At 75.3% G+C, this 55,162-nt stretch carries 50 protein-coding genes and 1 pseudogene (1 of these 51 only partly in view); 24 read left to right on the top strand and 27 right to left on the bottom strand.

All coding sequences use genetic code 11. The annotated features are described in order from the left end of the window. On the top strand, positions 1 to 937 hold the final stretch of the coding sequence (locus ACZ34W_RS15030) for a glycosyl hydrolase family 18 protein (protein WP_465604144.1). 1,118 nt of this gene lie to the left of the window's left edge; only the last 937 of its 2,055 coding nucleotides appear in the window; the start codon falls outside the window, past its left edge; it ends in the stop codon at positions 935 to 937. Between the two features lie 1,064 nt (positions 938 to 2,001). On the opposite strand, the gene ACZ34W_RS15025 is transcribed toward ACZ34W_RS15030, so the two are convergent. The 5 genes from ACZ34W_RS15025 to ACZ34W_RS15005 form a co-directional block, all read right to left on the bottom strand. Then, positions 2,002 to 3,291, bottom strand: a complete 1,290-nt coding sequence (locus ACZ34W_RS15025; RefSeq protein ID WP_465604142.1) for a multidrug effflux MFS transporter — start codon at positions 3,289 to 3,291, stop codon at positions 2,002 to 2,004. A gap of 132 nt (positions 3,292 to 3,423) precedes the next feature. Continuing rightward, positions 3,424 to 3,906 (bottom strand): hypothetical protein, encoded by a 483-nt coding sequence (locus tag ACZ34W_RS15020; RefSeq protein ID WP_359835332.1) that lies wholly within the window; start codon positions 3,904 to 3,906, stop codon positions 3,424 to 3,426. Positions 3,907 to 4,324: 418 nt separating this feature from the next. Continuing rightward, a complete protein-coding gene (locus ACZ34W_RS15015; protein ID WP_329490465.1) occupies positions 4,325 to 5,131 on the bottom strand; it encodes an ATP-grasp domain-containing protein in 807 nt (268 codons plus the stop codon). After that, entirely contained in the window at positions 5,128 to 5,499 is a 372-nt protein-coding gene (locus ACZ34W_RS15010) for an ADP-ribosylation/crystallin J1 (RefSeq protein ID WP_329490464.1), read from the bottom strand. Before ACZ34W_RS15010 ends, ACZ34W_RS15015 begins: the two co-directional genes overlap by 4 nt. An 83-nt stretch (positions 5,500 to 5,582) precedes the next feature. Then, positions 5,583 to 6,761, bottom strand: a complete 1,179-nt coding sequence (locus tag ACZ34W_RS15005; RefSeq protein ID WP_465604139.1) for an acyl-CoA dehydrogenase family protein — start codon at positions 6,759 to 6,761, stop codon at positions 5,583 to 5,585. Between the two features lie 120 nt (positions 6,762 to 6,881). Between ACZ34W_RS15005 and ACZ34W_RS15000 the strand changes: the two genes are divergently transcribed. Together ACZ34W_RS15000 and ACZ34W_RS14995 are read left to right on the top strand one after the other, a co-directional pair. Next, the gene (locus tag ACZ34W_RS15000; RefSeq protein WP_329490462.1) at positions 6,882 to 7,418 is read left to right on the top strand and encodes a GNAT family N-acetyltransferase; all 537 of its coding nucleotides are present in this window, start codon (positions 6,882 to 6,884) and stop codon (positions 7,416 to 7,418) included. A 94-nt stretch (positions 7,419 to 7,512) separates the two neighbouring features. Next, entirely contained in the window at positions 7,513 to 7,833 is a 321-nt protein-coding gene (locus tag ACZ34W_RS14995) for a hypothetical protein (protein WP_359804215.1), read from the top strand. A 27-nt stretch (positions 7,834 to 7,860) separates the two neighbouring features. Here the strand turns inward: ACZ34W_RS14995 and ACZ34W_RS14990 are convergent, their stop codons facing one another. Continuing rightward, the gene (locus ACZ34W_RS14990) at positions 7,861 to 8,169 is read right to left on the bottom strand and encodes an AzlD domain-containing protein (protein WP_329490460.1); all 309 of its coding nucleotides are present in this window, start codon (positions 8,167 to 8,169) and stop codon (positions 7,861 to 7,863) included. After that, the gene (locus ACZ34W_RS14985) at positions 8,169 to 8,915 is read right to left on the bottom strand and encodes an AzlC family ABC transporter permease (RefSeq protein WP_465604135.1); all 747 of its coding nucleotides are present in this window, start codon (positions 8,913 to 8,915) and stop codon (positions 8,169 to 8,171) included. Before ACZ34W_RS14985 ends, ACZ34W_RS14990 begins: the two co-directional genes overlap by 1 nt. Before the next feature lie 69 nt (positions 8,916 to 8,984). Between ACZ34W_RS14985 and ACZ34W_RS14980 the strand changes: the two genes are divergently transcribed. Further along, positions 8,985 to 9,593, top strand: a complete 609-nt coding sequence (locus tag ACZ34W_RS14980) for a helix-turn-helix domain-containing protein (protein ID WP_352287314.1) — start codon at positions 8,985 to 8,987, stop codon at positions 9,591 to 9,593. 32 nt (positions 9,594 to 9,625) lie between these two features. On the opposite strand, the gene ACZ34W_RS14975 is transcribed toward ACZ34W_RS14980, so the two are convergent. Continuing rightward, positions 9,626 to 11,458 (bottom strand): cholesterol oxidase substrate-binding domain-containing protein, encoded by a 1,833-nt coding sequence (locus ACZ34W_RS14975; RefSeq protein WP_465604133.1) that lies wholly within the window; start codon positions 11,456 to 11,458, stop codon positions 9,626 to 9,628. 254 nt (positions 11,459 to 11,712) lie between these two features. Between ACZ34W_RS14975 and ACZ34W_RS14970 the strand changes: the two genes are divergently transcribed. Next, positions 11,713 to 13,107, top strand: coding sequence for a class II fumarate hydratase (locus ACZ34W_RS14970; RefSeq protein ID WP_329490456.1), 1,395 nt, complete (start codon positions 11,713 to 11,715; stop codon positions 13,105 to 13,107). Positions 13,108 to 13,229: 122 nt separating this feature from the next. Here ACZ34W_RS14970 and ACZ34W_RS14965 read toward each other — a convergent pair whose 3' ends face one another. Next, positions 13,230 to 13,700, bottom strand: a complete 471-nt coding sequence (locus ACZ34W_RS14965) for an SPW repeat protein (protein ID WP_329490455.1) — start codon at positions 13,698 to 13,700, stop codon at positions 13,230 to 13,232. A gap of 193 nt (positions 13,701 to 13,893) precedes the next feature. Here ACZ34W_RS14965 and ACZ34W_RS14960 point away from each other — a divergent pair, with 193 nt between their 5' ends. After that, positions 13,894 to 14,451 (top strand): PadR family transcriptional regulator, encoded by a 558-nt coding sequence (locus ACZ34W_RS14960; protein ID WP_329490454.1) that lies wholly within the window; start codon positions 13,894 to 13,896, stop codon positions 14,449 to 14,451. 74 nt (positions 14,452 to 14,525) lie between these two features. Next, entirely contained in the window at positions 14,526 to 16,226 is a 1,701-nt protein-coding gene (locus ACZ34W_RS14955; RefSeq protein WP_329490453.1) for an acyl-CoA dehydrogenase family protein, read from the top strand. Between the two features lie 71 nt (positions 16,227 to 16,297). On the opposite strand, the gene ACZ34W_RS14950 is transcribed toward ACZ34W_RS14955, so the two are convergent. The 3 genes from ACZ34W_RS14950 to ACZ34W_RS14940 form a co-directional block, all read right to left on the bottom strand. Next, the gene (locus ACZ34W_RS14950) at positions 16,298 to 17,605 is read right to left on the bottom strand and encodes a M28 family metallopeptidase (RefSeq protein ID WP_396488188.1); all 1,308 of its coding nucleotides are present in this window, start codon (positions 17,603 to 17,605) and stop codon (positions 16,298 to 16,300) included. 243 nt (positions 17,606 to 17,848) lie between these two features. Then, complete coding sequence (locus ACZ34W_RS14945) at positions 17,849 to 20,080, bottom strand: sensor histidine kinase (RefSeq protein WP_465604129.1); 2,232 nt, start codon at positions 20,078 to 20,080, stop codon at positions 17,849 to 17,851. A gap of 102 nt (positions 20,081 to 20,182) precedes the next feature. Next, entirely contained in the window at positions 20,183 to 20,815 is a 633-nt protein-coding gene (locus ACZ34W_RS14940) for a response regulator transcription factor (RefSeq protein ID WP_329492323.1), read from the bottom strand. A gap of 374 nt (positions 20,816 to 21,189) precedes the next feature. On the opposite strand from ACZ34W_RS14940, the gene ACZ34W_RS14935 reads away from it, so the two are divergent. Further along, positions 21,190 to 23,445 carry a sensor histidine kinase gene (locus ACZ34W_RS14935; RefSeq protein WP_465604127.1) on the top strand — a complete coding sequence of 752 codons (2,256 nt, stop codon included), beginning with the start codon at positions 21,190 to 21,192 and terminating at the stop codon, positions 23,443 to 23,445. A gap of 588 nt (positions 23,446 to 24,033) precedes the next feature. Here ACZ34W_RS14935 and ACZ34W_RS14930 read toward each other — a convergent pair. The 3 genes from ACZ34W_RS14930 to ACZ34W_RS14920 all read right to left on the bottom strand — a co-directional run bounded on the left by ACZ34W_RS14930 (position 24,034) and on the right by ACZ34W_RS14920 (position 26,295). Then, on the bottom strand, positions 24,034 to 24,441 hold the full coding sequence (locus tag ACZ34W_RS14930) for a pirin family protein (RefSeq protein WP_329490450.1): 408 nt from the start codon (positions 24,439 to 24,441) through the stop codon (positions 24,034 to 24,036). Further along, positions 24,438 to 25,046 (bottom strand): hypothetical protein, encoded by a 609-nt coding sequence (locus ACZ34W_RS14925; RefSeq protein WP_465604124.1) that lies wholly within the window; start codon positions 25,044 to 25,046, stop codon positions 24,438 to 24,440. The genes ACZ34W_RS14930 and ACZ34W_RS14925 overlap by 4 nt, the downstream gene beginning before the upstream one ends. A gap of 163 nt (positions 25,047 to 25,209) precedes the next feature. Next, entirely contained in the window at positions 25,210 to 26,295 is a 1,086-nt protein-coding gene (locus ACZ34W_RS14920) for a dehydroquinate synthase/iron-containing alcohol dehydrogenase family protein (RefSeq protein WP_465604122.1), read from the bottom strand. A 496-nt stretch (positions 26,296 to 26,791) separates the two neighbouring features. On the opposite strand from ACZ34W_RS14920, the gene ACZ34W_RS14915 reads away from it, so the two are divergent. From ACZ34W_RS14915 to ACZ34W_RS14885, 7 genes are all read left to right on the top strand, one after another. After that, complete coding sequence (locus ACZ34W_RS14915; RefSeq protein WP_465604120.1) at positions 26,792 to 28,153, top strand: phosphoribosyltransferase family protein; 1,362 nt, start codon at positions 26,792 to 26,794, stop codon at positions 28,151 to 28,153. A gap of 291 nt (positions 28,154 to 28,444) precedes the next feature. After that, positions 28,445 to 29,659, top strand: a complete 1,215-nt coding sequence (gene hppD / locus ACZ34W_RS14910; RefSeq protein WP_329490446.1) for a 4-hydroxyphenylpyruvate dioxygenase — start codon at positions 28,445 to 28,447, stop codon at positions 29,657 to 29,659. Between the two features lie 69 nt (positions 29,660 to 29,728). Continuing rightward, entirely contained in the window at positions 29,729 to 30,928 is a 1,200-nt protein-coding gene (locus tag ACZ34W_RS14905) for a cupin domain-containing protein (RefSeq protein ID WP_465604118.1), read from the top strand. After that, on the top strand, positions 30,925 to 31,776 hold the full coding sequence (locus ACZ34W_RS14900) for a hypothetical protein (RefSeq protein ID WP_465604116.1): 852 nt from the start codon (positions 30,925 to 30,927) through the stop codon (positions 31,774 to 31,776). The genes ACZ34W_RS14905 and ACZ34W_RS14900 overlap by 4 nt, the downstream gene beginning before the upstream one ends. Continuing rightward, positions 31,773 to 32,993, top strand: coding sequence for a fumarylacetoacetase (gene fahA, locus ACZ34W_RS14895; protein ID WP_359804200.1), 1,221 nt, complete (start codon positions 31,773 to 31,775; stop codon positions 32,991 to 32,993). Before ACZ34W_RS14900 ends, fahA begins: the two co-directional genes overlap by 4 nt. A gap of 176 nt (positions 32,994 to 33,169) precedes the next feature. Further along, positions 33,170 to 34,222 (top strand): enoyl-CoA hydratase/isomerase family protein, encoded by a 1,053-nt coding sequence (locus ACZ34W_RS14890; protein ID WP_465604113.1) that lies wholly within the window; start codon positions 33,170 to 33,172, stop codon positions 34,220 to 34,222. A gap of 181 nt (positions 34,223 to 34,403) precedes the next feature. Beyond that, entirely contained in the window at positions 34,404 to 35,183 is a 780-nt protein-coding gene (locus ACZ34W_RS14885) for an enoyl-CoA hydratase (protein ID WP_329490440.1), read from the top strand. A 53-nt stretch (positions 35,184 to 35,236) separates the two neighbouring features. Here the strand turns inward: ACZ34W_RS14885 and ACZ34W_RS14880 are convergent, their stop codons facing one another. Then, on the bottom strand, positions 35,237 to 35,389 hold the full coding sequence (locus ACZ34W_RS14880) for a hypothetical protein (protein WP_465604111.1): 153 nt from the start codon (positions 35,387 to 35,389) through the stop codon (positions 35,237 to 35,239). 160 nt (positions 35,390 to 35,549) lie between these two features. Here ACZ34W_RS14880 and ACZ34W_RS14875 point away from each other — a divergent pair, with 160 nt between their 5' ends. Next, positions 35,550 to 36,149, top strand: a complete 600-nt coding sequence (locus tag ACZ34W_RS14875) for an HdeD family acid-resistance protein (protein ID WP_465604109.1) — start codon at positions 35,550 to 35,552, stop codon at positions 36,147 to 36,149. Positions 36,150 to 36,191: 42 nt separating this feature from the next. On the opposite strand, the gene ACZ34W_RS14870 is transcribed toward ACZ34W_RS14875, so the two are convergent. From ACZ34W_RS14870 to ACZ34W_RS14860, 3 genes are read right to left on the bottom strand one after another with little or no spacing between them, the layout of a single operon-like run. Further along, positions 36,192 to 36,494, bottom strand: coding sequence for a DUF6461 domain-containing protein (locus ACZ34W_RS14870; protein WP_465604107.1), 303 nt, complete (start codon positions 36,492 to 36,494; stop codon positions 36,192 to 36,194). A 34-nt stretch (positions 36,495 to 36,528) separates the two neighbouring features. Beyond that, positions 36,529 to 37,917, bottom strand: a complete 1,389-nt coding sequence (locus tag ACZ34W_RS14865; RefSeq protein ID WP_465604105.1) for a CoA transferase — start codon at positions 37,915 to 37,917, stop codon at positions 36,529 to 36,531. Positions 37,918 to 37,938: 21 nt separating this feature from the next. After that, on the bottom strand, positions 37,939 to 38,565 hold the full coding sequence (locus tag ACZ34W_RS14860) for a LysE family translocator (protein ID WP_465604103.1): 627 nt from the start codon (positions 38,563 to 38,565) through the stop codon (positions 37,939 to 37,941). Between the two features lie 117 nt (positions 38,566 to 38,682). Here ACZ34W_RS14860 and ACZ34W_RS14855 point away from each other — a divergent pair, with 117 nt between their 5' ends. After that, the gene (locus tag ACZ34W_RS14855; RefSeq protein WP_329490434.1) at positions 38,683 to 39,141 is read left to right on the top strand and encodes an Lrp/AsnC family transcriptional regulator; all 459 of its coding nucleotides are present in this window, start codon (positions 38,683 to 38,685) and stop codon (positions 39,139 to 39,141) included. 24 nt (positions 39,142 to 39,165) lie between these two features. Here the strand turns inward: ACZ34W_RS14855 and ACZ34W_RS14850 are convergent, their stop codons facing one another. Continuing rightward, positions 39,166 to 40,449 (bottom strand): cytochrome P450, encoded by a 1,284-nt coding sequence (locus tag ACZ34W_RS14850; RefSeq protein WP_465604100.1) that lies wholly within the window; start codon positions 40,447 to 40,449, stop codon positions 39,166 to 39,168. An 89-nt stretch (positions 40,450 to 40,538) separates the two neighbouring features. Then, positions 40,539 to 41,852, bottom strand: a complete 1,314-nt coding sequence (locus tag ACZ34W_RS14845) for an ATP-binding protein (RefSeq protein ID WP_465604098.1) — start codon at positions 41,850 to 41,852, stop codon at positions 40,539 to 40,541. Between the two features lie 406 nt (positions 41,853 to 42,258). Between ACZ34W_RS14845 and ACZ34W_RS14840 the strand changes: the two genes are divergently transcribed. Beyond that, positions 42,259 to 43,137: a hypothetical protein gene (locus ACZ34W_RS14840; protein WP_329490431.1), complete on the top strand. Its 879-nt coding sequence runs from the start codon at positions 42,259 to 42,261 to the stop codon at positions 43,135 to 43,137. A gap of 251 nt (positions 43,138 to 43,388) precedes the next feature. On the opposite strand, the gene ACZ34W_RS14835 is transcribed toward ACZ34W_RS14840, so the two are convergent. After that, the gene (locus tag ACZ34W_RS14835; protein ID WP_465604095.1) at positions 43,389 to 43,682 is read right to left on the bottom strand and encodes a zf-HC2 domain-containing protein; all 294 of its coding nucleotides are present in this window, start codon (positions 43,680 to 43,682) and stop codon (positions 43,389 to 43,391) included. Between the two features lie 55 nt (positions 43,683 to 43,737). On the opposite strand from ACZ34W_RS14835, the gene ACZ34W_RS14830 reads away from it, so the two are divergent. Further along, entirely contained in the window at positions 43,738 to 44,328 is a 591-nt protein-coding gene (locus tag ACZ34W_RS14830) for a sigma-70 family RNA polymerase sigma factor (protein WP_329490429.1), read from the top strand. Between the two features lie 112 nt (positions 44,329 to 44,440). On the opposite strand, the gene ACZ34W_RS14825 is transcribed toward ACZ34W_RS14830, so the two are convergent. Then, a complete protein-coding gene (locus ACZ34W_RS14825; RefSeq protein WP_465604093.1) occupies positions 44,441 to 45,106 on the bottom strand; it encodes an NADPH-dependent F420 reductase in 666 nt (221 codons plus the stop codon). A 376-nt stretch (positions 45,107 to 45,482) separates the two neighbouring features. Here ACZ34W_RS14825 and ACZ34W_RS14820 point away from each other — a divergent pair, with 376 nt between their 5' ends. The 3 genes from ACZ34W_RS14820 (at position 45,483) to ACZ34W_RS14810 (ending at position 49,523) form a co-directional block, all read left to right on the top strand. Then, complete coding sequence (locus tag ACZ34W_RS14820; protein WP_465604091.1) at positions 45,483 to 46,946, top strand: MFS transporter; 1,464 nt, start codon at positions 45,483 to 45,485, stop codon at positions 46,944 to 46,946. A gap of 46 nt (positions 46,947 to 46,992) precedes the next feature. Then, the gene (locus tag ACZ34W_RS14815) at positions 46,993 to 48,327 is read left to right on the top strand and encodes a cytochrome P450 family protein (protein ID WP_465604089.1); all 1,335 of its coding nucleotides are present in this window, start codon (positions 46,993 to 46,995) and stop codon (positions 48,325 to 48,327) included. A 107-nt stretch (positions 48,328 to 48,434) separates the two neighbouring features. Continuing rightward, the gene (locus ACZ34W_RS14810; protein ID WP_465604087.1) at positions 48,435 to 49,523 is read left to right on the top strand and encodes an L-tyrosine/L-tryptophan isonitrile synthase family protein; all 1,089 of its coding nucleotides are present in this window, start codon (positions 48,435 to 48,437) and stop codon (positions 49,521 to 49,523) included. On the opposite strand, the gene ACZ34W_RS14805 is transcribed toward ACZ34W_RS14810, so the two are convergent. From ACZ34W_RS14805 to ACZ34W_RS14795, 3 genes are read right to left on the bottom strand one after another with little or no spacing between them, the layout of a single operon-like run. Then, positions 49,508 to 50,317 carry an ABC transporter ATP-binding protein gene (locus ACZ34W_RS14805; RefSeq protein WP_329490424.1) on the bottom strand — a complete coding sequence of 270 codons (810 nt, stop codon included), beginning with the start codon at positions 50,315 to 50,317 and terminating at the stop codon, positions 49,508 to 49,510. The genes ACZ34W_RS14810 and ACZ34W_RS14805 overlap by 16 nt on opposite strands. Continuing rightward, positions 50,314 to 51,393, bottom strand: coding sequence for a FecCD family ABC transporter permease (locus ACZ34W_RS14800; protein WP_465604084.1), 1,080 nt, complete (start codon positions 51,391 to 51,393; stop codon positions 50,314 to 50,316). The genes ACZ34W_RS14805 and ACZ34W_RS14800 overlap by 4 nt, the downstream gene beginning before the upstream one ends. Positions 51,394 to 51,397: 4 nt before the next feature. Then, positions 51,398 to 52,489 carry an ABC transporter substrate-binding protein gene (locus ACZ34W_RS14795; protein ID WP_465604082.1) on the bottom strand — a complete coding sequence of 364 codons (1,092 nt, stop codon included), beginning with the start codon at positions 52,487 to 52,489 and terminating at the stop codon, positions 51,398 to 51,400. 131 nt (positions 52,490 to 52,620) lie between these two features. On the opposite strand from ACZ34W_RS14795, the gene ACZ34W_RS14790 reads away from it, so the two are divergent. After that, positions 52,621 to 53,538 (top strand): helical backbone metal receptor, encoded by a 918-nt coding sequence (locus ACZ34W_RS14790; protein WP_465604080.1) that lies wholly within the window; start codon positions 52,621 to 52,623, stop codon positions 53,536 to 53,538. Between the two features lie 161 nt (positions 53,539 to 53,699). Continuing rightward, a complete protein-coding gene (locus ACZ34W_RS14785) occupies positions 53,700 to 54,746 on the top strand; it encodes a transglycosylase SLT domain-containing protein (protein ID WP_465604078.1) in 1,047 nt (348 codons plus the stop codon). A 77-nt stretch (positions 54,747 to 54,823) separates the two neighbouring features. On the opposite strand, the pseudogene ACZ34W_RS14780 reads toward ACZ34W_RS14785, so the two are convergent. After that, positions 54,824 to 55,162: pseudogene (locus ACZ34W_RS14780) on the bottom strand (hypothetical protein); the annotation flags it as partial.

The raw sequence follows: 55,162 nt of genomic DNA, 5'->3' as shown, positions 1-55,162 counted from the left end.
GATCTCCACCGCCGTGACGGCCGGCTCCGCCCAGAGCGTCAACCTCACCGTCACCGGCGCCCCGGCCGGCGTCACCGCCACCGTCACCCCCGGCAGCGTCACCGCCGGCGGCACCGCCACCCTGAACATCACCACCACCGCCGCGACCGCCGCCGGGACCTACCCGCTGACGATCACCGGCAACGCCACCTCCGGCAGCCACACCAGCAGTTACTCGCTGAAGGTGACGAGCACCCAGCCCGGCAACGACTTCTCGGTCGCGGTGAACCCGAACTCCGGCACCGTGGCGGCCGGTTCCGCCACCAGCGCGACCGTCTCCACCGCCGTGACGGCCGGCTCCGCCCAGAGCGTCAACCTCACCGTCACCGGCGCCCCCGCCGGCGTCACCGCCACCGTCACCCCCGGCAGCGTCACCGCCGGCGGCACCGCCACCCTGAACATCACCACCACCGCCGCGACCGCCGCCGGGACCTACCCGCTGACGATCACCGGCAACGCCACCTCCGGCAGCCACACCGGCACCTACAACCTCACCGTCACCGGGGTCACCCCGCCCGGCGGCCTGGTGAACGGCGGCCTGGAGACGGGCGGCCTCGCCCCGTGGACCTGCCAGAGCGGCGGCTCGGTGGTCGCCACCCCGGCCCACTCGGGCGCCCACGCCCTGCAGGCCGCGGCCACCGCCGGCCAGACCGGCCAGTGCCAGCAGACGGTGACGCTGTCGCCCAACACCTCGTACACGCTGAGCGGTTGGGTCCAGGGCAGCTACGCCTACCTCGGCGTGAGCGGCGGTGCCACCGCCAGCACCTGGACGAACGCCTCCGGCTGGACCAAGCTGACCGTCCCGTTCACCACCGGCGCCTCCGGCACCGTGACGGTGTACCTGCACGGCTGGTACGGCCAGGGCAACGTCTTCGGCGACGACTTCGCCATCGCCTGATCCCGCCCGCGACACCCCCCGTCCCGCCGGGGGCGGCGCGACCTCCCGTCGCGCCGCCCCCGGCGGGCGGCCGTTCCACGAGCGGGACACGGCCGTCCCACCGCCCACTCCCGGCCCATCAGTCATGTCATAGGATCACCGACCATGACGGACGGGGTGGGGACGACGGACAGCACGCGAACACCCGGCGGGGCTTCCCTCCCGCCACCGGCCGGAGCACCCGCCGGCCCACCGCAGGCCGATCCCTCGCAGCCCGGCCCGCCCCGGACCGATCCCTCGCAGGCCGGGCCGACCGCCCGGGCGCCGTACGCCGGTGGCTCGCCGTACCTCGCCGGCCCCGACGCCCCGCGGCAGCCCGACTGGGCGGCCATGGCCGAACAGCACGAGGCGGAGATCCGGCGCCGGAAGCGGCTGCGGGTGATCGGTGCCAGCGTGCTCGCGACCGCCCTGATCGGCGGGATGACGGCGACGGCGATCACGGTCTCCGGCAGCTCCCGGAACGACCACCCGACCGGCACCGCCACGCTCCGGCCCGGGCACCCTGTTCGCCGCCCCGATCCTCACCGTGGGCGGGCGCACCTGGAACCGGATCGCCACCAGCAGCACGGACACCTGCTGGCAGGCCACCACCGGCGGCCTCGGCGACGTGGCGAGCGGTCAGTCCTGCCGCAAGCTGCTGCGCGCGACGTACACCTCCGGCGACAGCGCGGTCACCGTCGGGGTCGCCGTCTTCGACCACAAGCCGCAGGCGGACGCCGTCGGCCAGGCCCACAAGGGCCAGATCCAGGGGCTGACCACACCCGCCGGCATCGCCTGGTGCGTGACCACGGGCTGCGCCAACACCCACACCACGATCGGCCGTTACGGCTACTACACCGTCTCGGGCACCTACCGCCCCGGCGGCACCACCCAGGACGCCGCCGCGACCGCGGCCGGCCCCGAGCTGGCCGCCTACGCCCGCACCCGCCTGCTCGCCCGCGGCCCACCGCGCCGTCGGCGTCTGACCCGACGGCGCGGTGGGCCGGCGGCGGCCCGGGCCGGCGCCGGCGTCCCACGCGCCCCCGCTATCCGGCCACCGCCGGGCGGCGGGGGCGGCAGAGCGCGAGGTAGGCGATGGCGGAGAGTGCGGCGCAGCCGAGGACGACCGCCGCGAGGAGCACCGCCGACGGCGTGCCGCCGAGGCTGCTGAGCGGCGCGACCAGCGCGCCGCAGAGGAACGTGCCGGTGCCGATGAGGGCGGAGGCCGAGCCGGCGGACTGCGGGGGGACCAGGCTGAGCGCCTGGGCGGCCGAGTTCGGGAGGATCACGCCGAGGCTGCCCATCAGGACGAAGAGCGCCGGGCAGATCCCGGCCAGGCCGAGGTCCCAGACCGCGGTGAGCAGGACGAGCGCCACCCCCGCGGCGACCGCCGTGCCGAGGCCGGCCAGCATCAGCGCGCCGGGGGTGAACCGGCGGGCGAGCACCCGCCCGTTGAGCTGGGTGACGCCCACGATGGCGAGCGAGTTGAGGCCGAACAGCAGGCTGTAGGTCTGCGGCGAGACGTGGTACACGTGCTGGAGCACCACCGAGGAGCCGCTGATGTAGCCGAACAGCGAGCCGAAGGCGAAGGTGCTGGTCAGGACGAGGCCCAGGAAGGGCAGGTTCCGCAGCAGCCCCTTCATGGTGCGCAGCGTGGCCACGAGCCCGCCGCCGTGCCGGTCGGCGGGCGGCAGGGTCTCGCGCAGGGCCGCGAAGGCGATCAGGGTGAGCAGCAGGCCGAGTGCGGTGAGGGCGCCGAAGGTGCCGCGCCAGGAGGTGACGCGGAGCAGCTGGGCACCGGCGACCGGGGCGAGGATCGGGGCGAGGCCGGATATCAGGCTGATCGAGGCCAGGAAGCGGAGCATCGCGACGCCCTCGAAGCGGTCCCGGGCGACGGCGCGGCCGATGACCAGGCCGGCCGCACCGGCCGCGCCCTGCACGAAGCGGGCCGCGATCAGCACCGGCAGGGTGGGCGCGAGCACGCACAGCACGCTGGCCAGGGTGTAGACCACCAGGCCGACGAGCAGCGGCGGGCGGCGGCCGAAGCGGTCGCTGAGCGGTCCGAAGATCAGCTGGCCGGCGGCGACCCCGAACATCGAGAAGGTCAGGGTGAGCTGGACGGCGGCCGGCTCGGCGGCGAAGTCGTCGGCGATCGCCGGCAGGCCGGGCAGGTAGAGGTCGGTGGTGAGCGGGCCGAGGGCGACCAGGCCGCCGAGCACGGCGACGGTGCCGCGCCCCGGGGCGGCGGCGGTCCGGCCGGACCCGGTGGCCCGGGCCGCGGGCGCGGTCGACGTCTCGCCGGTGGGGCCGGCGGGACCGACGGTCGAACCAGGCATGGGGCTCCTCGGGGGCGGGCGCTGGATTGTCCTCGCTCCGTCCTACCCCAGCGGCCCGGCGGGGCGACACCCGGGGTGGGCCGCGCGGCCCACTCCCCGCCCCCGGTGCCCGTCCGCCCGGTGCCCGGCTCCTCAGTGCTTGGCGGCCGACTGCGCGCGCAGGGCGGCCTGCACGGCGGCCCCGTCCTGCCAGGCGTAGAGCTGGTTGCCGGTCAGGGTGACGTTGTACTGCCCGCACGAGCCGGTGATCTTCGAGGAGACGCCCTGCGGGAACCAGCCGGCCTTCAGCGCGGCCGGCACCGGGTGGACGGCCCTGCCCGGTTGGGCGGTGACGCAGCCGGCCGGCAGCCGCCCGTCGGGCAGGGTGGCGCGCAGCAGGCGGTCGTCGCCGGTGGTCGACATCAGGTACTGGACGGTGGAGGCGTTGTCGGGCAGCCAGGACGGTACCGACTGCCGGTCGGCCTTGGCCGCGCTGCCGGTGCTGTAGCTGGCCTGCTCCTGGTGGCGGCCGTCGTACCAGTCGGAGACCCGCGGGCCGACCGCCACGGTGGCGACGGCGACGGCCATGCCCGTACCCGCGACTCCGAGCGCGACCTTGCTCACGATGCCGTTCATGCCCGCCCTGCCCTCTCCCTGTTCGGTCCCGTACCCGGTGCCCGGCGCTGCGCGTCGGTGCCCGGTCCACCGGGGTGTCTCCATCCTGACCCGCCGTGGGCTGCCGTGGCGTCACCACCAGGTCGCGACCGTCCCTCCGACCTTGGGGGTACCGTCTCCACCTTCAGGGGTATACGCGGCGCCGCCGTCTCGGGGTTCACCCCCGACAGGCCGGGGCGGGCGGGCCGTTCAGGGGGCCGCCGGGGGGCGGCTCCCCGCCCGCGCGGGCACGGCGACCGGGACGGCCGGCCGTCCAGAGTCCAGTGCGGGTCGATCGGCCGGCCGAGGGAGGCGTACACCTGGGCGGCGACGTCCGGGTGCCGGATCTCCCCGGTGGGCGGGGCGGCGGGGAGCGGACCGCGGGACCGGACCGCGGGCCTCAGTCCGGCCCGGCGCCCGCCCGGACGAACCGCCGGTCGGCGGGCCGCAGCGCCGCGACCGGTCCGGCCGCCCGCAGCACCACGTCCAGCATCCGGGCCGGGTCGGCCGTGTAGGAGTGCGCGAACCACGGCATGTTCGCCTCGACGACGGCCCAGCGCTCGGCCGGGTCGTACGGGTCGAGCAGCGGGCCGACGTCCAGCGCCACCGCGCTGGGCAGGCCGTCCCCGGCAACGGACAGCAGGCGGTGGGCGAAGCCGACGGCCTCCTCGGACACCGGCCCCGGGTCCAGCCGGCCGAAGCGGGCGTAGCGGCTGCCGGCGACCACCTCGCCGTCCAGGACGAAGAGCCGGTACTCGGACCCGAACGTCACCGGGTCGCTGACCAGGACGGGCGTGTCCGGTCCGATCCGCTCGCCGTGCCGGGGCAGCCGGGAGCCGTCGGCGTAGACGGCCGGCGGGAGGGACTTGTCGGCGGGCGGCTTCACGAAGGCCGGGCCGCGCAGCGTCCAGGCCTCGGCGAGGGTGGTCAGCTCGATCCGCCGGCCGGTGAACTCCTCGGGCAGCCGGGCCAGCCAGTCGTCCGCCGGTTCCAGTAGGGCGAGGCCGAGCCGGTCGGCGATCCGGGCGCCGGCGAGCGGGCCGCCGAACCAGTGGACCGGACACCCGGCGAGCCGGTCGAGGACGTCGGGACCGGTGAGCCGGACGGTCGGCAGGCCGCGCGCGGCGGCGGCCTCGGCGAGCAGGACGGTCGTCCCGGTCTGCCGGGCCGGGGTGAGCAGCACGGGCGCGCCCGGTACGGCCGTCACGGCCGCGGCCGGAACTCGTGGACGACCTCGATGCGGCCGACGATGTGCCGGTTGAACTCCGCCAGCTCGTCGGCGGGCACCCAGAGTTCGAGGATGGTCCGGCCGCCGGCCTGCCGGACGGGGTAGCGGGCCAGGAAGGCGGTGTCGACCTCGAAGCGGGTGACGTAGCCGACGCCGGACGCGGGCACGTTCCAGTCCCGGGCGATCCGGATCGCGTAGTCCTCGTTCAGCACCGGGTAGAAGATCGGCTGGTCCGGCAGCCGGGGCGGCCAGGCCCGCCGGTCCGCCGCCTCGACCAGGGCCAGCTCCTCGGGCCCGGTGGGCCGCCAGAGGGTGGTGGTCGCGGGGGTGCGGGTCGGTCCGTTCATGGGAGCCGACGCTAGCCGGGCCGACGCCGGCCCGGCCACCGGATTCCGGGCGGCGGGCCGGGGCGGCGGCCCCTGGACGGCCGTCAGCGGTACGCCGACTCCCCGGTGATGGCCTCGCCGAGGACCAGGGTGTGGATCTCGCTCGTCCCCTCGTAGGTGAGCACCGACTCCAGGTTGTTGGCGTGCCGCAGCACCGGGTACTCGGTGGTGATGCCGTTGGCGCCGAGGACCGTCCGGGCGCTGCGGGCGACCTCCAGCGCGGCGCGCACGTTGTTGAGCTTGCCGAAGCTGATGTGCGCCGGGCGGGCGGCCCCCTCGTCCTTGAGCCGGCCGATCCGCAGGGCGACCAGGTACGCCTTCTCCACCTCCAGCATCATCTCGACCAGCTTCTGCTGGGTGAGCTGGAAGCCGGCGATCGGGCGCTCGAACTGCACCCGGCTCCCGGCGTAGTCGAGGGCGGTGGTGTAGCAGTCGCGGGCGGCGCCGACGGTGCCCCAGAGGATCCCGTAGCGGGCCTCGCCCAGCGAGGAGAGCGGCCCGCGCAGTCCGGTGACGCCGGGCAGCACGGCGTCACCGGGCAGCACGACCTCGTCGAAGACCAGCTCGCTGGTGACGGAGGCGCGCAGCGACAGCTTGCCGTGCACGTCGGTGGCGGTGAACCCGGGGGTGCCGGGCTCGACCAGGAAGCCCCGGACGCCGTCCTCGGTCTGCGCCCAGACCACCGCGACGTCCGAGACGCTGCCGTTGGTGATCCACATCTTGGAGCCGGAGAGCACCCAGTCGCCGCCCCTGCGGCGGGCCCGGGTGCGCATGTTGGCCGGGTCGGAGCCGAAGTCCGGTTCGGTGAGGCCGAAGCAGCCGATGAGTTCGCCGGCGGCCATGCCCGGCAGCCAGCGCCGCTTCTGCTCCTCGGAGCCGTAGGCGTGGATCGAGCGCATCGCGAGCGACCCCTGGACGGAGACGAAGCTGCGCAGGCCGGAGTCGGCGGCCTCCAGCTCCATGCAGGCGACCCCGTAGGCGACGGCCGTGGAGCCGGTGCAGCCGTAGCCGTCGAGGTGCATGCCGAGCACGCCGAGAGCGCCCAGTTCGGGGGCGAGTTCGCGGGCCGGGAAGACCCCGCGCTCGAACCAGTCGCCGATGTGCGGGCGGATCCGCTCGTCGGCGAACTTCCGCACGGTGTCGCGGATCAGCCGCTCCTCGTCGGTCAGCAGGTCACCGACGGCGAGCAGGTCGGCCGGGTCGATCCGGGTCGGCTTCGCCATGGCAGCTCCTTGTAGTCTCGGCGGGCACCGGGCCGGGCCGGAAGAGGGGTGTCGGCCGCGGCGGGTACCGGCGAGTATTCCGTACGGAGCGGGCCTCCGGACGAGGGCGAGGGAGTGAGCATGTACACAATTGAACGGCTGACGGCGGACGCGCTGCTCGACTCGGCGGAGCAGCTGGCCGCGCTGCTGGCGGACACCGTCGCGGACGGCTCCTCGCTGGGCTTCCTCGCTCCGCTCGACCCCACCGAGGCGACCGCCTGGTGGCGGGCGCTGGCTCCCGAGGTCGAGGCCGGGCGACTGCTGCTCTGGGTGGCCCGCGCCGACGCGGACGGCCGGATCGCCGGGACGGTCCAGCTGCGGCCGGCGGTCACCGCCAACGGCCGGCACCGCGGCGAGGTCGCCAAGTTGATGGTCCGCCGGGCGGACCGGGGCCAGCGGCTGGCCGGGCGGCTGCTGGCGGCGCTGGAGGCGGCGGGCACCGGGCACGGTTTGCGGCTGCTGGTGCTGGACACCGAGACGGGCAGCCCCGCCGAGCGGATGTACGGGGCGGCGGGCTGGACCAGGGTGGGGACCATTCCCGGCTACGCGACCGACCCGGCGGGTGAACTCCACCCGACCACCGTCTTCTTCAAGGCCCTCCCGGCCGCCGCCACCTGACGGGTCCTCCCCGTCCGGCGGACTCCTCCCGACCGCCACCCCCTAGGATGATCGTTTCAGCGGGGCGGACGGGAATCCGAACGAGGGGTGGGGCATGACGCGCTGGGCACTGGTCGTCCAGGAGACCGAAGGGGTCGGCAACGACCGGATCTGGGGCACCAAGGTGCTGGCCGAGATCGAGGGCAGCCGCGAGGAGGCGCTCGCCGAACTCCGGCGGCTCGTCCCGTCGTACACCCCGCAGCACCCGTTCAACAGCCGCCGGCGCACCCTGCTCCGGGACGGTGACACCTATCTGCTGATCTCCCAGGGCAGCATGCGGGACTACCACTGCGTGTTCCGGGTGTGGGAGCTGCTCTGGGACAGCGAGCGGCCCGAGATCCAGCAGGAGCGCCTGGGCAACGCCGCGCAGGGCTGAGCCGGTCGGCCGGTCCGGACGCCCGTCTCAGGCGACTCCGCAGAGCCGCAGCAGCGCGGTGGTCGCGGCCCCCGCCACCACGACGAGCGGGAACGGCGCACGGCGCAGCGCGAGCAGCCCGGCCACCAGGACGCCGGACGGCCGGGCCCAGCCGGCGAAGCCGTGGCCCTGGGTGAGGGCGCCGGTGGCGACCAGCGCGACCAGCAGGACGGCGGCGGCCACCGCGAGCAGGTGGCGCAGCCGGTCGGAGAGGGTGAAGCGGTCGCCGAGGGCCGGGCCGGCGAGGCGGAACGCGTAGGTGCCGGCGGCGAGCAGGAGGACGGCGAGCAGTGGCATCAGTGGACTCCCTCGGCGGCGGGTGCGGGGCGCGGCGCGGCGGGGCCCTGGGCAGCCGGCTCCGGAGCGTTCGGCCGGCCGGACCGCGGCCCGGCGAACAGCAGGCCGAGCAGGGCCAGCAGCACGGGCAGGCCGGCCGGCAGGTACGGGGTGGCGGCGACCGCGACCACGGCTCCGGCCAGCGCGGCGGCCCGGGTCCGCCGGTCGGTGAGCGAGGGCAGCACCAGGGCGAGCAGGACGGCCGGGAAGGCGGCGTCGAGGCCGAGGGCGTCGGTGTCGCCGATGAGGCCGCCGGCCAGCGCGCCGACCAGCACGGAGGCGTTCCAGACCACGAACAGCGCCACGCCGCAGACCCAGAACGCGGCGCGGCGCCGGCGCCGGTCGGACTGGAGCAGGGCGAAGGCCGCCGACTCGTCGGTGAGCAGTTGGGCGCCGAGCAGCCGCCGCCACCACGGGCCGTCGAGCACGTCGGAGACGGTGAAGCCGAAGGGCAGCAGTCGGGCGTTGAGCACCAGGCCGGTGGCGACGGCGGCGAGCGCGCCGCCGCCGGAGAGCACGACGCCGACGGCGGCGAACTGGGCACCGCCGGCGAAGACGAGCACCGACATGGCGATCGGCAGCCAGAGCGGCAGGCCACCGGAGACACTGATGGCACCGAAGGAGGCGCCGACCAGGGCGTCGGCGACGCAGACCAGGGCGATGTCCCGCAGCGTGGCACGGTCGAGTGTTCGGAGGAGCGAACGCATGTCCAGTAGAGTGAACCCGAAGGCTGTCGTTCGTCAAGGCGAACGCCCGTATGTGTGGAGCGAACGCGGATGAGTGCGAACACCGGGTCCCGCGGCGCGGGCGACGGAGCCGGGGGGCCGGGCGCGGCCGGCTCGGAGCTGATCGGGCTGATCGCCGCGTCCATCCGGCGCGAACGCGAGCGGGCCGGTCTCTCCATGGCCGAGCTGGCCCGCCGGGCCGGGATCGCCAAGTCGACGCTCTCCCAGCTGGAGTCGGCCGCGGGCAATCCGAGCGTGGAGACGCTCTGGGCGCTCGGCGTCGCGCTGGACGTGCCGTTCAGCCGGCTGGTCGACCCGCCGCGACCGGTGGTGCGGGTGATCCGGGCCGGCGAGGGGCCGGTCACCCACTCCGAGCGGGCCGACTACGCCGCCACCCTGCTGGCCTCCTGCCCGCCCAACGCCCGCCGGGACGTCTACCGGATCGAGGCGCAGCCGGGCGAGGCCCGGGCCTCCGACCCGCACATGCCCGGCACGGTGGAGCACGTGGTGCTCAGCGCCGGGCGGGCCCTGGTCGGCCCGCCGGCGGAGCCGGTCGAACTCCACCCGGGCGACTACGTCAGCTACCCCGGGGACGCCCCGCACATCTTCCGCGCCCTCGCGCCGGACACCGTCGCGGTCATGGTCATGGAGCACGTGTAGGACCCGGCCGGCGGAGGACCGGGGCCCAGGCGTCAGACCGTCAGCAGGGTGTCCAGGAAGGCGTTCCCGAAGACCCGGTGCGGGTCGTGGCGGTCCAGTACGGCGACCGCCTCGTCCCAGCCGGGGCCGCCGCCGTCGCGCAGGCTGGCCGGGACGACCCGGCCGAGCACGTCCGGGTCGGCCCAGGCGGCGTCCTCGGTGTACGCCCAGCCCTTGGACCACTCGACCCGCAGACCGGCCCGGGTGCCGTCGAAGGTCCGGAGCAGGAACCGTTCGAGGTCGCGGGCGAAGCGGTGCAGGCCGGGGGTGCCGGGGAGGCTGAGGACGTCCAGCCAGACGGCGGTGTCCCAGTCGGGGCGGTCGGGGCGCGGGCGCAGGGCGGAGAGCAGCGGCGGCCGGGCGCCGGGGACGCCGCTGGCGGCCGGGTCGTCCAGGCCGGTGACCCGGATCTCCACCGCGCCGTTGACCGGGAACTCCCCGCGCGCCTGGTACTCGGCGAGCGACTGCCGGTAGTGGGCGGCGAACTCGGACACCACCCACTGGAGGTCGGCCCGCCGGGCGAGCACGGCGTAGCCGTTGGCGGTGACCCGCAGGGTGGTCGGGCGGACGTACTGCAGCAGGGTGCGGGAGGGGCCCCAGAGGTCGGAGCGCAGGCCGCCGGCGAGCAGGTGGGTGAGGAGTTCGCCGGAGAGCAGCTCGCGGAGCACGCCGCCGGAGAGCAGCACATCGGTGAGGTCCCCGGTGAGGGCGACCTTGGCGACCAGGTACTGGAGTTGGCCGAAGAGCGGGGCCGACCCCCAGGCACCGGCGACGAGTTGGCCGGCGAGGCGGGCGACCGGCTCCGGGATGCTGTCGGAGAACGGGTAGTTGTAGGGCTCGTCGACGGTGCGGGAGCCGAGCGGGCGCTGCGGCGCGACGCTCCAGGTCTTCAGCCAGGGGCGCTCGGTGCAGGCGAACCAGATCACCTCGGCGCGCCCCTCGCGGTCGACGAAGTCGGCGAGGGTGCGCGGGCGGCCGAGGATGCCGCCCGGGGTGCCCGGGCGGGCGAACAGCTCGGTCGCCGGGATGTCCAGCCGGCTGACGCAGCGCAGCGGCACGTCCGGGCCGGCCCGGAGCACCACCTCGGTGACGAAGGCCCGGCCCAGGTGGACCAGGAACGCGGCGCTGTCGGCCTCGGAGCGCTCGAAGGTGCGCAGCGCGTAGCGGTCGGTGGCCGGGTCGTGGACGACGGCGGTGAGCCGGACGACCTGGTTGCTGACCGAGCCGTAGCCGTGGCCGTCCGGGCGGAGCTCGCCGGCGGCCGGCACGGCGGTGCCGTGACCGCCGATGGCGAGCACGCCGCCGACGGTGAGTTCGCCGGGCGCGGGGCAGTTGGCGACGCCGAGGCCGCGGCCGGCCAGGTGGGCGAGCAGGCTCTCCATGGTGGCGCCGGTCTGCGCCCGGACGGTGGTCGGCGAGTCGGCGGTGAGCGCGGTGAGGTGGCGGGTGGTGTCCAGCAGCAGGACGCGGGCGGAGCCGGGGGTGTCGTCGGCGACGGTGAGCGGCGCCCAGGTGTGCCGGTAGCCCTGGGCGCGCAGCCGCCAGCCGTGGGCGCGTGCCCAGTCGGCGAGCGGCGGGACCTCCTCGGGGGTCCGCGGGGCACAGGTCCAGAGCTGGTCGGTGCGGACCTCGCCGGACCAGTTCTGGTACACCCGCTGGTACAGCTCGGTGCCGGCGGGCAGTTCGGGCGGCACCGGGACGGCGGCCCGCGCGCTGTCCGGCCCGATCGTGCCGCGCAGCAGCCAGCCGGCCGTGCCGAGGGCCGCCGAGGCGCCGAGCAGCTCCCGCCTGCTCAGCCCGTCCCGGTCGCGCCGTGTTGCCGCCATGTCCGCCCCCTGCTCGGTGATCGTCTCCCCCGGTGCCTGCACGGGCGGGTGAAGCCGGTGCGTGCACGAGCGTACGAAGCGGACCGGCGCGCTCGGACCGGCCGGCCGCGATCTTCATCCCTTCGAGTGAAGGTCGGCCGGTTCCCCCACCTGGCGCGGAAATACCGGGGGCTCCTGCGCGGCTGTCGTCTGCGCAGACCGCAGCCGGTCGGGGAGCAGACCCGGCCGGGGCCGACCAGGAGGTGCAGCGCGTCATGGGTGAGCAGCAGGAGTTCCGGACCGAGCACGACTCGATGGGCGAGGTCCGGGTGCCGGCCGCCGCCAAGTGGCAGGCGCAGACCCAGCGGGCGGTGGAGAACTTCCCGGTGTCGGGCCAGCGGCTGGAGCGGGCCCACATCGCCGCGCTGGCCCGGATCAAGGCCGCCGCGGCCCGGGTGAACGCCCGGCTCGGGGTGCTGGACGAGGAGACGGCGCAGGCCGTGGCGGCCGCCGCCGAGGAGGTCGCCCAGGGGCGCTGGGACGACGAGTTCCCGGTGGACGTCTTCCAGACCGGCTCGGGCACCTCCTCCAACATGAACGCCAACGAGGTGATCGCCACCCTGGCCGGCGAGCGGCTCGGCCGTCCCGTCCACCCGAACGACCACGTCAACGCCAGCCAGTCCTCCAACGACGTGTTCCCGTCCTCGATCCACATCGCGGCCACCGCGGCCGTCACCCACGACCTGATCCCGGCCCTGGAGCACCTGGCGGAGGCCCTGGAGCGGCGGGCCGCGGCGTTCTCCGAGGTGGTGAAGTCCGGCCGGACGCACCTGATGGACGCCACCCCGGTGACCCTCGGCCAGGAGTTCGCCGGGTACGCGGCGCAGGTCCGGCACGGGCGGGAGCGGCTGCTGGCGACGCTCCCCCGGGTCGCCGAACTGCCCCTCGGCGGGACGGCGGTGGGCACCGGCATCAACACCCCGCCCGGTTTCGCCGCCGCCGTGATCGAGGAGGTCGCCCGGGCCACCGACCTGCCGCTGACCGAGGCGCGGGACCACTTCGAGGCGCAGGGCGCGCGGGACGGCCTGGTCGAGCTGAGCGGTCAGCTCCGCACCGTCGCGGTCGGCTTCACCAAGATCGCCAATGATCTGCGGTGGATGGGCTCGGGCCCGCGCACCGGCCTCGGGGAGATCAACCTGCCGGACCTCCAGCCCGGTTCGTCGATCATGCCGGGCAAGGTGAACCCGGTGCTGCCGGAGGTGGTGCTGATGGTCTCGGCCCAGGTGATCGGCAACGACACCACCGTCACGGTGGCCGGCGCGAGCGGCAACTTCGAGCTCAACGTGATGCTCCCGGTGATCGCCCGCAACGTGCTGGAGTCGGTCCGGCTGCTCGCCAACAGCGCCCGGCTGCTCGCCGACCGCACGGTGGACGGCATCACCGCCAACGTCGAACGGGCCCGCGAGTACGCCGAGTCCTCGCCCTCGGTGGTCACCCCGCTCAACCGCTACCTCGGCTACGAGGAGGCCGCCAAGGTCGCCAAGCAGGCACTGGCCGAGCGCAAGACGATCCGACAGGTGGTGCTGGAGCGCGGCTACCTGGAGCAGGGCAAGCTGACCCGCGAGCAGCTGGACGAGGCCCTCGACGTGCTGCGGATGACCCGCCCGTGACCACGCGGCGGCGGGGGCGCCCGCCCCTGACCGGCCCCCGGCCGTAGCGGCCCGACGGCGTGCGCCGGGGTGCGGGCGGCGGCCTCGCCGCCCGCACCCCGGCTCCGGACTACCGGGTGGCGTCAGCCCCCGGCCCGGCCGGCCCGGCCACGTCGCATCGACGCGCCGTTCGACGTGATGGTGGCCATCGAGATCGCCGCGAGACCCAGCAGGAACATCACGGCACCCGCGATCATGCAGGTCACGATGTTCTTCCCGCGGTCGACCGCTCCGGACACCACCCAGGGCGAGATGATCGTCCAGGCACCGAGCAGGGTCGCCGCCCAGGCCCGTGCGTGGGTGCGCTCGTACGCCGAGCCGTACCCGGCCATCAGCACGCAGTAGGCGAGACCCACGATCAGGCAGGTGACGGTCAGCGTGCTGAAGGCGGTGAAGCCGACGATCCATGGCGAGGCCGCCAGGAACAGACCGGCGAGGACAGCCAGGGCCTCGACGGCCTGGGCGCGCGGAGTCAGGGTGACCCGCTCGTAGTGTTCACGCAGTTCGACGATGTCCGGATGGTGCTCCATGCCCATCGGAATCTGGGTAGACACCGATACCACCTCCTAGGTCCGGTACACGGAGGGCGCAAGCCCAGTACCATTCTGGCGCCGATCTGCCGTTTTGCACCATTTCGCCCGAGAAGCTAACCTCACCGCCCACACCCGGCGCGCACCGCGGTGAGCTGCGTCTCACCCGGCCGGGGCGCCCTTGCCTATGCAACTCGTTGCATAGCAGGATGCCGCCATGGCACTGGAGCACGCGATCCTCGTCTCGCTGCTGGAGCAGCCCGGCTCCGGCTACGAGCTGGCCCGGCGGTTCGACCGCTCCATCGGACGCTTCTGGACCGCCACCCACCAGCAGATCTACCGGGTGCTGCGGCGGATGGAGGCGGACGGCTGGATCTCCGCCGAGGAGGTCGCCCAGGACGGCCGGCCGGACAAGAAGGTCTACTCCGCGGCCGGTCCCGGCCGGGCGGCGCTGGCCGGCTGGCTGCGCGAACCGGTCGAACCGGAGACCGTCCGGCACGAGCTGGCGGTCAAGATCCGCGCGGCCGCCTTCGACGACCCGGCCGCCCTGCTCTCCGAGGTCGAGCGGCACCGCGAGAGCCATGCCGCCCTGCTCGCCCGCTACCTGCACGGCGAGCAGCGGGACTTCCCCGACCCGGCCGCCCTCGACGCCCGGCAGCAGCTGCAGCACGTGGTGCTGCGCGGCGGGATCGAGTACGAGCGGATGACCCTCGCCTGGCTGGACGACGTGCTCGCCACCCTGCACCGCCTCGCCGCCGACCGGACCGGGGCCTGAACCCCCCGGCTCCTCCGACGGACGAGAACTCCACGCCCCATCCGATCACCACCCTCGACCCCCGGGAGCCCGTGATGCTCTTCAACCCGCGTACGTACGACCCCGCGCAGTTCGACGAGCCGACCCGCCGACTGCTGCGCGCGACCGTGGACTGGTTCGAGTCCCGTGGCAAGAAGGCGCTGATCGACACCTACATCGACCGCAGCTGGTACGCCGACTTCCTCGAATTCGCGGCGAAGGAGGGCCTGTTCGCGGAGTTCCTGACGCCCTCCTCGGTCGACCCGGAGAAGCGCTGGGACACCGCCCGGATCGCCGAGCTGAACGAGATCCTCGGCTTCTACGGGCTGGGCTACTGGTACACCTGGCAGGTCACCGTGCTCGGCCTGGGGCCGGTCTGGCAGAGCGGGAACGAGGCCGTCCGGGCGCGCGCCGCCCAGCTCCTGGCGGAGGGTCACGTGATGGCGTTCGGGCTCTCCGAGCGCAGCCACGGCGCCGACATCTACTCCACCGACATGATCCTCACCCCGGACGGCGAGGGCGGCTTCACCGCCACCGGCTCCAAGTACTACATCGGCAACGGCAACGTCGCCGGCCTGGTCTCGGTCTTCGGCCGCCGCTCGGACGTCGACGGCCCGGAGGGCTACGTCTTCTTCGCCGCCGACAGCCGCCACGAGGCGTACCACCTGGTCAAGAACGTCGTGAACGCCCAGATGTACGTCAGCGAGTTCCGGCTGGAGGACTACCCGGTGCGCGCCGAGGACGTGCTGCACACCGGCAAGGCCGCCTTCGACGCCGCGCTGAACACCGTCAACGTCGGCAAGTTCAACCTCTGCACGGCCTCGGTCGGCATCTGCGAGCACGCGATGTACGAGGCCGTCACGCACGCCCAGAACCGGGTGCTGTACGGGAAGAAGGTCACCGACTTCCCGCACGTGCGGCGCGAGCTGACCGACGCGTACGCCCGCCTGGTGGCGATGAAGCTGTTCTCCGACCGTGCGGTGGACTACTTCCGCACCGCCTCGCCCGAGGACCGCCGCTACCTGCTCTTCAACCCGATGACCAAGATGAAGGTCACCACCGAGGGCGAGAAGGTCATCGACCTGATGTGGGACGTCATCGCGGCCAAGGGCTTCGAGGCGGACACCTACTTCGACAAGGCCGCGAAGGACATCCGCGGTCTACCGAAGCTGGAGGGCACCGTCCACGTCAACCTGGCGCTGATCCTCAAGTTCATGGGCAACTACCTCTTCAACCCGGCCGACTACGCGCCGGTGCCCACCCGACTGGACGCGGCCGACGACGAGTTCCTGTTCCGCCAGGGCCCGGCCCGCGGCCTCGGCGCGATCCGCTTCCACGACTGGCGCAAGGCCTACGACGCCTTCGCGCACCTGCCGAACGTGGCCCGCTTCCGCGAGCAGGCCGACGGGTTCTGCGACCTGCTGCTGACCGACGCGCCGAGCGAGGCGCAGCAGGCCGACCTGGACTTCCTGCTGGAGATCGGCCAGCTCTTCGCGCTGATCGTCTACGGCCAGCTGGTGCTGGAGCAGGCCGAGCTGACCGGGCTGGACGCGGACCTGCTGGACCAGGTCTTCGACGCGCTGGTGCGGGACTTCTCGAAGCACGCCACCGAGCTGCACGGGAAGGCCTCGACCACCGAGGCGCAGGCGGCGTGGGCGCTGGCCAACGTCCGCCGCCCGGTCGCGGACGGCGAGCGGGCCGCCAAGGTGTGGTCCATGGTCGAGGCGCTGTCCGGCGCGTACGAGATGCAGCCGTAACCTGCGCTGGACGGGGGTGCCGGCCGCGGCCGGCACCCCCTTTCGCGCGCCTACGTCCTCGCGCACCTACGTCAGAAGGTGAGCTTCCAGCTGTCGACGTAGCCGGTGTCCTGGCGCGCGATGTCCTGCACCTTGAGCTTCCAGGTGCCGTTGGCCGGCACCGCGGAGGCGTCGACGGTGTAGGTGGCCTGGACGTTGGCCGCGGAGTCGTTGCCGCTGGAGTTCTTCAGCCGGAACGTCGTGCCGTTCGGCGCGACCAGGTCGACCACCAGGTCACCGCGGTAGGTGTGCTTGATGTCCACCGCGACCTGGAGGGCGGCGGGCGCGTTGCCGGTCCGGCCGGTGACGGCGAGGTCGGAGGTCACCGCGGCGCCGTAGTCCGGGATCTGGACGTCGGTGGTGGTCTCGAAGACGGTGCCGGTGGGCGGCGTGGTGGTACCGGCCGAGAGCGTCCAGACGGCGTACGCGATGGCGTCGGTCATCCGGTCCAGCGCGGTGTCGTTGATGTTGGCGCTGGTGTCGCAGGAGGAGTGGTAGCAGCGGTCGAAGGCCTGGCCGGCCGTCCCGCCCCACTTGGCCGCCTGGGCGGCGGTCTTGGTGTAGTCGGCGCCGCTGAACAGGCCGCCGACCCGGATGCCCGCGTCCTGGAACGGGGCGTGGTCGGAGCGGCCGTCGCCCTCGAAGTCCTGCTCGGTGCTGATCCCGATGCCCGCGAAGTAGTCGCGGAACAGCGCGTCCAGCGCGGAGTCGTAGCGGTAGGTGAAGTAGCCCGGGTTCGGCGAGCCGATCATGTCGAAGTTCAGATACGTGTCGATCTTCGAACGCTCGGCGGCGGGAAGGCTGTTGACGTAGTTCTTGGAGCCGACCATGCCGTACTCCTCGGCGCCCCACCAGCCGAACCGCAGGTGCTTGGTGGGCTGGAGGCCGGCCCGGGAGACGGCCAGCGCGGTCTCCAGGATGCCGGCCGAGCCGGAGCCGTTGTCGTTGATGCCCGGACCGCCGGTGACGGAGTCCAGGTGGGCGCCGGCCATCACGACGTGCGAGGTGTCGCCGCCCGGCCAGTCGGCGATGAGGTTGTAGCCGGTCGAGCCGTTGTAGGTGAAGGTCTTCAGCGCGGTGGTGAAGCCCGCCGCGTCCAACTTGCCCTTCACGTAGTCGATCGACGCCTTGTAGCCGGTACGGCCGTGGGCACGGTTGCCGCCGTTGGCGGTGGCTATCGACTGCAGCTGGGCCAGGTGCGCCTTGACGTTGGCGACCGGGATGTCGGGGGCGGCGGCGACGGCCCGGGGGGCCTCGGGTGCCACCGGGGCGGCGGGGGCCGCGACGGCGGCGGGGGCGAACAGGGCGGCGGCGAGTGTGACGACCGCCCCGGTCGACAGGGCGGATCGGCGCAGGCGGGATCGCCGCGAGGCGCGCTCGTTCAATGGAGGCTCCAGATTCTGATGGGGCAGAACGGAAGCGCACAGCCTCGCGGAGGGCCATCGGGTCGTAGGGGCGGCCGGGTTGGGGTCCGGCCGGGAACAGGGCTGCCGGCCGGGACAGCCCGGTCGGGGAGCGGTGACAGCGGGGGCACAGCCGCGAAGTTGACGCGACCATGATGATTGGGCCAACCCCGGCTTCCGTCAAGGGGCCCGCCGCGGGCGGTCGGCTCCGTCCGTGGTCGGGGCCGTCGTTTCGGACACGACCGGCATCCGGGGCAGCACCGCCCGGACGAGGGCGCCGCCGGGGTGGTTCACGGCCGTGAAGGCGCCGCCCAACTCCTCGGCGCGCTCGGCCATCGAGCGCAGCCCGAGCCCGGATCCGGCCCGGTGGGCACCGCGGCGGCCGGCGCCGTCCTGCTCGGCGGCGCCGGGTTCGCCGCCGTCCGCGGGGGCCGCCGGGAAGCCCCGGCCGTCGTCCCGGGCCTCGACCACCACCTCGTGCGGGCGGACCCGCAGCGTCAACCGGGCCTCGGTGGCGCCCGCGTGGCGCAGCACGTTGTTCAGCGCCTCGCCGCCGATCCGCAGCACCGCCACCTCGACGGCGGCCGGCAGCACCGGCGGCGGGTCCGGGTCGAGCTCCAGGCTGAGCCGGACCCGCTCCCCGTCCAGTCCGGCGACCAGTCGCCGCAGCGCCTCCGCCAGGCCCTGGCCGGCCAGCGCGGCGGGCGCCAACCCCTCGGTGATCCGGCGCAGTTCGACGATCGCCTGGCCGATCCCGGCCGACACCGCGCGCAGCGAGCGGGCGGCCGGGGAGTCCTCGGGGACGGCGGCCCGCGCGGTGTCGATGCCGAGCCGCAGTCCGGACAGGGTCGGGCCGAGCCCGTCGTGCAGGTCGTGCCGCAGCCGGCGCCGCTCCTCCTCCCGGGCCAGCACGATCTGCCGCCGGCCGGACTGGACCTCCTCGTACATCCGCAGCGAGGCGATGGCGGGCGCGGCCTGGTCGGCGAGGAACCGCAGCACCTCGTGGTCCTGGGCGTCCAGCACGGGCTGCCCGGCGCGCGGCGGCGCGCAGAGGCCGCCGATCACCATGCCCTCGTAACTGAGCGGGAACACCTGGCTGTCGGGACCGACGGTGCCCACCGAGGCGAGTTCGTGCGGACCGCTGCTGGTGTGCAGGACCACCCGGGCCCCGGGCAGGCCGAGGGCGCCGACCACGGTCTCGCAGAGCAGCGGCGGCGCGTCGGCGGGGCTGACGGCCCGGCTGAGCCGCTCGGCGAGCGCGCGCACCACCTGGTACGGGCGGGCCCGCTCGCCGTAGTAGAAGCGGTCGACGGCGCGGACCACCCAGCGGGTGGTCGGGCCGATCAGCCCCCCGATGGCGAGCGCCCCGGCCGCGAGGAGCTGGGCGCCGGCGGTACTGGCCTGCGGCAGCGCGCGGCGCAGCAGCAGCGCGATGCCGAGGTAGCCGGAGATCAGCACGGCGGTCAGGGCGAGGACGCTGAGCATCCGCCGGGTCGCCCGGTCCAGGTAGCGCGAGCGGTCCCGGGTGAAGCCGTACCCGACCGCGCCGAGCATCCACAGCGCCGAGCCGGTGAAGTAGGCGACCGCCGCGATGCTCTCGGAGGTCCCCAGCCTGAGCGCGATGTTGGTGGTGACCAGCCAGATCAGGTAGGGGACGAGCACCGCCGCGACCGCCCGGTGCGGCCGGTCCGAGCGGCGCCAGCGCACCGCGGCCACCGTCAGGCTGACCGCGACGAGCGCCCAGGAGACCGGCGTGACCCGCCATTCGTCCAGCGGCAGCCCCTCGCCCTGCGGCACCAGGACGTCGCCGAAGTAGGGCAGCGGCGCCCCGAGCCGGACCACGCAGGCGTGGCAGGCGCTCCAGAGCGCCACCACGACCACGAACGCCCGGCCCGCGGGGCCGCCGGGCAGCCGCCCCTCCGGGAGCCAGAGCGGCAGGGCGATGGCCAGGAAGACGAACAGGGTGACGGAGGCGAGCAGCAGGGCCGCCCCGACGGCCTCCACCACCGGGCCGGCCCCGGCCGCCCTGGCCGCGAACAGCACGAAGCGAGAGAGGCAGCCGCCGAAGCCGGCGGCCAGCAGGACCACTCCGAGGCCGAGTCCGGGGGGAGCGGCGGCGGCCGGGGCGGTCCGGCCGGGGTCGGTGGGGCCGGGACCGCCGACGGCGCCCGGCGGGGAGGCGTCCGGTCCGGCCCGGTGGGCCAGGACGAGCACCCCGGAGAGCGCGAAGCCGAAGCCGAGCAGCACCGTCTGGCCGTCGTGGAGCAGGAACGCGTCGGTCCACGGGGCGTCCTGGTGGACGAGGGCCAGCAGCACCCAGCCGAGGCCGGAGAGCATCGTCGCGGCACAGACCCAGTACGCCCGGGTCGGACCGGCCTGCCGGGCGCCGGTCGCCGGAACCGGTTCGCTCATGTGGGCCTCCTCCCCCGCATCCTCGGCTTCCTGGCGTCCCGGGCGCGCGGGGCGGCGGTCCGCTCCGTGCCCCGCCCCGCGCCCGCCCCGGTGCCGGCCGCCTCAGCCGTCGCCTAGTCCCATGTCGCGTGCCCGGGCCACCGCCTCGGCCCGGGTGGCGACGTGCAGCTTCTCGAAGATGTGCGTCACGTGGTTGCGGACCGTCTTCTCCGCCACCACCAGCTCCCGGGCGATCCGCCGGTTGTCCAGCCCGCGCGCCACCAGGTCGAGCACCTCCGCCTCGCGCGCGGTGAGCGCGGGGAACAGCTGCCCGGCCTCGCGCAGCCGGGCGCCCGCCAGCAGCGCCGTGATCCGCCCGGCCACGTCCGCGCCGAACACCGCCCCGCCCGCCGCGACCGTCCGCACCGCGTGCAGCACCTCCTCCCGGCCGGCGCCCTTGACCAGGTAGCCGCGCGCGCCCGCCTGGAGCGCGGCGAGCAGGCTGCCGTCGTCGTCCGACATGGTCAGCATCAGCACCGGCGGGGACGGCTGCCGCTCGGCGAGCCGGCGCGCGGCCTCCAGCCCGGAGCCGTCCGGCAGCGAGAGGTCCATCACGACCACGTCCGGGCGGCTGCGGGCGACGGCGGCCGCGACCTCGCCGACCCGCTCCGCCTCGGCCACCACGGCGATCCCCTCGGCGCTCTCCAGCGCCGCCCTGAGGCCCTCCCGGAACAGCGGGTGGTCGTCGACGATCAGGACCCGGACGGAGGAGTCCTCCCGCTCCTCGCCCGACGGCCCGGGGGCCTCCGGGACCTGCCCGCCGACCGGGCCGGACGGCGCTCCCGGTGCGCCGGAGCCGTCGCCCGCTCCCGGCGGCGCGGCCCGGGGCCGATCGTCCGGCTGCGGGGCGGGCGGTTCGACGGGGTGCTGTTGGTCCACCTGGCCGACACTACCAGCGATGCGTGAGTGACTCTCTGTGACATGCGCGGATCGTCGTGCGGCGACGGACCACCGTGCCGAGGACGAGACCGCTGCCCCATGCGCCCGGGACGGCGGGCGGTCGAGACTGAAATGGTGCCCGGCGCGCGGCTGCCGCCGGACCTCTCCCGAGCCCGTTGCGAGGCGGTGCCATGATCACGGTGATCCCGACCCGGCCGCGGACTGCCACCGGGCCCTCCGCCCGCCGGACGCCCGCCCAACGGCAGCTCGCCGCCGCAGCGGCCTGCACGGCCCTCTGCCTGGCCGTCGCCACCCTCTGGACCTGCTACGTGCTCGTCCACCTCGGTACGCCCGGGGTCGACCGCCCCCGGGACCAACTCGCCGTCCTGCTCTACGCACTGCCCACCGCCGGTGCCGGGATGCTGCTGCACGCCCACCGCCCGGGCAGCCCGCTCGGCTGGGTGATGCTGGTCTACGCCCTGACCTCGATGCTGCCCAGCGCCGCCGGGGCACCCGTCTGGGTGGAACTCTCCGATCCGCGCCTCGCGGGGGCGATGGCGGTGCTGAGGTCGGTCTGCAACACGATCAGCCAGACCCTGTTCTACGTCCTGCCGCTCTGGCTCCCGTACGGCCGGCTCACCGACCGCCGGTGGTGGCTCTACATCGGTGCCGTCGCGCTCTGGGAGATCCCGGACGGCCTGTCGTTCCTGGGCCACGCGACCTCGTACGGCCGGCCGAACCCGCTCGCCGACGGCGCGCCCGCCCGGTTCTTCGGCTCGATCGCCGACCACCTGGACAGCCTCTACGAACCGGCGAACTTCCTGTTCGTCGGCTTCGCCGCCGCCGTCCTGCTGGTCCGGCTGCTCCGCCCCTCCCCCCGTCCGGAGCGCGGCCGCGACGGCGCGCCCCGGCCGCAGCACCCGGCCCACCGGGCGCACGTGGCGGGCATGCTGGGCGCCTACCTGCTCTGGGCCGGGCTGGAGGACTACTACAACCGCAGCTTCCAGAACGACTACTGGCTCAGCTACGGGCTGTTCACCGCCGCCGGCGCGGTCTGGGCGGTCGCCGTCGCCCACCTGGTGATCCGCGACGGCGGCTGGCGGCTCGACCGGGCGGCCCGGTCGGTACTGACCGGACTGCTCCTGGCCACCGGGCTGACCACGCTGTTCGTGGTGGTGGCCGCCGTGCTCTCCGGCTGGCTGGTCCCGGGCCGGGGTGCGGCCGGGCTGACGCTGATCGCCCTGGTGTTCGGGCTCGGCGCCGCCCTGCCCCGGGCCGCCCGGTGGGCGGTCGGGGTGATCGACCGGCTCTACTACGGCGGCCGCGCCCAGCCCTACCAGGTCCTGCGCACCCTGGCCGGACGGGTCCGGCAGGTGGTGGACCCCGAGCGGCTGCCGGCCGTCCTGTGCGGCACCGTCGCGGAGGAGCTGCGGCTGCCCGGGGTCGCGCTGAGCGTCACCACCCGGGCCGGCCGCCGCCCGCTGGCCGCCGTGGGCCGGACGGACGGACCGGACCAGGCCTTCGCCCTGGTCCACCACGGCACGACGATCGGGGAGTTGACGGTCGGGCTGCGCGAGGGCGAGGAGCGGCTGGAGGCCGGCGACATCGACATCCTGCGCTCGCTCGCCGACCAGGTCTCGCCCGCCGTCGCCTCGCTGCGGTTGCAGGAGGACCTCCAGGCGAGCCGGGCGCAGATCGTCGCGGCGCGGGAGGAGGAGCGGCGCTGGCTGCGCCGGGACATCCACGACGGGCTCGGCCCCGTGCTGGCCGGGCTCCGGCTGCGGGTGGACAACGTCGCCTCGGCGGCGGCCGGGGTCGCCGCGGCCACCGGGGTCTCCGGGGTCTCCGGGGTCTCCGGGGCCGCCGGGGAGGAGGCTCGGGCCGGGGACACCGGCGGGGAGATGGCGCGGACGCTGACCGGGATCTCGGGCGACCTCGCGCTGGCGATCAAGGAGGTCCGGCGGATCACCGACCGCCTCGGGCCCGCCCCGCTGGGCGAGTTCGGGCTGGCCCGGGCCGTCCAGCACCTCGCGCTCACCTTCAGCGGCGCCGGACTCGCCGTCGACGCCACCGTGACCCCCGACCCCCTGCCGCCCCTGCCGGCCGCCGTCGAGGTGGCCGTCTACCGGATCACCGCCGAGGCGCTGAACAACGTCCTGCGGCACGCCCGCGCCGAACGCGCCGAGGTGGTGGTCCGGGTGGACGACGAGACGCTGACGCTGACCGTGCAGGACGACGGGGTCGGCTACCGGCGGGAGGCGGACGGCGACGCCCTGCCCGAGCCCGCGGGCGGCGAGGGGAGCGGGGTCGGGGTCCGGTCGATGGCCGACCGGGCCGCCGAGATCGGCGGCAGCTGCACGGTGGCACCGCTGCCCCGGGAACACGGGACCCGGGTGCGGGCCGTGCTCCCCCGCTTCCCGTCCAAGGGCGGCGCGGGCACGGCATGAGGAACGGCCGCCGCCCCCGGTGCGGGCTGCACCGGGGGCGGCGACGGGTTCAGGGGGACGGGGAAGGACGGCGCCTCAGCCCTTGCAGTCCTTCTCCCCGGGCTTGCACCTGTTCGTGGTCCCACCGCGCTTGGGCGAAGGGGCGGGGGTGGTTGCCGCGCCGTCGACGACGTTCCGACACACGACGGCTGCCGCGGCCAGGCCGACGAGTACGGACGCGACGCAGAACGTCTTCGTTGCCGTGTTCGTTGCCATGGGAAATGCTCCAGATCCTTCGACTTCCGACCGGTTCGGGCCGGTCGGCCGTTCTTCCTCCACCCTGCGCGGGCCGCCGCCCCGGGCGCATGGGCCCGCCGTCCCGTTCCGGTCCCACTCCGGGACTTCGGACGGGACGGCGGACAGGGCGGCGAACGGGGCGGCGGCCCGCGCAGGACCGGACGCGGTACGGCCCCGCGCACGTGGGGCGGCCCCGGCGCGGGTCGGGGCGGGCCGGGGTGCACCTGCGGGCGTGGGGCCGGGACAGCCGTCCGGCCCGGGCGCTCCGGAGCGGAGCACCCGGGCCGGGAGGGCCGGCGGGCTCGGGGCGGGTCAGGGGCGGGTACGCCACTCGGTGCGCCGCCGGGCCGGGGCCGGGCGGGCGGTGGCGCGGGGGGCCGCGGCCAGGGTGAGGCAGAGCAGTTCGGCACCCAGCGGTCCGGCCTCCAGTCGGAGCGGGGTGCCCCGGCGGGCCAGCAGGAGGTCGCCGTCGACCGCCAGGTGGTTCGGTTCGCCGGGCGTCTGCCCCACGAGGAGGGAGCCGCGCAGCACATGGAGGGCGACCTCGGTCCCGGCCTGCCCCGGCAGCGTGTGGCGGGCGCCGGGGCTCAGCCGCAGGTGGTCGAAGGACTCGCAGGCACTGGCGAGCATGGAGCGGCGGGCCAGGCAGCGGAGGCGGATCCGTTCGCCGTTCGGACCCAGGATGACGGCGGCGGAGCCTGCGGCGGTGGTGACGATCACCGTGACTCGCCTCCCTTCGGATGTTCGGGGTGCTCGGGATGTTCGGGGTGCTCGGGATGTTCGGGGTGCTGTGGCTGCTCGGGGTGCTCGGGGTGCTGTGGCTGTTCGGGGTGCTGTGCCTGTTCGGGGTGCTCCGGATCGGCGGACCGCCTGGGGCGCGGGGGCCGGTCCGGACGGGCTGTTCCCGGGCCGTCACCTGCGGGGCGCGCCCCGGCGTGGCCGTCGGCGCGCCGCCGTCCCCCGGACCGCCCGGGGGCCTCGGACCCGGTCGGACGGCCGGCGACGGCCAGGACGGCCTGGAAGAACTCCAGCCCCGCCGTGCCGGCGGTGAGCACCGTCCGCCAGCCCAGCGGCAGGGTCAGCGCGGTGCCCTCGACCAGCGGGAACCCGGCGTCGGGGGCCTCCTCGGCGTCGTCGTCCGGGCCGGTGGCCGTCCCCGAACCGGCGGTGACGTAGAGGGCGTGCTCGACGCCCTCGGCGATGACCTCGGTCGTGCGGCCCGGGTCGAGCCACCGCAGTCCGACCGCGCGCAGCGGCCCGGTCAGCACGCGGCTGGGGTCGACGGCGCCGCGTCGGCGGAGGTCGGTGATGACGGTGCCCGTCATGGCGGTGACTCCTTCTGGTCGGCGGCGGCCCGGTCCGGTCCGCCCTGCCGTTCCACGGTGTGCCGCCCGTCGTCCCGGTCGCACGGTGACCGTGTCCCGTCCTGCTCCCGCCCGCTGCCGGGCCTCGCCCGGTCCGGAGGTGCGGCGCACCGGGACCCCGCGCTCAGCCGGTCACCGGCAGGAGCTCCGCGACCCGACCGGACGGCACCCCGACCGGACCCAGTCCCTCCACCGCCGCCCGCACCGGCGCGGCTCCCACCGGCGTGAGCAGCCGGCCGTCCACGCAGGACGGCCGCCCGAGACCGGCGAGCAGCAGCAGACCGGGCCCGGGAGCGAGGGCCGCGCCGAGCGCGTCGGCGAGGGCCGCCACGTCCGTACCGCCGGGCAGGCCGGTCACCGAGCCGTTGCGGGCGACCAGTTCGCGGTGGGCCCAGGCTCCGGCCGCGTCCAGCAGGCCGAGCCGGACCGCGAGGCGGGCGGCGAGCAGGAGTCCCAGGGCCTCGGCGTCGCCGGGCGCGGAGGGGCGGCCGGCCAGGCGGCGAACCAGTGTGCCGAGGCGCCGCCCGTAGCCCAGGGCGAGGGCCGGGCCGGTCTCGAACGGGTCGAAGCAGACCAGGGCCGCCCGGGCGTCCGCGCAGACGGCGAGGAAACCGGCGACGGTGCGCTCGGAGTAGCGCGCCTGGGGGTCGAGGGCCTCGGCGAGCGCCTCGTACTGCGCCGGGCAGACGGCGAGCACGTGCCGGATCACGCCGATCATGCCGGCCCTGGTCTCGGCGGCGGGCCGGTCGGCCAGCACATCGCCGCGGACCCAGACCAGCGCGGGCGCCGTCCGGTCGGGCAGCGCGCGGGCCTCGGGGGGCGGGCACCGCAGCGCGAGCGCGGGCCCGACGGCCGCCGCCAGGGTGGTGGGCAGCCGCAGGTCGGCCGCGACGGCGCAGGCCCGCTCACCGCCGAGGGCGATCACGACGGTGCGGCCCCCGGTGCCCTCGCCCGGGGCAGGCCGGTCCGGCAGCGGCGCGGACCGCAGGTCGATGACGGTGCACGGCGCCTGCGCGGCGGCCATGGCGCGGACCCTGGCGAGGTGGTCGGCGGGTGCCGCGCCGTCGGTCACGAGCAGGAACCGATCGGCCCCGAACGCGGCCGTCCGCTCGGCGAGTTCGGCCCAGGAGCCGTCGCCCCGGCGCACCGCCAGCGGGATGCCGGCCGGTCCGGCCTGGATCCGACGGTCGAATGCGGTGGTGCCGCCCATCGCGATCCACCTCCCGCTCCTGCTGCGACTGCTCCGGCTTCCCGGGTTCTCCGATCTCGACGATGGCCCGCCCGACGCCCCGGGCGCCTGAGCCGCCCTGCCCGTCCCGGCCCGGTCGGCACACGGGACAGGCCGGAGCGGCACCGGGACGGGCCGGGGCAGGACCGGGACAGGCCGGGCAAGGGCAGGACCGCGAAGGGCCGGGACCGCGAAGGGGCGGGACCGGGAAGGGGCAGGACCGCGAAGGGCCGGGCGCGGAACGGGCAGGTCAGGGCGCGCGGGCGCTATGACCGCTCCCAGCTCCGGGCCCGCAGGTAGGGGAGCGGGTAGTGCACCGGATCCCTGCCGAACGTCCCGTACTTCGTGCCGGTCCCCTCGGGGATGCCGGCCGCCGGGGCGACGGCGTGCGGCGCGAGGCACCCACCGGCCGCCGGAGACGGGAACGGCCAGCCCCCGGCGCCGCCCGCCGACGTACGGTGGAACCGGAGGCCGCGTCATGCACCGCACCCGGACCCACTTCACCGACCGCACCGACGCGGGCCGCCGGCTGGCCGCACTGCTCGGCCACCTGCGCGGCCCCGGCACCGTCGTCGTCGCCCTCCCGCGCGGCGGGGTCCCGGTGGCCGCCGAGGTCGCGGCCGCGCTCGGCGCCCCGCTGGACATCTGCGTGATCCGCAAGCTCGGGGTGCCCCGCCAGCCCGAGCTGGGCATGGGCGCGATCGGCGAGGACGGCGTCCGGGTGCTCAACGACGAGGTGATCCGGCTGGTCGGCATCACGCCCGGGCAGCTCGCCGACGTCGAGCTGCGCGAGCGCGCGGAGCTGGAGCGGCGGGCCCGCCGCTACCGGGGCGGGCGCCCGCCCGAGGAGCTGCGCGGCCGCACCGTGGTCGTGGTGGACGACGGCATCGCCACCGGCTCCACGGCCCGGGCCGCCTGCGTGATCGTCCGGGCCCGGGGGGCGGCCCGGGTGGTGCTGGCCGTTCCGGTGGCGCCCGACGACTGGACGGACCGGCTGGCCGGGATCGCGGACGAACTGGTCTGCGTCGGCACGCCGTCGCCGTTCTTCGCGATCGGCGAGTTCTACGGCGACTTCTCGCAGACCGGTGACGAGGAGGTGCTGCGCCACCTCGCCGAGGCGCGGGCCGCGCCCGCCCAGGACGGCGCCGGGGCGGCCGGCAGCGGAGCGCCCGGCAGCGGGGTGGACCGTGAGCTGGTCCTGCCGGTCGCGGGTGTCCGGCTGGCCGGCCGGCTGACCGTCCCGGTGGGCGCGGCCGGCGTGGTGGTGTTCGCCCACGGCAGCGGGAGCGGCCGGCACAGCCCGCGCAACCGCCGGGTGGCCGCCGCCCTGAACCGGGCCGGCCTGGCCACCCTGCTGTTCGACCTGCTCACCGAGGACGAGGAGCCGGACCGGCGGAAGGTGTTCGACGTCGAGCTGCTCGGGGCCCGGCTGACCGCCGTGGCCGGGCTCCTGCCCGAGCTGCCGGAGGGCCGGGAGCGGGCTCTCCCGCTCGGGCTGTTCGGGGCCAGCACCGGCGCGGCCGCCGCGCTCACGACGGCCGCCGCGCTGGGCGAGGGGGTGCGCGCCGTGGTGTCCCGGGGCGGGCGTCCCGACCTCACCGGTCCCGGCCGGCTGGCCGAGGTCACCGCGCCGACCCTGCTGGTGGTGGGCGGCCTGGACGGCCGGGTGATCGACCTGAACCGGCAGGCGCGGGCGCGGCTGCGCTGCGAGAGTGAACTGGCGGTGGTGCCGCAAGCGGGCCACCTCTTCGAGGAGCCGGGCACGCTCGACCGGGTCGCCGAGCTGGCCCGCGACTGGTTCCTGCGGTACCTGCCGGCCGGCCCGCCGGCCACCCCATGAGCGACGCCACCGACCCGAACCGAACCCCCGGCACCGCCCCGACCGAACCGACCGGCCCCGATCGACCGCCGTACAGACCTCTCGCGAACCACCTCGGACGACCAGGCATTTTGTGCAGCCGGACCGGCCATTTCCTGACCAGCTTGTACACATTGAACAGTGAAATCCCGACCTGTTGCCCAACCACCCCGACAGGAGCAAGCTCTCCGCTCAGCCGCACCACCCACCCAGCGGTGCGGCCGCCTCAAGCGGATGCCTCAATGCCGAGGCCTCAATGTGGAGGAACGACCGATGACCCCGCAGTCCCACGCCCTTGAGCTGACCCCCGAGGAACGCGAGGCCGGTCTCGACGCCGAGCAGCTCCGCCGCCTCGTCGGCCTCGTCGAGCACGACCCCGCCACGGACCCGTTCCCTGTCACCGCGCAGGACGCCATCGTGTTCGTGGTGGGCAACGCCACCCAGACGGCCCACTTCTACCAGTCCGTCTTCGGCATGGAGCTGGTCGCCTACTCCGGCCCGGAGACCGGCCGCCGCGACCGCAAGGCCTTCGTGCTGCGCTCCGGCTCCTGCCGCTTCGTGATCAAGGGCGGTGTCGCCCCGGACAGCCCGCTGCTGGACCACCACCGCCGGCACGGCGACGGCGTCGTCGACCTGGCCCTGGAGGTGCCGGACGTCGACAAGTGCATCGCGCACGCCCGCGCCCAGGGCGCCACCGTGCTGGAGGAGCCGAACGACGTCTCCGACGAGAACGGCACCGTGCGCCGCGCCGCCATCGCCACCTACGGCGAGACCCGGCACACCCTGATCGACCGCTCCCGCTACCACGGCCCCTACCTGCCGGGCTTCGTGGCCGCCGAGACCAGGGTGGCCCGCACCGCCGGCCACCCGAAGCGGCTCTTCCAGGCCCTGGACCACGCGGTGGGCAACGTCGAGCTCGGCCGGATGGACGAGTGGGTCGGCTTCTACAACCGCGTCATGGGCTTCGTGAACATGGCCGAGTTCGTCGGCGACGACATCGCCACCGAGTACTCCGCGCTGATGTCCAAGGTCGTCGCCAGCGGCAACCACCGGGTGAAGTTCCCGCTCAACGAGCCGGCCATCGCCAAGAAGAAGTCGCAGATCGACGAGTACCTGGAGTTCTACGGCGGCCCCGGCTGCCAGCACCTGGCGCTCGCCACCAACGACATCCTCTCCACCGTCGACATCCTGCGCGCCAACGGCGTGGAGTTCCTCTCCACCCCCGACTCGTACTACGACGACCCGGAGCTGCGCGCCCGGATCGGCAAGGTCCGGGTCGAGGTCGAGGAGCTGAAGAAGCGCGGCATCCTGGTCGACCGCGACGAGGACGGCTACCTGCTGCAGATCTTCACCAAGCCGCAGGGCGACCGCCCGACCGTGTTCTTCGAGTTCATCGAGCGGCATGGCTCGCTCGGCTTCGGGAAGGGCAACTTCAAGGCGCTCTTCGAATCCCTGGAGCGCGAGCAGGACCGCCGCGGCAACCTCTGATCAGCACCCCCGATCGGAGCGAGAACGGCGAACGGGCCAGTCGGCGAACGGGCCAGGAGGAGCAGGACGATGGCGTACTACCGGCAGCTGGGCAGCATCCCGCCCAAGCGGCACACCCAGCACCGCACCCCCGAAGGCGGGCTGTACTACGAGGAGTTGATGGGCGAGGAGGGGTTCTCCTCGGACTCCTCGCTGCTCTACCACCGGGGCATCCCCTCGGCCGTCGTGGACGCCGTGCCGTGGGAGCTGCCGGACCAGTCGACGGTGCCCAACCACCCCCTGCTCCCCCGGCACCTCAAGCTGCACGAGCTGTTCGCGGGCCAGGAGTGGAAGTCCGCCGACGTGGTGGGCGGCCGCCGGCTCGTCCTCGGCAACGGCGACGTGCGGATCTCGTACGTCGCCGCCGGGGCCCCGAGCGAGCTGTACCGCAACGCGCTCGGCGACGAGTGCGTGTACGTGGAGTCCGGCAGCGGCACGGTCGAGACGGTCTTCGGCACGCTGGAGGTCGGCCAGGGCGACTACGTGGTCATCCCCCGGGCGACCACGCACCGCTGGGTGCCGGCCGGCGACGAGCCGCTGCGCGCCTACTGCATCGAGGCGAACAGCCACATCTCCCCGGTGAAGCGCTACCTCTCCAAGTACGGCCAGCTGCTGGAGCACGCGCCGTACTGCGAGCGGGACCTGCGCGGTCCGGCCGGCCCGCTGCTCGTCGAGGGCACGGACGTCGACGTGCTGGTCAAGCACCGCGGCCCGAACGGCGTCGCGGGCACCCGGTACACCGTGCCGCACCACCCGTTCGACGTGGTCGGCTGGGACGGCTGCCTGTACCCGTACGTCCTCAACGTGCGGGACTACGAGCCGATCACCGGCCGGATCCACCAGCCGCCGCCCGCGCACCAGGTGTTCGAGGGCAACGGCTTCGTGATCTGCAACTTCGTGCCCCGCAAGGTGGACTACCACCCGCTCTCGATCCCCGTCCCCTACTACCACTCCAACGTGGACAGCGACGAGGTGATGTTCTACTGCGGTGGCGACTACGCGGCCCGCAAGGGCTCGGGCATCGCCCAGGGCTCGATCTCGCTGCACCCCGGCGGCCACACCCACGGCCCGCAGCCGGGGGCGTACGAGCGCAGCATCGGCGCGGAGTTCTTCGACGAGCTCGCGGTGATGGTGGACACCTTCCGGCCACTGGAGCTGGGCGAGGGCGGCCGGGCCTCCGAGGACGGCAACTACGCGTGGACCTGGGCCGGTCGGAGGCCCGCGCGATGAACGCGATCCCCGAGCTGTTCCGGGACCTCTTCGACGACGCGGCCGTGTTCCCGCCCGGGAACCTGCCGCTCGCCGACGCGGTGCCGGCCCACCGGGCGCACCGCAGCGCCTGGTACGCCGCCGCGGTCGGCCCGCTGCTCTGCGGGGCGGGCCGGCTCGGCGAGCTGGCGGCCGCCGCGGACCCGGCCCGGCACACCGGGCCGCTGCGGGTCGGGCTCGTACTGCCGGGGGGCAGTGCGGAGCTCGGCCCGGCCCTGGAGGCCGCCGCGCCGTTCGAGGTGGCCGGTGTCGAGCTGGCCACCCGGGACGCCGGCGAGGCGGTCGCCGCGCTGGACCTGCTGCTGCCGCCGGACGTCCCGGCCGCCGTGGAGCTGCCGCGCGAACTGCTGCGCGGCGACGCGCTGGGCGACGCCCTGGACGTCCTGGTCGACAGCCCGTACCGGGCGAAGTTCCGCACCGGCGGGGTGGTGGCCGGCGCCTTCCCCGACGAGGAGGAGCTGGCCCGCTTCCTCACCGGCTGCGCGCAGCGCGGCCTGCCGTACAAGTGCACCGCCGGGCTGCACCACGCCGTCCGGCACACCGATCCGGTCACCGGCTTCGAGCACCACGGCTTCCTGAACGTCCTGCTGGCCGCACAGGAGACCGACCGGTCGGCCGCCGCCGAGGTGCTGGCCGAGCGCTCCGGCGCCGTGCTTGCCAAGGCGGTAGGCGAACTGACCGACCGTCAGGTTACGGTGATCAGGAACTCGTTCACCGCGTTCGGCACCTGCAGCGTCGCCGAACCCCTGGACGACCTGGCCGGGCTCGGCCTGCTGTCGCCCAGTCCCATGCCCCAGGAGGACCGTTGAGCACCCCCCGCAGCTGGCTCGCCAGCGCCCAGGACTCGCCGTTCGGCGTGCACAACCTGCCGTACGGCGTCTTCACCGCCGCCGACCGGCCGGGCCGGCGGCGGATCGGCGTACGCGTCGGGGAGTTCGTCCTCGACGCCGGGGCCGCCGCCCGCGCGGCCGGGGAGCCGTCCGTCCTGCTGGACGCCGAGAGCCTCAATCCGCTGCTGGGCGCGGGGCGTCCGGTCTGGACCGAGGTGCGCGCGGCGCTGACCCGCTGGCTCACCGACGAGTCCCACCGGGCGGCGCTCTCGCCGCTGCTGCTGCCCCTGGCCGAGGTGGAGCTGCACCTGCCGTTCGAGGTCGCCGACTACGTCGACTTCTACGCCTCCGAGCACCACGCCACCAATCTGGGCCGGATCTTCCGCCCCGGCTCGGAGCCGCTCACCCCCAACTGGAAGCACCTGCCGATCGGTTACCACGGCCGGGCCGGCACGGTGGTGGTCTCGGGGACGGAGGTGGTCCGCCCGCACGGACAGCGCAAGGCCCCGGCCGACCCGGCGCCGTCCTTCGGACCGACCCGCCGGCTGGACATCGAGGCGGAGGTCGGCTTCGTGGTCGGCACGCCGTCCGCGCTCGGCACGCCCGTCCCGCTGGACGCCTTCCGCGAGCACGTGTTCGGCGTCTGCCTGGTCAACGACTGGTCCGCGCGCGACATCCAGGCCTGGGAGTACGTGCCGCTCGGCCCGTTCCTCGGCAAGTCCTTCGGCACCTCGGTCTCGCCGTGGATCGTGCCGCTGGACGCCCTGGAGCACGCCCGGGTCGCCCCGCCCGCCCGGGACGTCGAGCCGCTGCCCTACCTGGACGACCGCGGCGGCGAGCCGTGGGGCCTGGACCTCGCGATGGAGGTCCGGCTGAACGGGCACCCGGTCTCCCACCCGCCGTTCGCCTCGATGTACTGGACCGCCGCGCAGCAGCTCGCCCATCTGACGGCCAACGGCGCCTCGCTGCGCACCGGGGACTTCTTCGCCTCGGGCACCGTCAGCGGCCCCGAGCCGCGGACCCGGGGCGCCCTGATCGAGCTGACCTGGAACGGCGAGGAGCCGCTGAAGCTCCCGGACGGCACCGTCCGGACCTTCCTGGAGGACGGCGACGAGGTCGTCATCACCGCCACCGCCCCGGGCCGCGACGGCGCCGTGGTCGGCTTCGGCGAGGTGACCGGCCGGGTCGTGCCGTAGACCCGCCGCGGCCGGCACCACGGCCGCGGGAGCGCCCCGGAGGCGGCGCCGGACACCCGGCGCCGCCTCCGGCGCGTAGCGGCGCGTCCCCGGCCGCCGGGGCGGCCACCCGCCGGGGGTACGGTGACGGCGGAGTTCTCCACGACGGACAGCGACGACGAACGGGAGCGGGCCCGATGAGCGCAGAGGTACAGGCCTACCGGGACGGCGGCGTCGGGCGGATCGTGCTCGACCGACCGAGGGCGATCAACTCCCTGACCCACGACATGATCCGGGCCGTCCGGGCCGCCCTGGACGGCTGGGCGGCGGACGACGCGGTGCGCACCGTGGTGCTGACCGGCGCCGGTGAGCGCGGCCTCTGCGCGGGGGCGGACATCCGGGCCCTGCACGACGACGCCAAGGCGGGCGGCGCCGGCGCCCGGGCGTTCTTCCGCGACGAGTACCGGCTGAACGCGCTGATCGCCCGCTACCCGAAGCCCTACCTGGCGGTGATGGACGGCATCACCATGGGGGGCGGGGTCGGCCTCTCCGCCCACGGCGCCGTGCGGATCGTCACCGAGCGGTCCGTCGTGGCGATGCCGGAGACCAGGATCGGCCTCGTCCCGGACGTCGGCGGCAGCCTGCTGCTGGCCCGCGCCCCGGGCGAGTCGGGCCTCCACCTCGGGCTCACCTCCGGCTCGATGGGCCCCGGCGACGCCCTGTACTGCGGCTTCGCCGATCACTTCGTGCCCACCGCGCGCATCCCCGCGCTGCTCGCCGCCCTGGCGGGCACCGCCGGGCTGACCGGCGCCGGCCTCACCGCCGCCGTGGCCGCCCACGCCGCCCCGGCACCGCCCGCCGCCCTGGCCGACCGGCGGCAGTGGATCGACGCCTGCTACGCGGCCGACACCGTCGAGGAGATCGTCGAGCGGCTGCTCGGCTGCGGCGTCCCGGAGGCCAAGGAGGCCGCCGAACAGCTGCTCGGCAACGCCCCCACCGCCGTCAAGGTCACCCTGGCCGCGCTGCGCCGGGCCCGCACGCTGCCCTCCCTGGAGGCGGTGCTCGACCAGGAGTACCGGATCTCCTGCCACGCGCTGACCACGCCGGACCTCGTCGAGGGCATCCGCGCCCAGGTGGTCGACAAGGACCGTGCCCCGCGCTGGGCCCCGGCCGAGCCGGCCGGCGTCACCGCGGTCGAGGTCGACCGCTTCTTCGCCCCGCGCGAGGGCGACGAACTCGGCCTGGCCTGACCGCCGTCGGACCGGCCGGGGCGGCGTACCGGCCCCGGCCGGAGCCGACCCGCCGGACGCCGGAGCCCGTGACCACCGTCTCGCATGGCAAGACTGGCGCGAGGCGGGGCCCGTCGTAGATCGTTGGGTGGTCAGGACGCACCCGGTGTGGTGCCGAGCAGCGGAATGGGAGTCAACGGCGATGACCGAGACCTACGAGACGATCCTGGTCGAGCGCAAGGGGCGGGTCGGGCTGATCACGCTCAACCGGCCGAAGGCGCTGAACGCGCTCAACACCCAGCTGATGAACGAGGTGGTCGCGGCCGCCACCGCGTTCGACCGGGACCCGGAGATCGGCGCCATGGTGATCACCGGCTCGGAGAAGGCCTTCGCGGCCGGCGCCGACATCAAGGAGATGCAGGGCAACGCGTTCCCCGACGTCTACCTGGACGACTGGCTGGGCCCGTGGGACCGGCTCGGCGAGCTGCGCAAGCCGGTGGTCGCGGCGGTGGCCGGCTTCGCCCTCGGCGGCGGCTGCGAGCTCGCGATGCTCTGTGACATCCTGCTGGCCGCCGACACCGCGAAGTTCGGCCAGCCCGAGATCAAGCTCGGGGTCATCCCGGGGATCGGCGGCTCGCAGCGGCTGACCCGCGCGGTCGGCAAGGCCAAGGCGATGGAACTCTGCCTGACCGGCCGGATGATGGGTGCCGAGGAGGCCGAGCGGGCCGGCCTGGTCTCCCGGATCGTCCCGGCCGGCGAGCTGCTCGCCGAGGCGCTGGCCACCGCGGAGACGGTCGCGCAGATGTCCACCCCCGCCGCGATCATGATGAAGGAGAGCGTCAACCGGGCGTTCGAGACCACCCTGGCCGAGGGCGTCCGCTTCGAGCGCCGGCTGTTCCACGCGACCTTCGCCACCGCGGACCAGAAGGAGGGCATGGCGGCCTTCGCCGAGAAGCGCCCGCCGGAGTTCACCCACCGCTGATCCGGCACGGGCGGGGGCGGCGGCCGCATGGCGCCGCCGACCCCGCCTGTCCGTCAGTCCTCGGCCACCATACGGGTGTTGCGCCGGGCGAGCCCGCTGCGGCCGGCGGCGACCACGATCCGGTCACCCGCTTCGAGGCGGCAGGTGCGGTCGGCGTGGTTCCAGGTGTAGAGGGGCGGCCCGGCGGCGAGCCGGACGGCGACCACCCGGACGCCGCCCGGTCCTCCGGGTCGTGCCGGTTCATCCCGAGCAGGGGGACATCAGTTCCGTCCCCCGGACGGGCGAACCCGACGGGCGGTGCGCGGCCCCCGCGACGATCGTCAGGAGTGTCCTCCGCCCCTCCCAAGCCGCCAGGAGTACACCACCGTGGTCTCCCCGATCATCACCCCCGACGGTTCGCCGGTCCGGGGCCCGCTCGGAATGCTCGCCAAGGCCGCCTGGCAGGTGCTGCTGCTCGCCGGGCTCGTCTCGCTCGCCCTCGGGATCATCGTCTTCGCCTGGCCGAAGCAGACGCTGATGGTCGTGGGCGTGCTGTTCGGCCTCTACCTGCTGGTCATCGGCATCGTGCAGCTGGTCGCCGCCTTCGGCACCCATGTCACCACCGCGATGCGGGTGCTGGCCTTCATCAGCGGCGCGCTCTGCGTCCTGCTCGGCCTGCTGTGCTTCCGCAGCGCGGTGCAGTCGCTCCTGCTGCTGGCGCTCTGGATCGGCATCGGCTGGCTGTTCCGGGGCATCACCCAGCTCGTCGCCGCGATCTCGGACGCCGACATGCCGGCGCGCGGCTGGCAGGCCTTCGCCGGGGCGGCCAACGCCGTGGCCGGCGTGCTGCTGATGGTCTGGCCGGTCGGCTCGATCACCGCCCTGACCGTGCTCGCCGGGTGCTGGCTGCTGTTCCTCGGCCTGATCGAGATCATCACCGCCTTCCAGGTCCGCAGCCGGGCCAAGGAGATCCCGTCCGGCGTCTGACGGCCGCGGCCCCGCGCCCCGGTGGGCGCCCGGCAGCGGGCGCTACGGCACGGGGGCGTGGCCGATCACGAACTCCGCCGCCCGCAGCCGCTCCGGGGTCAGCCGCAGCCCGGTGAGCTCCTCGCCGAGGGCGAAGGCCGCGGGCGTGGTCCGGTCGATGCCGCGCCCCTCGGCCGTGCCGAGGTCGAAGCCGACCGCCGTCAGCAGCTCCGCCACCGCGTCCGCGTCGGCGCCGTCGCGGTCCGCCGGGAAGAGCGGCTCGAAGTGCAGCCGGTGCCGCTCACCTCCCCGGAGTCGAGCCAGGCGTAGTCGCTCGCGTGCGCGGTCATACCGGGATCCTGCCACCCGCCGCCGACAGCTACCCGGCGGCGGCCGCCCGTCAGCTCCAGGCCGGCGCGTCCGTGCCCCAGCGGCCCGGCGGGCGGGACCAGTCGGCGGGGCCGCCCTGGTAGCCGATCGGCGGGAGCGCGTACCGCAGCCGCCCGTACGGGGAGTCCGCCTCGGTAAGCCACCGCTGCGGGTCGTAGGGCTCCGCGGCCGCCGGGCCGGGGGCGGCGGGCCCGATGCCGTGCTGCAGCCAGGAGGCGGTACCGGCCAGCGAGAAGCGCAGGTGGCGGCCGCCGGGGCGGCCGGTGCGCTGCTCGGTGAGGGCGCGCAGGACGCCGGCGGCGATCAGGTAGCCCGTCCCGTGGTCGAGCGCCTGGGCGGGCAGCGCGCCGGGGCGGCCGTCGGCACCGGCCTCCGTGACGGCGATGCCGACACCGGCCTGGACCAGGCTGTCGAAGCCGCGGCGCCCGGCCCAGGGGCCGGTCCGGCCCCAGGCGTGGAGCTGGGCGACGACCAGGCCGGGGCGCCGTTCGAGCAGGGCGTCGGGCGCCAGGCCGAAGGCGTCCAGGGCCCCGGGGCGGTAGCCGGTGACGACGACGTCGGCGGTGGCCAGCAGCTCCTCGAAGACCGCGCGGTCGCCGGGGGCGGCGAGGTCCAGCCGGGTGGAGCGCTTGCCGGAGCCGGTGTCGGCGTGGGCGTCCTCGGCCTCGGGCAGCCGGGGCGAGTCGACCCGCAGGACGTCGGCGCCCAGCAGGGCGAGCGTGCGGGTGGCGACGGGGCCGGCGATCACCCGGGTGAGGTCGAGCACGCGGACGCCCTCGGCGGGCAGACCGGCGGGGCCGAGCGGGCGGGCGGCGGCCCCGTCCGTGACCCGGGTCTCGACCAGCGGGACCGCGGGGCCGCCGGCCGGCGCGACGGCCACCGCGAGCGCTCCCGCCCGGTAGGCGCGCTCCTGGATCCACTCGGCCGGGTGCTCGCGCAGCGTCGCGGCCAGCGGTTCGGGGCCGGTGCCGGCGGGCAGTCCGAGCGCGGTGAGCAGCCGGGCCCGGTGGTGCGGGTAGTTGGCGTGGGTGCGGACCCAGCCGTCGGCGGTCTGCCAGAAGCCGGAGAGCGGGGCGAAGCTGACGGGGGCGCGGCCGTCGATCCGCAGGTGGCGTTCGCTGACGAAGGCGGTGGCCACCGCGCCCTGGTCGATCCGGACCGCCGGCACCGGGCCGCCCGACCGCAGCGCGGACAGCTCCCCGGCGGCCAGCGAGCAGGCGGCGACGGTGGCCCGGGCCAGCTGCCGGACCGGCAGCCGGGCGGGCAGCACGCCCTCGGGCCCGTGGAAGGAGACCCGCTCCAGCAGGTCGGCGGGCCCGCCCAGGGCGGCCCAGGCGTGCGCGGTGGGGCCGTCGGGGGCGACGGCGGGCGGGGTGGCGGGTAGCGGACGCTCTGTCATGCCCGCATTCTGCTCCGGTTCTCAGGCGCTCGCCGTGACGCCCGCCACCAGCATCAGCAGCACCGCGGAGACCATCGTCATCCGCCGGGCGGCCTGCGGGGTGGCGCCGAACCGGCCGCCCAGCCGGCCACTGGCGTGCGCGACCAGGGCGTAGACGACCGCGCAGGCCAGCACGTTGAGCGAGCCGAGCGCGAGCACCTGGCCGCCGACCGGCAGCGCGGCGGCCGGGTCGACGAACTGCGGCACCAGGGAGAGGTAGAGCAGCAGGCCCTTGGGGTTGAGCAGGGCGGTGAGCATGCTCTGGCGCAGCACGGTGGCGGTGGGTTGCGGCGGTGCCTGCGCGAAGGCGGTGGCCCCGCCCCGGCGCAGCCCGAGGAGCATGCCGGCCGCCAGCACCAGCAGGTACCCGGCGCCGACCAGCCGGAGCACGGGCAGGGCGGCGGGCACCGCCCGCAGCGCGGCGGCGAGGCCGGCGCTGGAGAGCAGGGTGTGAACGGCGTATCCGGCGCAGACGCCGGCGACGGCGACCAGTGCGGCGCGGCGGCCCTGGCCGAGGCCGCGGGCGGCGATGTAGAGCCAGTCGGGGCCGGGGGTGCAGACCAGGAGCAGGTCGACCCCCAGGAAGAGGAGGAGGGCGTGCGTGTCCATGGTCGTGACCTGTCGTGTTCGTTCCGGCGCTACGGTCACTGACGGTAGCCGGAACGGCTCGGCACACGATGGCCACTTCCTGCCCGTTCGGTCCGCGATTTGGCAGAATATTGCGCTATGGACCGTATCGACCGCAGAATCCTCCGCGAGCTCCAGCAGGAGGGCCGCCTCACCAACGCCGAACTGGCCGCCCGGGTGGACCTCACCCCCTCGCCGTGCCTGCGCCGGGTCCGGCAGCTGGAGCAGGACGGCGTGATCCGCGGCTACCGGGCGCTGCTGGACGGCGCGGCGGTGGGCCGCGGCTTCCAGCCCTTCGTGACGATCACCATGCGGCACGAGGACCGGGCGACGGTGGCCGAGTTCGAACACCGGGTGGCGGAGCTGCCCGAGGTGGTGGAGGCGCACCGGCTCTTCGGCGAACCGGACTACCTGCTGCGGATCGCGGTGGCGGACATCGCGGCCTACGAGCGGTTCATCACCGACGTGCTCTCCGGGCTGCCCGGGATCGCCCAGGTGAACTCGCACCTGACCATGAAGCAGGTGAAGGCCGACCGCGGCATCCCGACCGGCGGGTAGCCGCCCACGGGGGGCGGCGCCGCGTCAGAACGTGAAGCGCAGCGCCCGCACCCGGTGGTCGAAGTTGGACGGGATCGGCTCCGGCTCGCCCACCGAGCGGGCCTGCGGCAGGCGGGTGAAGAGCTCCCGGTAGAGCACCTTCATCTCCTGCCGGGCGAGGTGCGCGCCCAGGCAGTAGTGCGGCCCGCCACCGCCGAAGCCGAGGTGGGGGTTGGGGGTGCGGGTGATGTCGAAGGCGTCCGGGTCGGTGAAGACGCGCTCGTCGCGGTTGGCGGAGCCGAAGAAGAGCACCGCCTTCTCCCCCGCCCGCAGCAGGGGGCCCTCGGGGCCGCCCAGCCGGTGGTCGACGGCCAGCGTGCGGCGGAACTGGATGATCGGCGTCGCGTGGCGGACGATCTCGTCCACCGCGCCGCCGAGGTGGCGGTCCGGGTCGCCGAGCAGCAGGGCCCGCTGCTCGGGGTGGACGGTGAGCAGGTGCAGGCCGTGGGCCAGTGCGTTGCGGGTGGTCTCGACACCGGCGACCAGCAGCAGGGAGAAGAACGCGCCGAGCTCCCGGCCGGTCAGCCGGCGGCCGTCGACGTCGGCGGTGACCAGGGCGGAGACGAGGTCGTCGGTGGGCCGGCGGCGCCGCTCCCGGCCGAGTTCGGCGACCATGCCCTGCATCCGGGCGAGCGCCCGCAGGCCCCGCCCGGGCACCCGGATCCGGCTGCGCAGCGGCCGGGCCACCCCGGTGTTCTCGGAGGCGTGGTTGACCTGGTCGAGGATCGCGCGGCGGGGCTCCTCCGGGATGCCCATCATGTTGCAGATGACCTGGAAGGGGAGCTCGGCGGCGACCGAGGTGACGAAGTCCTCGGGCCGGTCCCGTGCCACCCGGTCGATCAGGCGGGCGGCGACCAGGCGGATGTCGTCCTCGACCCGGGCGATCAGGCGCGGCGTGAACGCCCGGGAGACGATCCGGCGCAGCTGGGCGTGGCGGGGGTCGTCCAGGTTGACCATCGAGTCGCCGAACAGCGCCCGGACCCAGCGGGCGGGTTCGGGGGTGGTGACCCCGGGACCGCTGAGGAACACCGCGGGGGTGCGGCTGGCCTCGACCACGTCGGCGTGCCGGACCAGGGCGTGGTAGCCCTTGGCGCTCCTGGCGCCCTTGGCGCCGCCGGCCCGCTCCCCGGCCCGTTCGCCGACGAAGACCGGGCCGGGGAGTCGGCGCAGCTCGGCGAAGGCGGCGGCCCGGGCCGGCGCGGGCAGCTGCCAGAACCCGGGGTCGGCGAGGTCGACGGCGGGGGTGTCCGTCGCGGCCACTGTGCCCATGCCGGGCCTCCTGTCCTGTCGGTGCCCACATTTAGTCAGCACCGACCGGCAGGGTGTCAAACCGCAACTACCATGCGATGAAACGATATTCAGACGCGCGCATGCGAGGTGATGTCCGCGCCGAACTCCTCGATCATCGCCGGGGTGACGGTCGGCCGGGCGCGGGCGATGGCCGCCAGGTAGTCCTCGGTGCTCGCCCCGTCGGCGGGGTCCGGCCCTGTCACGGCGGCTCCGGCGGGGTCCGCTCCGGCGAGGTCCGCTCCGGCGAGGTCCCGTTCGAAGGCCGCCTGGGCGGCGACCCGGGCGGCGTGCTCGATGTCCGCCGGGGTGAACAGCTCGCTCGCCCCCACCAGCGCGTCGAGGTCCACGTCCGCCCGGCCGGCCGCGTACCGGGACCAGATGGCGGAGCGCGCGGCCGGGTCCGGAGTGCCGATCGGGATCAGGTAGTCGAAGCGGCCCGGGCGCAGGAACGCCGGGTCCAGCGAGCGGATCGAGTTGGTCGCGCAGACCAGCAGCCGTTCCTCGCCCTCCCGGAACCCCGGGATGAGCTTGAGCAGCTCGTTGGTGACGCCGTGCATGCCGCCCTGGACGCCCTCGGTGCGCAGCGGCGCGATCTCCTCCACCTCGTCGATGAAGACCAGCGCGCGCTCCAGCCGGCCGATCCGGGCGAAGGCGTCGCGCAGCGCGGCCGCCAGGTTGCCCTCGTCGGCCAGCCGGGACGGCAGCAGTTCGACGAACGGCCAGCCGAGCCGGGAGGCGATCGCCCGGGCGAAGGTCGTCTTGCCGGTACCGGGCGGTCCGAACAGGGCGATCGCGCGCGGCGGGCGCACACCGTGCCGGGCGGCCCGCTCGGGCTCGGCGAGCGGCGCCACCACCCGGCGCTCGATCAGGTTCTTCTCGGTCTCCATCCCGGCCACCTTGGCCCAGAGGTCGCCCGGCAGCAGCCGGCCGCCGAGTTCCTCCAGGAGTCCGCTCGCCGCGCCCGCCCGCGGCTCGTCCTTCTCGAAGTAGGCGGCCGCGGGGCGGCGGGTGTAGCCGGCGTTGTGCAGGCCCTCGCCGAGCAGTTCCTCCTCGGGCAGCACGTAGGCGATGCGGCGCACCCGGCAGGCCACCAGCCGGCGCTCCAGCTCGCGCAGCAGCGAACTCGCCAGGCCCCGGCCGCGCCAGGCCGGCGCGATCGCGATCCGCATCACCCAGGCGCGCTCGCCCGCCACGCAGGCGAGCGCGGCGCCGATCGGCACCCCCTGGTGCACGGCGACCACGGCCGGTTGGCGCGAGGTCAGCGCGCTGATGCACTCCGCCAGGGAGAACACCGACTCCTGGCCGAGCTCCGCCGTGGTGTCGATCAAGTGGACCACCGCCGCGAGGTCGTCCTCGCGATAGTCGTGAACCAGCCAGTACATCGGCCCGCCCGCCTCTCCGTGCTCACCGGCCCGTGCCGTCGTCGACCGGCGGCGCGGCGCCGCGCGGTGCCCAGACGGTACGGGCGGGCGCGGGCGGCGGTCCCGTGCCGGAACGGACAAGCCGGGGCCGGGCAACCGTACGAACCGCCTCTGGCGCGCCGCCCTCGGGGGCCGGCGACGGCCGTGCACCGGCCGGGTGGCGGCGGTCCGGCCGACCCCGGTCGACTGCCCCGGTCGACTGCCCCTCCGATCGCCCGTCCGATCGCCCGTCCGATCGCTTGGCCGATTGCCCGTCCAGGCAGCCGGGACCGGGCGGCCGGGCATGCTCTCACGGGGCCGAACCGGCCAATACCCGAGGGCGCGGTCCTGGTCCGCCGGGGCGAATGCGACGATGAGTGCCATCGTGATGACCGACCGAATCCGCGCACTGCGCGCCGTGGTCTTCGCCGCGCTCTGCGTGGCGCTGGCCGCCGCGGCGCACGTCACCATGGCCGGCGCCGGTGTCTCCCCGCCGGTCCTGGCGGGCGCCTTCGGTCTCACCCTCGGCTTCGGCTGGCTGCTGGCCGGCAAGCGGCGGGGGCTCGGTCCGATCAGTGTCTGGATGGTCGCCGCGCAGAGCGCGCTGCACCTGATGTTCGAACAGGCCGGGGCCCTGGCCGCCGACCGCGGCGGGTTCGGCCGCATCGCCACGACGGACTGGGCCGGCCTGCTGCTCTGCAATCCGGACCAGACGCCCACCGGGCTCTCCCCCGCCGACCTGGCCCGGATGGCCGGGATCGACCCCGACGTGCCGCCCGCCACGGGCGTCCGCGTCCTGACCGGGACGCACCACCACGGCACCGCGGCCGCGGTGGGTCCGCCTCCGGCCACGGCCGCCGCGGACCACGGGCTGGCGGGCCTGACCGGCGGGTCCGGCCTGTCCGGCGACACGGCCGGGCTGTCCGGAGCATCGGGGATGCCGGGGATGTCCGGCCACGACATGGCGGCCCACTCCATGTCGGCCGGGATGCTCACCGCCCACCTGCTCGCCGCACTCGCCTGCGCGCTGCTGCTCCGGCGCGGCGAGACGGCGCTGACCCGGCTGTTCGAACTGCTCGGAGCACTCGGCACCGTGCTGGCCGGGGTCCTGCTGCTCCCGGTGCTCGCCCTGCTCACCCGACCGCGCGGCTTCGAGCCGCCGGTCCCGCCCCGGCCTGCCGCCCGTCGGGCCCGCCCGCCCCGACCGGTCCTGCTCTCGCACGCCCTCGTCCGGCGCGGGCCGCCGTCCTTCGCTGCCGCCTGCTGACGCGCCCGCCGCCCGACGCCGTTCCGGTGTCCGCGTCGCGGTGGGCAGGTCGCCCCGCGCCGTGGCCGTAGGCCGCGCCGCCGGGGCCCGGGCCCGCACGCCCCGCCGCCCCCTGCCGGGACACGGCGATCCGTGCGCGTCCACCGACGCCGAGCGCGCCGCCCGCAGCGGCCGCCGCTCCCGAGCACTCTCCTCAGGACCTCTTCATGCCTGACTACGACGGCGCACCGGCCTCGCCCGGCGCCACCGTCCTACCGCTCCGGCCCCGACCCGTCGTCCCCCTGCCCGGGACCGCCCGTCACGCCGGGACCGCCCGCACCCGACCCGCGCCCGCCCGGGCTCGCGAGCAGGTTCGCCGACCATGCCGCCGAGGGGCCGTCCGGGTCGATCCCCGTCGTGCGACCGCGCAGCCGTTCCGCCTGCTCCTGCCAGCCGCGGCAGGCCTCGCAGCGCGCGAGGTGCTTGTCCAGCCGCCGGTCCGGCAGACCGGTCGGCTCACCGTCGAGACGGGCGGACAGAGCAGTACGGAACTGGGCGCATCTCATGTGACCATCGTCCCGCACCGGGCCCCGGCCCGGACCGACCGGGTGGGGGTCCGGCATGGATGACGAGCAGCTGACCGCGCTGGCCCTCGCCGCCCGCGCGGGCCGGCCGGCCGACGTCGAGGCCTTCGTCATGGCCACCCAGCGGGACGTGTGGCGGTTCGTCGCCCATCTGACCGACGTGCAGTCCGCCGACGACCTCGCCCAGGAGACCTTCCTGCGCGCGCTGCGGAGCCTGCCCGGTTTCGCCGGCCGCTCCTCCGCCCGCACCTGGCTGCTGTCGATCGCCCGGCGGACCGTCATCGACCGCTACCGCACCGCCGCCGCCCGCCCGCGCTGCGCCGCCCTGCCGGACTGGGAGGAGGCCGCCGAACGGCAGAGCGCCCCGCCCGCCGCCGGGTTCGAGGACGGCGTCGCGCTCGGCGACCTGCTCGACCGGGTGCCCGCGCAGCGCCGGGAGGCCTTCGTGCTCACCCAGGTGGTCGGCCTGAGCTACGCCGAGGCCGCCGCGGTGGCCGGCTGCCCGGTCGGCACCGTCCGCTCCCGGGTCGCCCGGGCCCGCGAGGAACTGATCGCCCGCCTGCGGGCGGCCGAGGCCGGCGACCCGGCGTCCCCGGGACCGGCCACCCCGCTGGCCGCCGCCTGCTGACGCCGCGCCACCGGCCCGGTCGGCGCGTCCGGGCCCGGTTCCTCCCTCATCGGGGAAAGGAACCGGGCGGGCGCGCCGACCGGGCCCGGGGCGGAGCGTCGGGCCTGGAGCGTCAGGCCTGGGCGCGGAAGGCGGCGGGGCGCTCGGGCGAGGCCTCGGCCAGCGCCTTGACGACCGCGTCCACGCCGGCCCGCAGACCGTAGACGGGGGTGTCGGGCTGCTGGCGCCAGGAGTCGTCCAGACCGCCCGCGTCCACGCTGTCGAAGCCCAGCTCGTCGATCAGGGCCCGGACGACGCGCTTGGCGGCCTCGTCGTCACCGGCCACCGGGAGCGCCAGCCGGTCCGGGTCGCCCTGCGGGCGCGGCCGCTCCAGCAGGTCCTCGGCGTAGGTGCCGTTGAAGGCCTTCACCACCGGGTGCCCGAGGTGGCCCTCCGTCCACCGGCTCTCGGTCTGCCCCTCCTCGATGGCCGCGATCCGGCCGTCCCGCTGCTGCGGGTAGTAGTTGCCGGTGTCGATCACGACGAAGCCCTCGGTCGCGCCGTCGAACAGGCCGGACGGCAGGTCCGGCACGTTCTTCAGCGGCACCGTCACCACCACGATCTCGGCGCCGCGCGCCGCCTCCGTCGCGGCGACCGGCGTGGCGCCGGTCTCCTCGGCCAGCGCGGCCAGGGTCTGCGGGCCGCGCGAGTTGGCCACGGACACCTCGTGCCCGAGGGCGGTGAGCCGCCGGGTGAGGTTGCCGCCGATGTTGCCCGCGCCGATGATGCCGATCTTCATGATGATCCTTCCGGTCCTGCCGCGATCATGCGTCGTGCCTGGCTGCAACCCCGGAACGGACCGGGCTATTTCCCCGTGCCGCCATCGGAGCGACCCCCGTGCCGCCGTCCGACCGACTCGCGTCCCTGCCGGACCGGCACCGGGCCGACGGGGTCGATCGTGCCGGGAGAACCGGGGCCGAACCAGGGCCGAACCGGCGCCGAACCGGGGCCTTCCTAGATCACTAGTGGTCTAGACCAGCCATCCGGTCGCCACATTCCGGCCAACCGGGAAATTCCCCCAGGTGTTCGGAACCGGAGCTCCCCCGCCCCCGACTGCTGTACCGGACGCCGCCGACGAGGCGGTGTCGCACGGCACGGCAAGCGGAGGAGGACCCATGGCAGCGCGACAGGCGCCGGCCACCGGCGGACCGGGTGACGGTCCGGCAGAGCCGCCGGACCGGTGGATCCTGGTCGTGGCGGCCGGGCTGCTCTCGTTCGTGGCGATGCTCGACATGAACGTCGTCAACCTGGCGCTCACCGACATAGCCGCCGGACTGCACGTCTCGTCGACCACCGCCCAGTGGGCCGTCCTCGGCTACCAGCTCCCGCTGGTGGCGCTGCTGCTGCCGGCCGGGCGCTGGCTCGGCCAGGTCGGCGCCCGGTCCGCCCTGCTGCTGGCCGTCAGCTGCTTCGCGCTCTGCAGCGTGCTCGCCGCCGTCGCCCCGTGGGCGGGCTGGCTGATCGCGGCGCGGCTCGCCCAGGGCGCCTTCGGCGCGGTGCTGTTCGTGCTGATGCCGGTGCTGGCCGCCACCGCCGTCCGGCCCCAGCTGCGCGGCCGGGCGATGAGCGTCCCCGCCACCCTCGGCCCGCTCGGCGCCGTCACCGGGCCGGTGCTCGGCGGCCTGCTGCTCGACCACGTCGGCTGGCGGGCCATCTTCCTGGTCAAGCTGCCGGTCTGTCTGGTCGCCCTGGCGATCGCCTACCGGCACGCCCCGCGGGGCGGCCGGCTGCGCCTGCCCGACCGGGGCTCCCTCGGCGACGCCGCGCTGATCGGCTCGGCCGTGGCCGCCGTCATGCTCGGGCTCACCCTCGCCCCCGACCGGCCCGGCCTGCTGCTGCTCGCCCTGCCCGCCGCCCCGCTGGTGGCGCTCTGGCTGCGCCGGCCCGGGGGGCGGCCGGTCACCGCCGTACTGCGCGCCTCCGGCACCGCGGGCGTGAACGGCTCGGTGCTGGCCCTGGCCGCCGGCTTCGCCGCCACCCACTACCTGCTCGCCCAGCACCTGCGCCGGGACGACGGGATCAGCGCCACCACCACCGCCCTGACCATGCTGGCGTTCCCGCTGGGCATGGTGCTCGCCGGCCGCTTCGGCGGGCGGCTGGCCGACCGCTGGGGCGCCCGGCCCACCGCGCTGACCGGCGCCGTCGTCACCGCCACCGGTCTGCTGCTGCTCGTCCCGCTGGACTCCGGTTGGACGCCGGCCGACATCTCCTGGCGGCTCGCGCTCGCCGGGGCCGGCATGGGCCTCAACGGCGGCCCCGTGCAGGCCCTGGTGATGAGCGCCGCCCGCACCGGGCAACTGGCCACCGCCGGCTCCGTCGTCCAGCTCTCCCGCAGCCTCGGGTTCGCCCTCGGCCCGGCCCTCGGCACCTCCGCCGCCCTGGTCGGCGGCAGCGGCCCCACGGCCGGCCGCGCCGGACTCGTCCTCGCCACGCTGGCCGCCACCACGGCCGTGGCCCTCCTCGCCCTGCACCACCGCGCCCACCGCGCCGCCCGCGCCGCGCTCCCCCCGCTCCCCGAGCAGGCCGGGAGCACCGACGGGGCGAGCGGCGCCGACAGCACGACGCGCTCCAGAGCCTGACGAAGCGCCCTCGCGCGCACCACCGATCCCGACCGGAGGACCCCGCATGACCGACACCGTCCACGACCCGACCGCCGGCAGCCCGGCGGACACCCCGCGCTGCCCGTTCGGTTACGACGAACTCCCGGACCCGGTACCGCTGTACGGGCCCGCGTACAAGAGCGACCCCTATCCGCTCTACCGGCGGATGCGGGAGGCCGGGCCGGTCCACCGGGTCCGGTTCCCCAGCGGGATCGCCGCCTGGCTGGTGACCGGCTACCGGGCCGCCCACGAGACCCTCAACGACCCGCGGCTCGGCAAGAACCACGCCCTGGGCAACGAGGGCTGGCGCCGGCTCGCCTCGATCATGCCCGAGCCGCAGCACTCCCAGCTCCAGGTCCACCTGCTGCACCAGGACCCGCCGAAGCACACGCAGATGCGCCGGCTCGTCCTGGACGCCTTCGCGCCGCGCCGGGTGGAGTCCCTGCGGCCGCGCGTCCAGGAGCTCGCCGACGCCCTGGTCGACGAGCTGCCCGGGACCGGCGGCGCCGACCTGGTGGCCGGCTTCGCGGCCCACTACCCCTTCCGGGTGCTCGCCGAAGTCATCGGACTCCCGCCGGAGTTGGCCGCCCGCTTCGACCGGGACTGGGGCAAGGTCGTCCAGCCGGTCGGCCCGCAGGACCCGGGCCGGCCGGCCTACGAGGGCCGGCTGCGCGGCCTCCAGGGGTACATCGCCGACGTGGTGGCCCACAAGCGCGCCCACCACGACCCCGCCGGGCCCGACACGGACCTGCTCGGCCGGCTCGTCGCCGCCTGCGACGCGGGCGAGTTGACCCCCGAGGAGCGCGACTCGATCGTGTTCCAGCTGCTGGTGGCCGGCCAGGAGCCCGTCACCAACCAGATCACCACCATGCTGATCACCCTGCTGCGCCACCCCGAGCAGCTCGCCCGGCTGCGCGACGGTATCGCCGCCGACCCGGGCCTGCTCACCCGCGCGGTGGAGGAACTGCTGCGGCACGACGCCGCCTTCGAGCTCACCACCTGGCGCTTCTTCGCCGAGGACAGCGACCTGTACGGCACGACCGTCCCCGCCGGCGACTCCGTGATCGTCTCGCTCTGCGCCGCCAACCGCGACGACGAGCAGTTCCCCGAGGCCGACGTCCTCGACTTCGACCGCACCCCCAACGCCCACCTGGCGTTCGGCCACGGCATCCACTACTGCCCCGGCGCGGCCCTGGCCCGGCTCGAACTCCAGATCGCCCTCGCCACCCTGCTCACCCGGCTGCCCGGACTGCGGCCGTCCACCGAGGACGGCGCGGGCATCGACGCGCTCACCTGGGTGCCCGCCGTGCTCGCCCGCGGCGTGAACCGCCTCCCGGTCGCCTACGACCGGCGGGTCTGACCGCCCCGAAGCCCCCACGCTCCCTCCCGTCGTCCCGGCGGCCACCGCCGGGCGTGGCTCCCGCCTGCCCCGAAGCCCGCACACCGTTCGTCCCGTGGAGGACCACCATGCCACCTACCGGCGTCGCGACCGACTCCCCGACCGACACCCGTTCCCCGGCCACCACCGCGGCCGGTACCACCGCCCGACCCGCCGGACACGGGCCCACCGACCACCGAACCGCCGAGCCCCGGCCGGGCGCCGCCCCGCCCGGCGCCCCCCGCCGCCCCGGCGCCCCGGCGCCGGAGTCCGTGCCGCGGATCTGCGCCGCGATCCTGGAGCTGCTGCTCCCGCACCGCCGGGCCTCCGACCCCGAAGTCGACGCCACGACCGCCGACTTCCCGCTCCAGCTGGAGCAGTTGGCCGACTTCGTCGCCGCCGGTGACCCGATCGTGTTCACCCTGCCCGGCTTCCCTTGCAAGTCGCCCAACTCCGCCAAGGTCCTCGGCCACCTGCCCGACGAGGGCGAACGCCTCTCGCTCACCTTCCTCGACCGGCTCTGCGAGGAGATCGGCACGCTCTACGAGCCCGGCGCACAGATCCTCATCTGCTCCGACGGCCACATCTTCGGCGACCTCATCCACGTCCCCGACGACCACATCGACGAGTACTCCGACGCGCTCTCCGCGATGATCGCGCGGGAGGGCCTGAGCCACCTCGCCACCTTCGACCTGCGGGCCGTCCTCGGCGACCTGCCGTTCGACGAGAAGCGGGCCCGGGTGCACGCCCAGTACGCGCCCAGCAAGGGGGAGTTGCGCGAGCAGGTGCTCACCGACGAGGAGACCCTGCGCCTCTACCGCGGCATCACCCGGTTCCTCACCGAGGACACCGCCGGCTTCACCGGCACCAGGTCCGCCCTGCAGCGCGACTGCCGGCAGCGCGCGTACGGCGTCATCCAGCGCAGCCGCGCCTGGGGCGACCTGATCGCCGAGCAGCACCCCCGGTCCTTCCGGCTCTCCATCCACCCCCAGCGGGTCGGCGTGGCGAAGTTCGGCATCCGGCTGCTGGAGGCCGCCGACGTCTGGATGACGCCGTGGCACTCCGCGGTGCTCCACCGCCCCAACGGGCGCTGGGAGTTGCTACGCAGTGCGGAGGCCGCGCGGATCGGCCGGCTGGTGGAGCGCGACGGCCGCCCGAGCCACTACGAGACCTCCTGACGCTTCGGCGATCCCGCCATCGAGGCGGGCGTGCGGTGGTCGAACGCGATCAACGGATCACCCGTGAGCGGGTGTTCGACCACCGCCGCCCGCACCCCGAAGACCTTGGCCAACAGCTCGGCGGTCAGCACCTCGCGCGGCGGCCCGGACGCCACCAGGGCGCCTTCGTGCAGAACGTGCAGGCGGTCGCAGACCGAGGCCGCCGCGTTGAGGTCGTGCAGCGCGATCAGCGTGGTGCGGCGCTGTTCGCGCAGCAGCCCGAGCAGCTCGACCTGGTGCCGGACGTCCAGGTGGTTGGTCGGCTCGTCCAGCACCAGGACGTCCGGCTGCTGGGCCAGCGCCCTGGCCAGCAGTACGCGCTGGCGTTCACCGCCGGACAGCTGGGCGAACCGGCGGTCCGCCGCGCCGGCCATCTCGACCCGCTCCAGGGCGTCCGCGACCAGCCGGTGGTCCTCCGCGTCGTCCGCCGCGAAGGCCCGCTTGTACGGGGTGCGGCCCATCGCCACCACCTCGCGGACGGTCAACTCGAAGTCCCCGCCGCGCTCCTGGGGCAGCGCGGCGATGTGCCGCGCGGACTGCGCGGCGGTCAGCCCGGCCAGCTCCCGGCCGGCCAGCAGAACCCGCCCGGCACTCGGCCGCAGATGCCGGTAGACGGTGCGCAGCAGGCTGGACTTGCCGCTGCCGTTCGGACCGACCAGCCCGGCGATCTCCCCCTCCTCGGCGACCAGGTGGACGCCCGCCACCACCGTCCGTCCGGACAGGGTGACACTCAGATCCTCGACCGCGATCCTCAATTCCGCTCCAGTCGTCGGTCCAGCAGGAAGAGCAGGGTGGGCGCGCCGAGCAGCGCGGTGACCACCCCGATGGGCAGCTCCTGGGTGTCCAGGGCGGTCCGGGCGAGGGTGTCGACCACCACCAGCAGCACCGCCCCGGTGAGCGCGGACAGCGGCAGCAGCCGGCGGTGGTCGCCGCCGACCAGCAGCCGGCAGACGTGCGGCACCATCAGCCCGACGAAGCCGATCGCGCCCGAGACGGCGACCAGCACCCCGGTCAGGACGCTGGTGACGACGAAGATCTCGCGGCGCAGCCGGGTGACGTCCACCCCGAGCCCGGCCGCCGTCTCGTCGCCCATCAGCAGCGCGTTCAGGCTCCGCGCGCGGGCCTGGAGCAGCGCCAGCCCGAGGGCCACGGCGACGGCCGGGACGGCCAGTTGACCCCAGACCGCGCCGCTGAGGCTGCCCATCAGCCAGAACAGCACGCCCCTGGTCTGCTGTTCGTCGCTGGTCTGCAGGACGAGGTAGCTGGTGAAGCCGGCGAGGAACTGGCCGATGCCGATGCCGGCCAGCACGAGCCGCAGCGGCGAGAACCCGCCGCCGCGCCGGGCCAGCAGCCAGACCAGGGAGAACGCCGCCAGCGCGCCGAGGAAGGCGGCCAGCGAGATGGTCAGCCCGATCGCGCTGCCGAAGGCCAGCTCCAGGCCGAGGCCGCCGCCGAGGACGATCACCGCGACCGCGCCGAGCGACGCCCCCGAGGAGATCCCGAGCAGGTAGGGGTCGGCGAGCGGGTTGCGGACCAGTGCCTGGACGGCGGTGCCGACCAGGCCGAGCCCGGCCCCGACCATCGCCGCCAGCAGGGCGCGCGGGACGCGCAGTTGCCAGACGATGAGGTCCCGGGTGCCGGGGTCTGGAGCGCGGCCGGTGAGCCGGTGGGCGACCACCGACCAGACCTCGCCCGGGGCGATGTCCACCGAGCCGAGCGAGACGGCGGCGGTCAGCGCGGCGACCAGGGCGAGGGCGAGCACGACGGCCAGCGGCCCGGCGCGCAGCGTCCCCGTCCGGCTCCGCCTGGCGGTGACGGCGGCCGGTGCCACCGGCCTACCGGCCCTTCTCGACGAGCGCCGGGTACACGGTGGCGGCGATCTGCCGCACCGTGTCGGCGTTGCGCACCCCGGCGATGGTGGTGACCTCGGAGCCGATCCGCAGGAAGTGGCCCTCCTGGACGGCCTTCAGGCCCTGGGTCGCGGGGAAGCCGCGCAGGAAGGCCTCGGCGTCCTCGAACGCCTTGCGGTTCTCCTCCTCGGTGCCCCGGTTGCGCACGGCGAGCTGGATCCAGTCCGGGTTCTTGGCGACCACGTCCTCCCAGGACGCCGGCTTGAAGTCGGCGTCGCAGTCGGCGAACACGTTGCGGGCGCCCGCCAGGGTGATGACCGCGTTGGCGACCTGCCGGCCGCAGACCGATATCGGCTGCTTGGTCCCGGCGTCGAAGTCGAACAGGAAGTAGCTCGGCCGCTGGTCGGCGGGCACCGCGGCGGTCGCGGTGCGGACCTCGGCGATCTGCCGCTCCATCCCGGTGACCAGTTCCTCGGCCCTGGCCGCCGTACCGGTCACCGCGCCGAGCCGGCGGATGTCCTCCTCCACCTGGGAGAGGTCGGTGCGCGGCGCGGGGGCGGCCTTCGGCGTACCGGCGCAGGCGGTGGAGAGCAGCATGACGTGCTGGATCCCCGCGGCCGCGAACTCCTGCTCGCTCGGCACCGCGCCCGCCCCGCCCATCACCGGCATCGAGCCGAAGGTGTCCACGTAGAGGTCGGCCCCCGAGCCGAGCAGCTTCTCCTTGGCGATCACCTTGGCGCCCAGGACGGGCACCCTCGCGCCCTGCTCGGCCAGCGCCGCCGGCAGGCTGCCCTTGCCCGGCGGGAACCCGGTGCCGACGACCCGGTCGCCCGCGCCGAGCTGGAGCAGCATCTCCAGGGCGGCGGCGTTGCTGGTGACGATCCGCTTCGGGGCCTGCTGGACGGTGGTCTCCTTGCCCTGGCAGTCCGCCACCCTCACCGGGAACCCGGAAGCGGCGGACTGCCCCGCCCCACCGGCCCCGTCACCGCCGGCGCTGCTCCCCCCACCGCCGCTCCCGCAGGCCGTGGCGAACAGGGCGATGGCGGCCGCGATGCCGCAGAACACGCGAGGGCGCATGGAACTCTCCTGGTCAATGATCGTGCTCGGGCCCTTCCTGGGAGCCCGGACCAGGTAGTCGGCCGCCGCACCCGCCCGGTTCCCACGACTTTCCCCCGCCGGACGGGCCCGTTCGGCCTAGGGTTTGCCGCATGGCCTCCCACCTCGCCCAGCCGCCCGAGCCGCCCGGGCCGCCGTCCGACCCGCCGTCAGGGTCCGGTGCGCGAGCGGGGTCCCGGCCGGGCGGGCCCGGCGGGGTGACCGTCGGCGGGCCGCCGGGCCGGGTGGACGACCTCGGGCTGCGGGTGCCGTCCGGGCCCGGCCCGGTCCGGCGGATCGTGTCGCTGGTCCCCTCGCTGACCGAGGCCGTCGCCGCCACCGCTCCCGGCCTGCTGGTCGGCGCCACCGACTGGTGCAGCCACCCCGCCGACCTCGCCGTGGCCAGGATCGGCGGCACCAAGAACCCCGACGTCCGCCGGATCGCGGCCCTCGCGCCGGACCTCGTCCTCGCCAACGACGAGGAGAACCGCCGCCCCGACCTCGACGCGCTGCGCGCCGCCGGCCTGGCCGTCTGGGTCACCGACATCCGCACCCTGGAGCAGGCCTTCGACTCCCTCCACCGCCTGCTCACCCTCGGCTGCGGACTCCCCCGCCCCGCCTGGCTGGACGCCGCCGAGGCCGCCTGGGCGGACGTCGCCCCGCCCGGACCGGTGCTCCGGCGGGCCGTCGTCCCGGTCTGGCGTCGCCCCTGGATGGTGCTCGGCCGCGACACCTTCGCCGGCAACCTGCTCCGGCGCCTCGGCGTCCAGGTGACGCTCCACGCCGGCCACCCGGGCCGCTACCCCGCCCTCCCCCTGCCCGAACTCCTCGCGAGCGGGCCCGAGGTGGTCGTCCTCCCGGACGAGCCGTACCGCTTCACCGCCGAGGACGGCCCCGAGGCGTTCCCCGGCATCCCGGCGGCCCTGCTCAGCGGACGCCATCTGACCTGGTACGGGCCGTCGTTGGCGCAGGCGCCCCGGGTACTCGCCGCGCAGCTGGCCCGCGCCCGGCCGGGAGCGGCGCCGGACTGACCGGGCCACGCCGAGCCGGACCGCCACGCGGCCGCCGGGACGCCGGAGCCGTGTACCGAACGTCGCTCCGGGGCCCGCGTCGGTAGGACGATCACACCGTCATAGGATGACCGCCTCTCGCCGGGACGGCCGGCGAAGACGGGGGGCGGAAATCCATGAAGGTGTGTGCTTCACGGCAGGCGCTGGTTCTCGTGTCGGCGGCGGCCGTGTCGACGGCGCTGCTGACGGGCTGCGGCAGCAAGAAGGCGGACGGCAGCACCGACGCCGCGGCGGGCCCGGCGGTGGCCGCCACCGCCGGGGTCTCGCCCTCCGGGACCCCGACGGCCGACGCCCCGGCGACGGCGAGCCCTTCGCCCGGCACGAGCACCTCGCCCGGCCCCAGCGCCTCGCCGAGCGCGACGGCGGGCAAGTCGGCCAAGCCGAGCCCGACCGCGTCGGCGAGCACGGCCAGGCCCGGCACCACCAAGCCCGCGGACCCGGCCGCCAAGGCCACCAGCGTGCCCCCGGCGGCCCCGGCGGCCCCGACCCCGGCAGCCGTCGCCGCGGCGCCCGCACCGACCGCGAAGCCCGGCCCGGTCGCGCCCCCGCCGCCGCCCGCGCCCGCCACCCCGCACGTCCCGCCGCTGCAGAGCGGCTGCACCCCGACCAAGCCCCAGCCCGACGAGCCGAAGGAGGCCGTCGCGGCGGCGCTCGGCTCGGCCGCCGGGCAGTCCCGGACGCTGTTCCTCAGCAACGGCGGCACGGACCGGCTCCCGGCGCTGCCGGTCAACCTGGTCAAGGCGATCGCCTGGCAGGAGAGCGGCTGGCAGTCCGGCATCCTCGCCTGCGACGGCGGCATCGGCACCATGCAGATCATGCCCGCCACCGTCAGCTGGATGAACAGCAAGTTCGGCACCACGTCCGACCCGAAGACGCTGGCCGGCAACGTCCAGCTCGGCACGCAGCTGCTCGACTGGCTGGTCGCCTACTACGGCGACTCCTCCTTCGGCGGGAAGTACGACCTCTCCCCCGACCCGGCCACCGGCCGGACACCGCTGCTCGACCTGGTGATCGCCGCCTACAACGCGGGCGCGGGCAACGTGCACTACAACACCGTCACCGACCCCGTCACGGGCGCGACCGGCGGGAGCGTGGCCATCCCGAACCCGGGCTACGTCGCCAACGTCAAGGCGCTGATGGCCGGCGCCCCCTGGAACAAGGCCGGCTGACCACGGAGCTGACCACGGCGAAGGGCCCGGTGCGGGAGGCGTACCTCCCGCACCGGGCCCTTCGGCGTCGCTTCGGGTCAGCCGCGCGCGGCCGTCACGGCGGCGCCCAGCGCCTCCTTGATGCGCGGGCCGAGGCGGCCGAAGCCCAGCTCCTTCATCGCCGCCCGCAGCAGCTCCTCGTCGCTGCGGTCGACACCGTCACCGTCCACCCAACGCACGACGGCGAGCAGCTCGTCGGCCGAGTAGGCGGTCACCGGACGCCCCGGCGTGAAGTCCGGCTTCCCGGGCCCGGCGGCGGGGGCGGCCTTGGGGGCCTTGGCAGCCTTGGGGGTCCTGGGGGCGGGCTCGGGCTTGACGGCCGGCTCCGCCTCGGCGAACCCGACCTCGGCAACCGGCACCGCTTCGGTCTCGGGCTC

Source organism: Kitasatospora sp. NPDC022856, assembly GCF_055561235.1.
This window is presented reverse-complemented; position numbering and strand designations above follow the sequence as displayed.

What these genes read in the sequence shown, in the direction of transcription:
- ACZ34W_RS15025 (WP_465604142.1), bottom strand. Translation starts at nt 3,291, where the DNA reads ATGCCTGGTTCGACCGTCGGTCCCGCCGGCCCCACCGGCGAGACGTCG.
- ACZ34W_RS15020 (WP_359835332.1), bottom strand. Translation starts at nt 3,906, where the DNA reads ATGAACGGCATCGTGAGCAAGGTCGCGCTCGGAGTCGCGGGTACGGGC.
- ACZ34W_RS15010 (WP_329490464.1), bottom strand. Translation starts at nt 5,499, where the DNA reads ATGAACGGACCGACCCGCACCCCCGCGACCACCACCCTCTGGCGGCCC.
- ACZ34W_RS15005 (WP_465604139.1), bottom strand. Translation starts at nt 6,761, where the DNA reads ATGGCGAAGCCGACCCGGATCGACCCGGCCGACCTGCTCGCCGTCGGT.
- ACZ34W_RS15000 (WP_329490462.1), top strand. Translation starts at nt 6,882, where the DNA reads ATGTACACAATTGAACGGCTGACGGCGGACGCGCTGCTCGACTCGGCG.
- ACZ34W_RS14995 (WP_359804215.1), top strand. Translation starts at nt 7,513, where the DNA reads ATGACGCGCTGGGCACTGGTCGTCCAGGAGACCGAAGGGGTCGGCAAC.
- ACZ34W_RS14990 (WP_329490460.1), bottom strand. Translation starts at nt 8,169, where the DNA reads ATGCCACTGCTCGCCGTCCTCCTGCTCGCCGCCGGCACCTACGCGTTC.
- ACZ34W_RS14985 (WP_465604135.1), bottom strand. Translation starts at nt 8,915, where the DNA reads ATGCGTTCGCTCCTCCGAACACTCGACCGTGCCACGCTGCGGGACATC.
- ACZ34W_RS14980 (WP_352287314.1), top strand. Translation starts at nt 8,985, where the DNA reads ATGAGTGCGAACACCGGGTCCCGCGGCGCGGGCGACGGAGCCGGGGGG.
- ACZ34W_RS14975 (WP_465604133.1), bottom strand. Translation starts at nt 11,458, where the DNA reads ATGGCGGCAACACGGCGCGACCGGGACGGGCTGAGCAGGCGGGAGCTG.
- ACZ34W_RS14970 (WP_329490456.1), top strand. Translation starts at nt 11,713, where the DNA reads ATGGGTGAGCAGCAGGAGTTCCGGACCGAGCACGACTCGATGGGCGAG.
- ACZ34W_RS14960 (WP_329490454.1), top strand. Translation starts at nt 13,894, where the DNA reads ATGGCACTGGAGCACGCGATCCTCGTCTCGCTGCTGGAGCAGCCCGGC.
- ACZ34W_RS14955 (WP_329490453.1), top strand. Translation starts at nt 14,526, where the DNA reads ATGCTCTTCAACCCGCGTACGTACGACCCCGCGCAGTTCGACGAGCCG.
- ACZ34W_RS14945 (WP_465604129.1), bottom strand. Translation starts at nt 20,080, where the DNA reads ATGAGCGAACCGGTTCCGGCGACCGGCGCCCGGCAGGCCGGTCCGACC.
- ACZ34W_RS14935 (WP_465604127.1), top strand. Translation starts at nt 21,190, where the DNA reads ATGATCACGGTGATCCCGACCCGGCCGCGGACTGCCACCGGGCCCTCC.
- ACZ34W_RS14925 (WP_465604124.1), bottom strand. Translation starts at nt 25,046, where the DNA reads ATGACGGGCACCGTCATCACCGACCTCCGCCGACGCGGCGCCGTCGAC.
- ACZ34W_RS14920 (WP_465604122.1), bottom strand. Translation starts at nt 26,295, where the DNA reads ATGGGCGGCACCACCGCATTCGACCGTCGGATCCAGGCCGGACCGGCC.
- ACZ34W_RS14915 (WP_465604120.1), top strand. Translation starts at nt 26,792, where the DNA reads ATGCACCGCACCCGGACCCACTTCACCGACCGCACCGACGCGGGCCGC.
- hppD (WP_329490446.1), top strand. Translation starts at nt 28,445, where the DNA reads ATGACCCCGCAGTCCCACGCCCTTGAGCTGACCCCCGAGGAACGCGAG.
- ACZ34W_RS14905 (WP_465604118.1), top strand. Translation starts at nt 29,729, where the DNA reads ATGGCGTACTACCGGCAGCTGGGCAGCATCCCGCCCAAGCGGCACACC.
- ACZ34W_RS14900 (WP_465604116.1), top strand. Translation starts at nt 30,925, where the DNA reads ATGAACGCGATCCCCGAGCTGTTCCGGGACCTCTTCGACGACGCGGCC.
- ACZ34W_RS14890 (WP_465604113.1), top strand. Translation starts at nt 33,170, where the DNA reads ATGAGCGCAGAGGTACAGGCCTACCGGGACGGCGGCGTCGGGCGGATC.
- ACZ34W_RS14885 (WP_329490440.1), top strand. Translation starts at nt 34,404, where the DNA reads ATGACCGAGACCTACGAGACGATCCTGGTCGAGCGCAAGGGGCGGGTC.
- ACZ34W_RS14865 (WP_465604105.1), bottom strand. Translation starts at nt 37,917, where the DNA reads ATGACAGAGCGTCCGCTACCCGCCACCCCGCCCGCCGTCGCCCCCGAC.
- ACZ34W_RS14860 (WP_465604103.1), bottom strand. Translation starts at nt 38,565, where the DNA reads ATGGACACGCACGCCCTCCTCCTCTTCCTGGGGGTCGACCTGCTCCTG.
- ACZ34W_RS14855 (WP_329490434.1), top strand. Translation starts at nt 38,683, where the DNA reads ATGGACCGTATCGACCGCAGAATCCTCCGCGAGCTCCAGCAGGAGGGC.
- ACZ34W_RS14850 (WP_465604100.1), bottom strand. Translation starts at nt 40,449, where the DNA reads ATGGGCACAGTGGCCGCGACGGACACCCCCGCCGTCGACCTCGCCGAC.
- ACZ34W_RS14845 (WP_465604098.1), bottom strand. Translation starts at nt 41,852, where the DNA reads ATGTACTGGCTGGTTCACGACTATCGCGAGGACGACCTCGCGGCGGTG.
- ACZ34W_RS14840 (WP_329490431.1), top strand. Translation starts at nt 42,259, where the DNA reads ATGACCGACCGAATCCGCGCACTGCGCGCCGTGGTCTTCGCCGCGCTC.
- ACZ34W_RS14835 (WP_465604095.1), bottom strand. Translation starts at nt 43,682, where the DNA reads ATGAGATGCGCCCAGTTCCGTACTGCTCTGTCCGCCCGTCTCGACGGT.
- ACZ34W_RS14830 (WP_329490429.1), top strand. Translation starts at nt 43,738, where the DNA reads ATGGATGACGAGCAGCTGACCGCGCTGGCCCTCGCCGCCCGCGCGGGC.
- ACZ34W_RS14825 (WP_465604093.1), bottom strand. Translation starts at nt 45,106, where the DNA reads ATGAAGATCGGCATCATCGGCGCGGGCAACATCGGCGGCAACCTCACC.
- ACZ34W_RS14820 (WP_465604091.1), top strand. Translation starts at nt 45,483, where the DNA reads ATGGCAGCGCGACAGGCGCCGGCCACCGGCGGACCGGGTGACGGTCCG.
- ACZ34W_RS14815 (WP_465604089.1), top strand. Translation starts at nt 46,993, where the DNA reads ATGACCGACACCGTCCACGACCCGACCGCCGGCAGCCCGGCGGACACC.
- ACZ34W_RS14810 (WP_465604087.1), top strand. Translation starts at nt 48,435, where the DNA reads ATGCCACCTACCGGCGTCGCGACCGACTCCCCGACCGACACCCGTTCC.
- ACZ34W_RS14795 (WP_465604082.1), bottom strand. Translation starts at nt 52,489, where the DNA reads ATGCGCCCTCGCGTGTTCTGCGGCATCGCGGCCGCCATCGCCCTGTTC.
- ACZ34W_RS14790 (WP_465604080.1), top strand. Translation starts at nt 52,621, where the DNA reads ATGGCCTCCCACCTCGCCCAGCCGCCCGAGCCGCCCGGGCCGCCGTCC.